Here is a 55,315-nt window from a genome sequence, read left to right as displayed (position 1 = left end):
CGATTTCGGCGGCTCGACGGTCGACCATATTGCCAAGGTCAAGATCGAAGGCACGATCATCGAGGACGAGGAACTGATCAAGCGGCTGGAAACCATCCGTCTTTCATCGAAGGTGAAAGGCGTGATCCTGTCGATCGATTCGCCTGGCGGCACCACCGTTGGGGGTGAATCGATCTATGAAGAAGTGCGCAAGCTGGCCGCCGACAAGCCAGTCGTGGCGGAAGTCGGCACGCTCGCGGCATCGGCGGGCTATATGATCGCCAGTGCCGCCGATCACATCGTTGCCCGCAAGACCTCGATCGTCGGCTCGATCGGCGTGCTGATCCAGTATCCCGACGTCAGCGGCCTGATGGACAAACTCGGTGTCAAGCTGGAGGAAGTGAAATCCTCGCCGCTGAAAGCCGCGCCCTCTCCTTTCAAGCCGACCAATGACGACGAGCGCGCCATGGTTCGCAAACTCATCCTCGACAGTTACGACTGGTTCGTCGGCATCGTTGCCGAGCGCCGCAAGATGACCCGCGAACAAGCGCTGGTGCTTGCCGACGGCTCGATATTCACCGGTCGCCAGGGCGTTGCCAACGGACTGATCGACGCCGTCGGCGGCGAGACGGTAGCGGTCGACTGGCTGGCGACCAAGGGTGTCGATGCCAAGCTCAAGGTCGTCGAGTGGAAAGATACCGAACGGCGCGGCGGCTTCCTGTTCTCGAAAGCGATGGCGCAAACGATCGGCAGTGCGCTCGGCCTGCCCGCCTACAGCGGCGACGTCATCCATGAACTTGGAGCCGACCGCTTGTTTCTTGACGGTCTCGTTTCCGTCTGGCACCCTTGAGATGCCGTTTGGGGCAAGTGAAAAAAGCAAATAAAATCATCCTCATAAATTTGACCGCACTGCTTTCACGGGGACCCGTCTCATGATCAAGTCCGAACTTGTGCAGATTATTGCCACGCGCAATCCGCATCTTTTCCTGCGCGACGTCGAAAACATCGTCGGCGCGATCTTCGATGAAATCACCGACGCCCTTGCCGAAGGCAACCGGGTCGAGTTGCGAGGCTTCGGCGCTTTTTCGGTGAAGAACCGTCCCGCCCGCACCGGCCGCAATCCGCGCACCGGCGAATCCGTCGAGGTCGAGGAGAAATGGGTGCCGTTCTTCAAGACCGGCAAGGAACTGCGCGAAAGGCTGAACGGCGGCAAGTAGGGCGCGACGTCAGCGCCCGACGGCCTTTCGACAGGCCAGTTTCCGACGGAAAACATCATGTTCAATCGCTTCATGCTCATCGCGATCTTCGTGCCCCTGGCGATCATCCTGATCGCACTCGCCGTTGCCAACCGCGAACTGGTCGCCTTCACCCTGGATCCGTTCAACCCCGGCAATCCGAAGCTGACGCTGACCTTGCCGCTGTTCATCTTCCTGTTCCTGGCGCTCGCCATCGGCATGATCGTCGGCAGCCTGGCAACCTGGGTCAAGCAGGGCCGCTATCGCAAGCTGGCGCGTCAGCGCGGCGTCGAGGCCGAGAACCTGCGCCAGGCGGTCAGCCGTGCGCCGGCGGCCCCGCAAAGCCCGGCCCGAGGATCGGCCCAAGGGTCCGCCCAAGGGTCCGCATTGCCGAAGCCGACCACTTGAGCCGCCGGTCGGCGGTTTTGTCCCCCACGGAGTTTTTCATGCTGACCATTTCGGCCGCAGAGGTCGACCATGCGCTGACCTTTCCCGGACTGGTCGAGACGCTGCGCACGGCGTTTCGCGACGGCGCGGTGCAGCCGGTCAGGCACCATCATACGATCGAGCGGCCCGACGGTGCGGCCTCCACCCTGCTTTTGATGCCGGCCTGGACCGATCTCAACGCGGCCGGCACGTCGGCCGGCGGTCACGTCGGCGTCAAGATCGTCACCGTGTCGCCCGACAACAATGCCATCGGCAAGCCGGCAGTGATGGGGCTCTATCTCCTGCTCAATGGCGCCACCGGCGAACCTGAAGCCTTGATCGACGGCCAGCGGCTGACACAGTGGCGCACCGCCTGCGCCTCCGCACTCGCTGCATCCTATCTCGCCTGCGACGATGCCTCGCGGCTGCTGGTGGTCGGCGCCGGCGCGCTGTCGCCCTTCCTCGCCAAGGCGCACTCAGCCGTGCGGCCGATCAAGACCATCCGCATCTGGAACCGCACCCCGGCCAATGCCGAGAAAGTCGTGGCCGATCTGCGCGCCGAAGGCTTCGCGGCCAGCGCCGCAAGTGATCTCGATGCCGAGCTTGGGCAGGCCGACATCGTCGCCTCGGCAACGATCACGACGACGCCGTTGATCAAGGGCGCATTGTTGCGGCCAGGAACCCATGTCGACCTGGTCGGCGGCTTTACGCCGACGATGCGCGAGAGCGACGACGACGCGATCCGGCTCGCCCGCGTCTATGTCGACACCCGCGCCGGCGCCACCAAGGAAGCCGGCGACATCGTCCAACCGCTGGCCTCCGGCGTTCTGAAGCCGGAAGCCATCATCGCCGATCTGCACGAATTGGCGCGTGGCCAGAAGAAGGGCCGCGAGAGCGCCGGTGAGATCACGCTGTTCAAGTCGGTCGGCGCGGCGCTCGAGGATCTTGCCGCCGGCATTGCCGTCTACAAGGCGCTCACGGCGTAGTTTACCATTGTACCCAATTTGGCGCCCATCGCCTCGGCTATCACACGAAAATCGTGATCCCCGATTTCAAAAAGGCCAAAGCGAAGCTGATAACCCCAGTTCGACTTGGCCACGGTGAAGTCCAGCCTGTCGAGCAGCGGCTTGATCGGCGCTTCCTCGGCCTTGGCCCACGCCACATCGCGACGAAACGGCGTGAAGCCAGCGCCCATATCGCCCTGATAGGGCTCCCCTTCCCGCACCGTGCCGATCGCCGTGAAGGCCTGCAGGCCATCTTTCTCGCCCAAAACAGTGGTCGGCGAATAGTAGACGATGCCATCGCCTGGCTTGACGCGACGCAGCGGCGCCGCCTTGCCGTGGTTGACCTGCATGAAGCCGGCTGCGCGACCACGCCGGACATGTTCGGCCGACGCCACCGCGATCCAATACGCGCTCATTTCTGGTCACCATTGGCCTGTTCGCCGTCCGACAGCCAATAGACGCGCAGGCGATGATTGTCGGGATCGAGCGCGACAAAAGTACGGCCGAAATCCATGTCGGTCGGCGTCTGCAGGATTGTCAGCCCTCGCCCGGACCAGTCGGCATGGGTGGCGTCGACCGCATCGGGCGTATCCAGCGCAAACACGATTTCGGCGCCACCGCCTGACGTGGCGGCTGCCGGCTCAACCGTGTGACGCGACCACAGGCCGAGCTTGAAGCCGGCATCGAGCACGAACAGTACGAAGGTCGGCGAACTTTCGACCGGCTCACGGCCGAGCAGCGCGCTGTAGAAGGCAGCGCTCTGCTGCGGCTGGTCGACATAGAGGATGACGAAATTCGGGGTGGCCATATCTGCTCTCCAAGGTGTTTCAGCGTTTCGACTTGGCGAACATAAAATGCACTACTGTCAGTTTCTGGCAGCAGTCGTCATGATGAGCCACGCGGCTTGTCCAGCGTCGCCCGCCATTCCTTGAGAAGCGCCTGGCGACGACGCGGGTAGCGCGTGTCTGTTGCTTGGAGTTCGGCGATGCGATCGGCGCGAAAATGCCGGAAATCCTGCCGCATCTCGCACCACGCCACCACCACCCGCACCTTGTCGAAGAACCCCAGCGCGAACGGCCAGACCACACGTTCGGACGCGGCGCCGCCGGCGTCGCGGTAGAGAAAGCCAAGCTTGCGCTCGTTGCGGATGGCCTGCCGCACCAGACCAAGATCGATGCCCTCGATCGCCGCGGCGGGAGGCCCGACCAGCAGTGTGCTCGCGTCGAGATCCTCGCGCAGATCGTCCGGCAGCACGGCGGCGATCTTGGCCAACGCGTTGGCGGCGGCGGCCGAGAGACGCTGGTCCGGCTGCTTGGCGACCCAGCGCGAGCCGAGCACGATGGCTTCGATCTCCTCGTCGCTGAACATCAGCGGCGGCAGCATGAAGCCGGGCTTCAGCACATAGCCCAGCCCGGCCTCACCCTCGATCGGCGCACCCTGGCCCTGCAGCGTCGCGATGTCACGGTAGAGCGTGCGGATCGAAATCCCGAGTTCATCGGCCAGCGCCCGCCCGCTCACCGGCCGGCGATGCCGGCGCAGGCACTGGATCAGGTCGAGCAGGCGTTCGGAGCGGGACATCCAGCAGATTTGCCTGTTTCTTTGACATTGGTCCATCGCCAGCCGACATAAACCGGAGAAGCCGTCGCGTCGGAGTTGGTTGCGAAGCGGGTTGCCCTATGTCAAAAGCGGCCACGCCGTTCGGAGTTGCCCCCGCTTGAAGTCTTTTCGCGACAAACGACGCGACAACCGTCCACATCCATCCGCGAAGGGTGCGGCGGACGTGTCACGTCCGCGTCCCGGCCAGGCTCCTGCCAGATCGGAAGCGCCACCGCGCGAGCGCCATGAGGCGAAGACGGAAAGTCGTTCCGAACCGAACTCGGCGCCACGCATCCTGGCCCGCCGCGAAGGCGCTCTGCCCACCGAACATCTTCCCATGATCCTGGAAGTGGCGCCCAATGCCGATTATGCGCTGCTCGACAGTGGCACCGGCCAAAAGCTCGAACAATATGGTCCCTACCGTATCGTGCGGCCCGAGGGTCAGGCGATCTGGCAAAAGGCCTTGCCGGCAAAGGAATGGGAGCGCGCGGACGCCGTCTTCACCGGCGACACCGACGAGGAGGGCATCGGCCGCTGGCGTTTTCCCAAGCTGCCACTCGGCGAGACCTGGCCGATGAAGCATGACGGCATTGACTATCTCGGCCGTTTCACCTCGTTTCGTCATGTCGGCGTCTTTCCCGAGCAGGCCTCCCACTGGGACCACATGGCCGGCCTGATCGCGGCGGCGAAGCGGCCGGTCAAGGTGCTGAACCTGTTCGGCTATACCGGTCTCGCTTCATTGGTGGCGGCTCGCGCCGGCGCCGAGGTCACCCATGTCGATGCCTCGAAGAAAGCGATCGGCTGGGCCCGCGAAAATCAGGAGATGGCCGGCCTCGGCAGCAAGCCGATCCGCTGGATCGTCGACGACGCGGTCAAATTCGCCGAGCGCGAGGAGCGCCGCGGCAGCCGCTATGACATCATCCTGTTCGACCCGCCGGCCTATGGTCGCGGCCCCAAGGGCGAGGTCTGGCAATTGTTCGAGGACCTGCCTGAGTTGACCGATCTCTGCCGGGCGATCCTGACGCCGAAGCCGCTTGCCGTGGTGCTGACCGCCTATTCGATCCGCGCCTCCTTCTTCGCCATCCACGCCTTGATGCGCGATACCTTTGCCGGCATGGGCGGCAAGATTGAATCGGGTGAGCTGATCATTCGTGAAAAGTCCGCCGGCCGGGCGCTCTCGACCTCGTTGTTTTCGCGTTGGGTGGCTGAATGAACGAGCGGCATGCAGGCGCACCTGGCCAGGTGAAGGAGGTCACCAGCCTCGCCAATCCGCTGGTCAAGGACATCAAGGCGCTCGCTCAGAAGAAATTCCGCGACCAGCAGAACGCCTTTATGGCCGAGGGGTTGAAGCTGGTCATCGATGCGCTCGATCTCGGCTGGCAGATCAGGACATTGGTTTTCGCCAAGGCCGGGCGCGGCAACGCGGCGGTGGAGAAGGTGGCCGCACGCACGGTTGCCGCCGGCGGCATGGTGCTCGAAGTGTCGGAAAAGGTGCTTGTCGCCATCACCCGCCGCGACAATCCGCAAATGGTCGTCGGCGTCTTTTCGCAAAAATTCCTCGCCTTGAAGGATGTCCGCGCCGACAATGGCGACGTCTGGGTGGCTCTCGATCGGGTGCGCGATCCCGGCAATCTCGGCACTGTCATCCGCACCGTCGATGCCGTCGGCGCCAAAGGCGTCATCCTGGTCGGCGACACCACCGATCCTTTTTCGGTGGAGACGGTGCGCGCCAGCATGGGTTCGATCTTTGCCGTGCCGGTGGCCAAGGCGACGACCGAGGCTTTCCTTGCCTGGCGGGGCGGCTTCTCAGGCCTCGTCGCCGGCACCCACCTGAAAGGCACCGTCGACTACCGCTCGGTCGATTTTTCCCGCGGGCCCGTGCTGCTGATGATGGGCAACGAGCAGCAGGGGCTGCCCGAAAGCCTGGCTGCGAGCTGCGACAGGCTGCTCAGGATTCCGCAAGCGGGCCGTGCCGATTCGCTCAATCTGGCGGTTGCCACCGGCATCATGCTGTTCGAGATACGGCGCGGCGCGCTGAAGCTCGAGCCAATCCTGGACCAGCAATGAAGGTTGCCTGCCCGTGAGATCATGGTCTCCCTACGCACTGTTCGTCGTCGCGGCCATCGCGCTCGACCAGTGGATAAAATACCTGGTCGAGGCCGATCTGCCTTTTCAGGAGAAGGTTGATCTGTTGCCCTTCCTGGCGCTGTTTCGCACCTACAACACCGGCATCGCCTTCTCGATGTTCTCATCCTTCGGCGACACCGGGCTGATCGTCATTTCGCTTGCCGTCGTTGCCTTCGTGCTGTTCCTGGCGACGCGGATCGCGCCGTCCCAGATCCTTGCCCGCACCGGTTTTGCGCTGATCGTCGGCGGCGCGCTCGGCAATCTGATCGACCGCGCCGTCTACGGCCACGTCATCGACTACATCCTGTTCCACACGCCAGTCTGGTCCTTCGCCGTCTTCAACCTTGCCGACGCCTTCATTTCGGTGGGCGCGGCACTGGTCGTATTCGATGAGCTGTTCGGCTGGCGGCGCGAGCCCAAGGCCAGGCCTTCCAACGATTGACCCCGTGCAGCCATCGCCGCACAGTTCATGTCGCCAAACAAGATCGCGGAGAAAGACATGTCCGAAACCTTCAAAGCCATCCTCGTTTCGCGCGACGCCGAGAAAAAGCAGTCGGTCAGCGTGACTGATCTCACCGAGGCCGATCTGATGGAAGGCGATGTCACCGTCGCGGTCGAGGCAACGACGGTGAACTACAAGGATGGTTTGGCGATTACAGGCAAGGCGCCGGTGATCCGCCGCTGGCCGCTGGTGCCGGGCATCGATTTCGCCGGCACCGTCATCTCGTCTTCCCATCCCGACTGGCGCGCCGGAGACAAGGTCATTCTGAACGGCTGGGGCGTCGGCGAAACCCATTTCGGCGCCTATGCCGGCCGCGCCCGCGTCAAAGGCGACTGGCTGGTGCCGCTGCCGCAAGGCATCAGCCCGCATGACGCGATGGCCGTCGGCACCGCAGGCTATACCGCCATGCTCTGCGTCATGGCCCTGGAGCGGCACGGCATCCTGCCCGATCGCGGCCCGGTGGTGGTGACGGGGGCGGCCGGCGGCGTCGGCTCGGTCGCGGTCTCGATCCTGTCCAGCCTCGGCTACCATGTCATTGCTTCCACCGGCCGCAATGCCGAAAGCCCCTTTCTGATCGACCTTGGCGCCGCCGAAGTGATATCGCGCGACGAGCTTGCCCAGCCTGCCAAGCCGCTGGCCAAGGAGCGCTGGGCCGGCGGCGTCGACGCCGTTGGCAGCCACACGCTGGCCAATGTGCTCTCGATGACATCCTATGGCGGCGCGGTCGCCGCCTGCGGCCTGGCCGGCGGCATGGACCTGCCGGCCAGCGTCGCGCCCTTTATCCTGCGCGGCGTCTCATTGCTCGGCATCGATTCGGTGATGGCGCCGAAAGCAGTCCGCCTCGAGGCATGGCGCCGCATCGGCACCGACCTCGATCTGCAGAAGCTCGCCAGCCTGTCCAGCACCATAGGGTTCGACGGCATCGTCGATGCCGCGCGCGACATCGTCGACGGCAAGATCCGCGGCCGCGTCGTCGTGGATATGTGACTCCGCCCAACCGCCGGAAGGGCGGATGCAATCGCCAGATCTGGTGGCAAACCCGCCGCGCCTTGGCAAAAAGCGCTCATCCGCTAAAATTCGAACGATCCGCCGCAATTTTCCATAATCTCTGTCTGGCAAGGATTTCGCATGATCGCGGAATCCGGCAACCAACAGGCGGACACTGGCGACGATGTCGATGCGGTGCTCCCGCCGGCTTCGACGCGGCGCTTTGTCGCCGCGCCGCCGCTGGTGCCCGAGCCGGAATTCTCCAGGCGCGAAAGCCTGCCCTTTCTGACATTCGTCGCCATCGTGATGGTGATAGCCGGGCTGGCGCATCTGACCGGGGCACCGATCTTCATCAGCGTCGCATTACTGGCAACCGGCCTTGCCGGCCTTGCCATGCATCTGCGCGCCAGCCGGAGCGAACATCGCACCTCCGCCCTTCTTGACGAAACCACTGCCCGCAGCCGCGCCGAGATCGAGACGCTGGCCGACCGCATGTGGGAGATGCAGGAGAGCGACGAGCGCTTTCGCGGCCTGATCGATGCGCTCGGCGACCTCGTCATTCATCGCAACCGTGACGGCTACATCGTCTATGCCAACAAGGTCTTCGCCGATCTCGTCGAAACCGATCAGCGCGACCTTGCCGGCAAGACTCTGGCAGACCTCGGCATCGAGGTCGGCATCGTCCCCGATGCCGCCTTTTCCGACCATGAGTGCCTGAGTTCCACCGATGTCGCCATCAATACACCGAGCGGCCCGCGTTGGTTCTCCTGGATCGAACTGTCGGTACGTGACAAGGACAGCGGTTCGGTTTCGCATCGCGCCATCGCCCGCGACATCACCGCCCGCAAACGCGCCGAATCCTCCCTGATCACCGCACGCGAACGGGCCGAATATGCCAGTCAGGCCAAATCGCGCTTCCTCGCCACCGTCAGCCATGAAATCCGCACCCCGATGAACGGCATCATGGGCATGGCCAGGCTGCTGGCCGACACCAGCCTGTCGCCGGAACAGCAGACCTATGTCGGCGCAGTCTCGACGTCGGCCAGCGCATTGCTTGCCCTGATCGAGGATCTTCTCGACTATTCCAAGATCGAAGCCGGGCGCTTCGACCCCGAGCCGCAGCCGATGTCGGTGCGAGAGATCGCCGACAACATCATCGAATTGCTGGCAGCGCGCGCCTTCGCCAAGGGTATCGGGCTGGGTTGCCATGTCGAACCCGACGTGCCGCAATTGATCACCGCCGATCCAGGCAAGGTCAGGCAGGTGCTGCTCAACCTCATCGGCAACGCCATCAAGTTCACCGACAGCGGCGGCGTGCTGGTGAGCATTGCACGAGCACGCACCGAAACCAGCGACCGCATATGCTTCACCATCGCCGATACTGGTCCGGGCCTGCGTGATGCCGACTTGGAGCGCATTTTCGAGGAGTTCGAGCAGGCCGACGGCACGTCGACGCGCACACATGGCGGGGCCGGCCTCGGCCTTGCCATCTCCAGGCGCCTGGTGGCCGCCATGGGCGGCACGATCTCGGTATCCAGCCGGCTTGGCCAAGGATCCGAGTTCGTCTTCGAAATCCCTGCGATAGCGGCCACCGAAGCGCCGCAGGGCCGCCAGAATGCTCTCTCGGGCAGACGCGCCGTAATCCTGTCGAAGAACGCCGTCGAGGCCGACGCCATCGCCCGCACCATCCGCGCCAATGGCGGCGCGGTCGACATCGCCACCACTGCCGCACAGGCCGCGCCTTTCGCCGCCGGCTGCGATGCGATCCTGGTCGATGCAGCGATGGAAGAAGGCGACGGAAGGCTGCTCAAGCGCCTGCGCCAGGGCGGTTTCTCCGACTGTGAGGCGATCACGTTGATCGCGCCGACAGATCGCGGCATGCTTGGCGAGTTCCGCGCCAGCGGCTACGCAACCTTCCTGGCCAGGCCGGTGCGTGGCGGAACACTTCTGCGTGTGCTGTTGAGCAGCCATGCTCCAAGCCACGGCCCGCCGCAGCCGGAAAAGCGCGGCGCTCCGTCGCTGCGCACCGTCGGCATCCGCCAGCGCGGCCTGTCGGTGCTGATTGCCGAGGACAATGACATCAACGCCATGCTGGCCCGCGCCACGCTGCTGAAGGCCGGGCATCGCGTCAAGGTGGTCGGCAACGGCAAGGCCGCCGTCGAGGCTGTCACCGGCGCCGCGCACAAGGACCGCTTCGACGTGGTCTTGATGGACCTGCACATGCCGGTCATGGACGGGCTGGACGCGATCGCCGCCATCCGCCGCCATGAGGAAGAAAGTGCCGTGCGGCCGGTGCCGATCATGGTGCTGTCGGCCGACAGCCAGGAAAAGACCCGCCATGCAGTGCTGGCCCATGGCGCCAGCGGCTTTGTCACCAAGCCGCTCGACCCCGAGGCGCTGGTCAATGCCGTCGAGGGTCAGGTCGTCGCGGCCTGAGCTTTCCACCGCCCATTCCGCACCGCGCGATCACGTAAACGTAGCCGGTTGATCGTATTCGCCAGCCGACGAAGTATTGCCCACGACGTCGTATCACGGTACTGTCACAATCCTGTTGCACCTACACCGTATCCCCGTGCCAAGAGGGATGGCTCGAAGGAGAATCACTCGTGCATACAGTTATGCCGGAATGTGACACTCGGCCGAACGCCAGCAGCGCCTTGCTTGCCGGACGTAACGTCGATTCCGTCATAAAGGGCGCGGCGCTTGGCCGTATAGGCAATCTTGAAGTGCGGCTCGCTCGCAACGAGGCCGAGATCGCGGCCGCGCAGGAAGTGCGCTACCGGGTGTTCTACGACGAACTTGGCGCCAGGAAGGACCTGTTCCAGGCTCATGACCGCCGTGACGCCGACCGGTTCGATCCGCTCTGCGACCATTTGCTGGTTTTGGACACCACGCTTTCCGGTCCCGAACATCGCCGCATCGTCGGCACATATCGGCTGCTGCGGCAAGAAATCGCGGCCACGGCCGGCGGGTTCTATTCGGAAGGTGAATTCGAGCTGACCAAGCTCATCGCCCGTCACCCCGGCCAGCGTTTCCTTGAACTCGGCCGCTCCTGCGTTTTGCCGGAATACCGCTCGAAGCGCACCATCGAGGCCTTGTGGCAAGGCATCTGGGCTTACATCAACCATTATGAAATCGGTGTGATGACCGGTTGCGCTTCCTTCCACGGCACCGTGCCGGCGGCGCATGCCGAGGCGCTCACCTATCTCGCCCACCACTGCCGCACCAATTCGGCCTGGGACGTGCGCGCGGTGTCCGGGCGCTACTGCTCGATGGACCTGATGCCGATCGAGGCCGTCAATGCCAAGGCGGCGATCGCCGCAATGCCGCCTCTGGTCAAGGGCTATCTGCGCGTCGGTGCCCGCATCGGCGATGGTTGCGTCATCGATCGCGAATTCTCGACGGTCGATGTGTTCGTCGTGATGCCGGTCAAGGAGATCGGCGCACGCTACGTCAACTATTATGGCGGCGAAGCCCAGCGCTTCGCTGCGTGAAGCCGATAGTCAGTAGTCAGTAGTCAGTAGTCAGTAGTCAGTAGCGAAGACGCCACGAATCACGCCCCTCTGCTACTGACTGGCCTACTCCCTACTCCCTACTCCCTACTCGCTACTCGCTACTCGCTACTCGCTCTCACAAAATATCTTCCGGCCGCCGGCCGGGTCGGCTCTTGTAGGACGGAAACGACCAGCCGAATCTGAGCGCACCACCGCGCACGAGGAACGCCGCCGCAAAACCGGCGAGGTCCGAGGCGAGCGGCGGCAGTCCGGCAAGATCGCCAAGCGTGTAAAGGCCGGCACCCGCAAGGGCCGCCGTGACGTAGATTTCGGGCCTGAGCAGCACTGATGGCTCGCCGGCAAGGAGATCGCGCAGAATGCCGCCGAAAGTGGCGGTGAGCACGCCGGTGATGACGGAGACGACCGGCGAACCGGTAATTGCAAGCCCCTTGGCCGCGCCCATCACCGAAAAGGCGGCGAGCCCGACGGCGTCGAGCCAGAGCAGCCATTTCCAGCGCGATTCGACACGATGCGCGCTGAAGAAGACCAGCACCGCAACCGCGGCGCAGACCAGCACATAGCCGGAGTTGGCGACCCAGAAAACCGGCAGGTTGAGGATGACGTCGCGAAGCGTGCCGCCGCCTATCCCGGTGACGCTGGCCAGGAACAGGAAGCCGATAATGTCGAGCTGCTTACGCGAAGCCGCAAGCGCCCCGGTCGCCGCGAAGACGGCGACGCCGGCATAGTCGAGAAGCGCGATGGGGTTCATGGCAGGCCAAGGGAGTAAGGGAATAGGGGAGTAAGGGAGTAAGGGAGTAAGGGAGTATGTTTACCACGAAGCCACGCGATTGGGACGACTCCCCTACTCCCCTACTCCCCTACTCCCCTATTCCCTTACCTAAGCATCCTTCTCAGCCTGTTCATTGACAGGCCCCGGCTCGACCGATGCTTCGGCGGCGGCGAACTTCGGACCACCCTTGGCGACGCCGACCATGGCCGGGCGCAGCACGCGGTCGCCGATCGAATAGCCCGGCTGCACGACCTGGACCACGGTGTTGGCCGGGACATCCGGATTGAGCACTTCGAACATCGCCTGGTGGAAATTGGGATCGAACTTCTCGCCTTCAGGCGCGAGCTTCTTGACCCCATGCCGTTCCAGCGCCGACAGCATGGCGCGCTCGGTGAGGTCGACGCCTTCGATCAGCGCCTTGAAGCCGGCGTCACCCGCTGCCTTGGCCTCGGCAGGAATCGCATCCAGCGCGCGGCGCAGATTGTCCGACACCGACAACATGTCGCGGGCGAAATTCGCGACCGCGTAGGTGCGCGCATCGTGCACATCGCGCGCCGTGCGGCGACGCAGGTTTTCCATCTCGGCCGCCACGCGCAGCGCGCGGTCCTTCAGCTCCTCATTTTCCTTCAGCAGCCGCACAAGGGCTTCATAGTCACCGTCGGTGCTGCCTTCCGTGCGCTCGGCTGTGGGCTCGGTCGCCTCGACTTCATCGGGCGCGCGTTCGTCTTTTGCCTGGTCGCTCATCGCCATTTCCCGTCAATCTCGAATGATGTGGATTTTGTGCCCGATATCGATGTTTGGCGGCCAAAAATCAAGGGGTAAGCGATTACGGAAGCCGCCGGCCAAGGCCGGACAATGACAGCAAGACATTTCGATTTTAATTCAAATTTTACCCTAACTCCCGCCTTTGCTTGCCACGAAGGCAGTATGGGGGAACCATTCCCTTACTGGAGGAGTTTCGAAGCCGACACGGGATTTTGAGATGATGACCCGCAACATGGGCGAAAATACAGAAGGGCTGGCCATCGAGGTCAGGCGCCAGTTGGGTGGCGAGGCGGTGACCCGCTTTCTGCGCACCTTGCCGGCCTTCCGCACCGAGGCCGACATTCCCGACCGGCTCAGAGAACTGCTCGACCGCCTCGATGGGGCGGAGCGCGGTGACATCGGCTGGCGCCGCGGGTAACGCAACAATCGATCTTGGCAGCAAACCTCCTATCGGCAATAGCCGCGGAGAGCCGAACCATCTAAGGATAGATGGGTTGTGGTTCAAATGGAGGACGTAATGCGCAAGGTTTCGATTACCTCATCGCTGATGGCGCTTGTCGGCCTCGGCGCCATCACCTTGGCGGCCTTTCCGGCACAAGCAGACAATCTGCAGCTGCAATTGGGCAAACATGGCCCGCGGCTGAAGCTCATGGAAGATTGCGACCCCGCCTACGACGATTGCGAAGGCCCCCGTCGCGACGATCGGCGCGACCGCCGTCAACGAGGCTGCACGGAAGACCGGGCTCTCGACAAGGCAGACCGAATGGGCATCCGCCGCGCAAGGATAGAGTCGGTCGGCCGCCGGGAAATCACGGTCCGCGGCAGACAGGGTGGCGACCGCGTGCGCGTGACTTTTGGCACCGAGCGCGGCTGTCCTATCCTCGATCGCGAATAGCGGTCGACGTCATCAGCAGGTCGGGCTGGCGGTTGGCTGGCTCGACCGCCAAGCCACGCGACAATTACGCACAGTAATTTTGCGTGATGTTGCCTTGCGGCGGCGAGGCACCGCGCCTATGCTTCCTGATGAACATCATTTCCCCTGAGGCGGTCGCCAACAGCAAGCGCGCCTGGCTGAAGATTCTCGCCCGCTACAAGAAGCCTGACAGGCGGCGCAGCGCCGTCGAGCTCGCCATCACCCTCATCCCATTCGCCATACTCTGGGGACTGTCCTCGGCGGCCTATGCCTATGGCCATTGGTGGGGATTGATCCTCATCCTCCCCGCGGCCGGGTTTCTGGTGCGCATCTTCATGATCCAGCACGATTGCGGCCACGGCTCCTTCTTCGCCAATCGCTACGCGGACGACTGGATTGGCCGCGCGCTCGGCATCCTGACGCTGACGCCCTACGATTGCTGGCGGCGCGCCCACGCGACGCACCACGCCAGCGCCGGCAATCTTGACGAACGCGGCATGGGCGACATCCGGACGCTGACCGTTGCAGAATACCGGCAGATGTCATGGCGGGGCCGCCTTGCCTACCGTCTTTATCGCCACCCGCTGGTGATGTTCGGGCTCGGACCGATCTGGCTGTTCATCTTCGAGCAGAGGCTGCCCGTCGGCATGATGCGCGGCGGCCTGACCCCTTGGGTGTCGTCGATGACCACCAATCTTGGCATCGCGGTCGCAGCGGCCATTCTCATCTGGTTCGTCGGTCCCGGCGCGTTCCTGGTGGTCCATCTGCCGATCGTCATCCTCGCCGGTTCGGCCGGCATCTGGCTGTTCTACGTCCAGCACCAGTTCGAGGAAACGGAATGGGCGAAGGATGTCGACTGGGAATTCCAGCACGCAGCCTTGCACGGATCGTCCTATTACGATCTCCCGCCGGTGCTGAACTGGTTCACCGGAAACATCGGTGTCCATCACGTCCACCACCTCTCCGCCAAGGTGCCGTGCTACCGGTTGCAGGAAGTGCTGCGGGATTATCCCGAGCTGCGCGACATCGGCCGTGTCACGCTGCTCGAAAGCCTGCGCTGCGTCAAACTGGCGTTGTGGGACGAGAACCGCCGCAAGCTGGTGTCGTTCCGCGAGGCACGGGCGGCGACTTAAGCATTCCTGGGCCGGCCGGACAGCATGCCGATAATGCCAGCCGGAGCGCGGATCAGCATATCCCTGCCCTCGCCGCCAGCTTCGATAAGGCAGACCGTTTTCGAGGGATCTTCCGAAAGCCGTGCGGCAAGCGCGCAGCCGGCGGACCCACCGCCGGCTATGACATAGTCGTAACGCATGAAGACCCCTTGATCATTCCACGGATTTTCATCCGGATGCTCAAGAGAAGGCTTGAACAGGGGCGTTGTAAAGACGCGCGGAATTACCGCAACGTCAGCTGCTGCGAACGCGTCGCCAGGAGTATTTCGGGCCTTTTGGTTCCGGCACGGCGGCTGGCTGGTAGTAGAGCCCCAATCCGCCGGTGCGGCCCTCCTCCAGGCGCTTCAACAGCACGGGGTTCGATATCTCGAACTCGTCGAAGCCCAGCCGCAGCATATGCGGCAGTTGGTCGACCAGCACCTGGCCGGTGGCGCGAACGGCACCTTCGAAATGGTAGCGGCCGCGCAGCAGCTCTCCCTTGGAGAAGGAGCGGCCGTCGCTGAAGGCCGGAAAAGCCAGCGCCACCAGCGACAGCTGGTCGAGCAGGTCGGCGATCTTCTCGAGCTGATCACCCGGCTGCAGCAAGACCCCGAGCCGTTCCTTGGCCGAGCGGCGCACCTCCGGATCGAGATCGAGGAAGACTTGCAACGGCAGGATGAAGCGGCCGTTGCCGGACAGCGCATCGGCGCTTTCGGCATGCGTCCACTCATCCTCGTGAAAACCCGCGGGGGTCCAGAGTCGGGTCTCCGGTGTCGTCGGTCCAGTCATAAAGATTCCTAAAGCCCCAAGATCCAGGTCCGCTGAAAGTCCATCCCACGCAAAACCGGCGGCCTCCGGATGAAGGTCGCCGTTCGCAGGCCGGCTGAATTTCAGCATACCCTATAGTGATGCGTCGGTCAGCGACTTCTCCAGCCCCGACAGGTGAATGCCGCACTCGGTCTTGGCATGACCGGCCCAGCGACCGCTGCGCGCGTCCTCGCCCGGCTGCACCGGCTGCGTGCACGGGAAGCAGCCGATCGACAGATAGCCATAAGCGACCAGCGGATTTTCGCGCAGCGCATGCGCGCGCATATAGTCGGCCTGGTCCGATGTCGTCCAATGCGCCAGCGGATTGATGCGGATGCGCGGACCGACCGCCTCGAACACCGGCAGCGCTGCCCGCGTCGCGGCCTGAAAACGCTTGCGGCCGGTGAGCCAGGCACGAAATGGCGCGACACCGCGCGCCAGCGGCTCCACCTTGCGCACGTCGCAGCAGGCGTCGGTGTTGCTCTGATGCAGATTGCCCGTCGGATCGATCCGTTCGAGTGCTGCTTCCTCGGGTTTGATCACCCTTATATTGGTCAACCCGAAATCGGCGGCGAGCGCGTCGCGATAGCCGAGCGTCTCCTCGAAATGCTTGCCGGTGTCGAGGAAGATGACCGGCAGTGTCCGATCGATCTTGGCGATCATGTGCAGCAGCACAGCCGAATCCGCGCCGAACGACGACACCGCGGCGATCTCGTCGAGGAATAGTTCGCGGGCCGAGCGTTCGATGATCTCGAGCGGCTTCAGATGACCATAAAGCGCATCGAGCCCCGCCGCCTTGGCGGCGATGCCGTTATCGACGTCTCCAATACGGTCAAGCGGCCTTGGCTTCGCCAGCATAGAGCGCCTCCTTGAACGGCGCGGGACCGACTCGGCGGTAGGCGTCGATGAATTTCTCTTGTGGGTCGAGCCGGAGGCCGAGATAGGTCTCGACGATCAGCTCGATGGCGTCGGTGATCTCTCCCGACGAGAAGCCGCGGCCGATGATCTCGCCGACCGAGGTGTTCTCGTCGGCCGAGCCGCCCAGCGTCACCTGATAGAGTTCGGAGCCCTTCTTCTCGACCCCGAGGATGCCGATGTGGCCGACATGGTGATGACCGCAGGCGTTGATGCAGCCGGAGATCTTCAGCTTCAGTTCGCCGATCTCGCGCTGCCGTTCCAGCGAGGCGAAGCGGCGCGAGATTTCCTGCGCGATCGGGATCGAGCGCGCCGTGGCCAGCGCGCAATAATCGAGGCCCGGGCAAGCGATGATGTCCGATATCAGGTTGGAGTTGGCTGTCGCCAGACCGATGCCGACCAGCGCGTCATAGACGGCCTTGAGGTCGGCGCGGGCCACATGCGGCAGGATCAGGTTCTGTTCATGGCTGACACGTAGCTCGTCAAAGCCATATTTCTCGGCGATGTCGGCGACCGCTTCCATCTGGCTGTCCGAGGCGTCGCCGGGCACCTCGCCGATGCCCTTCAGCGAGATCGTCACCGCCGCATAGTCGGGATGGCGGTGCGTCACGACATTCTGATCGAGCCACTCCGAGAACCCCTTGGAATCGAGCCGCGCCAGCTTGACCGCCTGGTCGCCTCCCGCCCGCCCAGTGAGCGCCGGTGGCGCGAAATAGGCCTCGATGGCGCGGATGTCGGCTTCCGGCAGCTTCAGCTCGGCGTCCTTCAACTCCTGCCACTCGGCCTCGACCTGACGGGTGATCTCCTCGACGCCGGTCTCATGGACGAGGATTTTGATGCGCGCCTTGTACTTGTTGTCGCGGCGGCCATAGAGGTTGTAAACGCGCAGGATCGCCGTGCAGTAGGACAGAAGGTCGGCTTCCGGCAGGAAGTCGCGGATTTTCCGCGCAACCATTGGCGTGCGGCCCTGGCCGCCGCCGATATAGACGGCGAAACCGAGTTCGCCGGCAGCGTTCTTCTTCAGGTGCAGGCCGATGTCGTGGGTCTGGATGGCGGCACGGTCGCGCTCGGCACCCGTCACCGCGATCTTGAACTTGCGCGGCAGGAACGAGAATTCCGGATGCACCGACGACCACTGGCGCAGGATTTCCGCATAGGGACGCGGATCGGCGACCTCGTCGGCGGCGGCCCCGGCGAAGTGGTCGGCGGTGACGTTGCGGATGCAATTGCCGCTGGTCTGGATGGCGTGCATCTCGACGCTCGCGAGATCCGCCAGGATCGCCGGAATATCCGACAGCGCCGGCCAGTTGAACTGGATGTTCTGGCGCGTGGTGAAATGTCCGTAGCCCTTGTCGTATTTGCGGGCGATGTGACCAAGCATCCGCAACTGCTTGCCGTTCAGCGTGCCGTACGGCACCGCGATGCGCAGCATGTAGGCATGCAGTTGAAGATAGACGCCGTTCATCAGCCTCAGCGGCCGGAACTGGTCCTCGGTGATCTCGCCCGCAAGACGGCGCTGCACCTGGTCGCTGAACTCGGCGACGCGGGCCTGGACAAAATCGTGGTCGAACTCATCGTAACGGTACATGCTTGGTCTTTCAGGGCGCGTCCGCCCATGCCTGGTGTCTTGTTATGCTGCCCAATTTGCCTGCTTGGCAGCCTGCTTGCCGAGATCGTTGCGGATGGTCGGGCCGGCGGCGCGGATCTTCTCGCGCAGCCGCACCGGTTGGACGACGCCGTTGACGACTTCAGCGTCGATCAAATTGACGTCGACCACTTCGTTGGCGGCATAGGCCTTGGCGCCGATCGCCTCGAGCCTGTCCTCGGCCGCCTTGTCATGGGCGAGGTCGGCATGGTCCACCGTCTCGGCCCAGCCGCCATCGGCGTACCAGACGGCAATGCCGTCGGTGAGGCGGTTGGCGGTCAGTATCTTCATTGCTGAACTCCTTCGGCGATCGAACTGGACGCGCCTTCGTGCCTGTGTGCCGCCAGCGGCTCGGATCGTTCAAAGTTGGCGCCGGCGACCGCATCGCCGATGATGGTCATGACCGGGCCGGAAAGATCGGCGCGCGCCTCCAGCGACGGCAGGTCGGCAAGCGTGCCGTGGAAGCGCCGCCGGTTGGCGAGGCTGGCATTCTCGACCACGGCCACCGCCGTGTCTGGCGACAGACCGGCCTCGATCAGCCGTCCAGCAACCTCGGCGGCCACCGAGCGGCCCATATAGACGGCGACGGTGGCGCCGGAAATGGCGAGCTTGGCCCAGTCGGGCAGCGAATTGCCCTTGAGGTCGTGGCCGGTGGTGAACACCATCGACGAGGAGACACCGCGCAAGGTCAGCGGCAGTTCGAAATCGGCGGCGGCGGCAAAAGCCGCGGTGACGCCCGGAACCACCTCATAGGCGATGCCGGCATCGCGAAGTGCCGCCATCTCTTCGCCGGCCCGGCCGAACACCAGCGGATCGCCCGACTTAAGCCGCACGACACGCTTGCCTTCACGGCCAAGCTCGACCAGCAGCGCGTTGATCTCAGCCTGGCTCTTGGTGTGGCAGCCCTTGCGTTTTCCGACCGGCAGTCGCTCGGCATCGCGGCGCCCCATGGCAACGACCGCCTCGGGCACCAGCGCGTCATGGACAATGACATCTGCTTCCATCAGCAGACGATGGGCGCGCAGGGTCAAAAGATCCTCGGCGCCCGGACCGGCGCCAACCAGCGCGATGTGACCGCAAGCGGGCGTGTTCGACAGCAAAAGATCGACGGCGGCGTCATGCGCCTGCGAAAGCTGGCCGGCTTCAGCCGCGCGCGCAGGAGCACCGGAGAAGAAATCATTCCAGAAGCGGCGGCGGGCATTGCCTCTCGGCAACAGCTTCTCGGCAGCCCCGCGAAACGAAGCGGCAAGAATTGCCAGCGGCCCGAGCGATGGCGACAGCATGCGGTCGATGCGGCCGCGCAACATCTGGGCAAGCACCGGGCCTGCACCCTCGGTGCCGATGGCGATGGCGACCGGCGCGCGGTTGACCAGCGCCGGGGTGAAGAAATCGCAAAGCTCAGGCCGATCGACGGCATTGACCGGAATGCTTAGGCGGCGCGCATCCGTGGCCACCCGGCGGTCGAGTTCCTCGTCGCCGCTGGCGGCAAACACCATGATCGCGCCTTCGAGCTGCGATGCGTCGTAAGCTGCGGCAAAATGGGTCGCGCCGGCCTGGGCGACGAAGGCGAGCAGGTCGGGCTCGGCGTGTTCCGCGATGATCCGCAGGACCGCGCTCGATTGTCCGATCAGCCGTGCCTTGGCCAGCGCCTCTTCACCGCCGCCAACGATGGCCACGGCTTCGCCCTCGACCCGCATGAACACGGGGAAGGCGTTGAGCTTGGAAGCAGTGTGCGACATGGACGCGAGCGGAATCCTCAATGGGCCTGCAGTTCTACGCGCGGGCGCGAGAAACCAGAAGGAACGCACTCGCGCATCCCTTATCGGGATGCAATTGCTTTTCTGAAAGCGTCCCGGCCAAGAGAAAAATATTTCTCATTTACAGATAGAGCGGATTGAAGCTGCTGTCGCGGGCCTTTGAATTGCAGGTCTTTTAGCGCCCGGCGAGAAAAGCCGCAAAACCGTTTTTTCTAAATTCTACCAAATTAGTAGATTAAAGTCGCAACACTGGATAGCCAGAATGTCCAACGCCGACGCGAGTGTCGACTGGAACATTACCGGCTCGGGGTGCGTTCTCAAAATGCCCATCATGTCGGGTCGAAATCCGGCTATGGAATGCCAAGAAAAGGCCGCCACGCGGCCAAAAGGAGCCCTGTCATCATGAACACAATCTTACTCAAGCACGGTACCTGGGTCATGGTGGCCGATGGCGAGAAGGCGCTTTTCCTCAGGAACGCCGGTGACAACAAATATCCGAATCTCGAGGTGGTGCACGAAATGCAGCAGGACAACCCGCCCACCCGCGAGCAAGGCAGCGACAGCCCGGGCCGATACAATGATGGTCCCTCCGTGCATCGCAGCGCAGTCGAGGATACTGACTGGCACCGCATCGGCAAGGAGCGCTTCGCCGATGAAATCGCCGCCCGGCTCTACAAGCTCGCGCATGACGGCGAATTCCGCGAGATCGTGCTCGTCGCACCGCCCGTGGTGCTTGGGACAATGCGCAAAAAGCTGCACAAGGAGGTCGGGGACAAGGTGACCGCCGAAATTCCCAAGACATTGACCAACCATGCCATACCGGAGATCGAGGCCTTGCTGCGGGCAGCCTGATCATTGTCGATCGGCCCTGACCGATCGAGACGAATAGCACCGCACAAATTCCGATTTGGCCGGCAGTTTTTTCAGCTGCCGGTCAAATTTTGCGGCAGCGCCGTCGATTTCATGGCTTTGCGGGTTGCATCGCCGACATACCATCCACCATATTGCAAACAGGCGGCGGCTTTGGGCGGCGCTCATCCAACATCGCTGTTTTTGAAAGGCGCTCCATAGACAATGCCGCATGACACGCCCCTTATCGCCACCATCGTCGCCGGTCTGGGGCTGGCTTTCGTCTTCGGGGCTCTCGCCAACCGCTTCCGCATTCCGCCGCTGGTCGGTTATCTCGTAGCCGGCGTGCTGGTCGGGCCGAACACGCCTGGCTTCGTCGCCGATGCCGGCCTTGCCAACGAACTGGCCGAAATCGGCGTCATCCTCCTGATGTTCGGCGTCGGGCTGCACTTCTCGCTCAAGGATCTGCTGTCGGTGCGTGCCATCGCCGTGCCGGGCGCCATCGTCCAGATCGGCTTTGCCACCGCGCTTGGCGCCGGTCTTGCCTGGATGCTCGGCTGGTCGATGGGCGCGGGGCTGGTGTTCGGCCTGGCGCTGTCGGTCGCCTCGACCGTGGTGCTGCTGCGTGCCCTGCAGGAACGGCGGATGATTGAGACCGAGCGCGGCCGCATCGCCGTCGGCTGGCTGATCGTCGAGGATCTGGCCATGGTGCTGGCGCTGGTGCTGCTGCCGGCGCTCGCCGGCGTGCTCGGCGGTCAGGAGCAGGCCCATGCCAGCGGCCTGCTGTCGCTGCCGGCCAGCTACGGCATCTGGGGCGTCGTCGGCATCACGCTGGCCAAGGTCGCCGCTTTCGTCGTCGTCATGCTGGTGGTCGGCCGCCGGGTCATTCCCTGGATCCTGCACTATGTCGCCCATACCGGCTCGCGCGAACTGTTCCGGCTGGCGGTGCTCGCCATCGCGCTCGGCGTCGCCTTCGGTGCGGCAAAACTGTTCGGTGTCTCGCTGGCGCTGGGCGCCTTCTTCGCTGGCATGATCATGAGCGAATCCGAACTCAGCCACCGCGCCGCCGAGGAATCGCTGCCGCTGCGCGATGCCTTCTCCGTGCTGTTCTTCGTCTCGGTCGGCATGCTGTTCGACCCGTTCAGCCTGATCAGCAATGGCTGGCCGATCCTGGCGACGCTCGCCATCATCGTCATCGGCAAATCGTTGGCCGCGTTCGCCATCGTTGTTGCCTTCGGCTATCCCATCGCCACGGCGCTGATAATCTCGGCAAGCCTTGCCCAGATCGGCGAGTTCTCCTTCATCCTGGCTGAACTCGGCGTCGGGCTGAAGCTGCTGCCGGAACAGGGCCGCGACCTCATTCTGGCCGGTGCGATCCTGTCGATCGTCCTCAACCCGCTGATGTTCCTGGCCATCGACTGGATGAAGCCGTGGCTGGAACGGCGCGCCGCCAGGACGGCACCACCGGTCGAGGCAAAACCGGTTGGTCCGGCGACGGAGCCGGGCCAGGTAGCCTCTGTCGCGGCAACGACGAAAAAGGAGGACGGGCCGCCGCCAAAGACGGCACTCACCGGCCATGCCATCCTGATCGGCTACGGCCGTGTCGGTGGCCTGGTCGGCTCGGCGCTGAAGGACGCGGCACTGCCCTTTCTGGTCATCGAGGACGCCGACAAGACGCTGGCGAAGCTGAAAGCGGACAGCGTCGAGGCCGTCGCCGGCAATGCGGCCAATGCCGAAGTGTTCGCCGCCGCCAATCCCGAAGGCGCCAGCCGGCTGATCCTTGCCATCCCCAATGCCTTCGAAGCCGGCCAGATCGTGCTCCGTGCCCGCGCCGCCAATCCCGGTATCAACGTCATAGCCCGTGCCCATTCCGATGCCGAGGTCGAACATCTAAAGGGTTTGGGCGCCGATACGGTGATCATGGGTGAACGCGAAATCGCCCGCGGGATTGTGGAAGAAGTTCTCGGTTCCAAACCGGAGTTGAGGCGCGAGACCGCCGAGCCATCGGTGGCCTGAGTCCCGAAGCCCGAGCTGCACTCTCGCACGCTGGCAACGTGATCGGCTCGGCCACCCTTTCAAGCGAGCGTCACGCCACGAATGCGGAGCCGCCATTTTGCGCGATACCACTGAAGTATTTGGCCGGCGGCTTCCCAAGCGCCTTCTTGAACATGGTGATGAAGGCCGTAACGGAACCATAGCCGAGATCGCCCGAGACCTGCTGGACACTCTTGCCGGAAGCCAGTTCCCGAATTGCAACGATCAAGTGCAATTGCTGGCGCCAACACCCGAAACTCAGCCCTGTCTCCTTTGCCACAAGGCGGGCGAGACTGCTCTCGCTGAGCGCCACGCGGTTGGCCCATTCCGCCAGTGTGCTGCGGTCGGCAGGGTCTTGCGCCAGTGCTTCGGTGATCCGCCGCAAGCGAGGCTCGGATGAGATCGGCAGGTGTAACTGCTGGACAGGCATGCGTGGCAATTCGGTGAGCAGCATCTTGGTCAAGAGTTCGCCCCTCGCCTCGTCATCCTCCACCCGATCGGAAAGCTCGATGATCAATTCGCGCAGCAGTGGCGAGACCGAAAGCGTGCAGCACCGCTCCGGCAGATGGGCGGCTCCCGGCTCTATATAGACGAAAAAAATCCGGGCATTGGCGGTTGCGACATTGCTGTGTTCCATGCCGCCGGGAATCCACACCCCGCAATGCGGCGGTACCATCCATAGACCGCTTGGGACGCGACATGTGACGCTGCCTCCAAGTGCGAAGACGAGTTGGCCCTTGCGGTGCCGATGGGCGGCTACCTCCGCCCTGGTCTCGGGGACGTCGACGCGCACGGCAATCGCCAGCGCGGTGGGATCGTCCACATCGAAATCGAGCCAGGGGTAGCTGAGGGGCTGCTTCATGGTTGACGGTTTTTAGCGATCAATTGCCTTCATATCTAAATTATTCAAGGGCAAAAATCGATAGGGTCCACTTGCGAATGCGGTGCGTCCACACGCAGCCAGGAGGTATGAACCATGCTCGCCCTCGTTATCTCCTCCGACAGCGCGACCGGACTGAGGATCTCGGAGCGTGCCGAGCCTCAACCGGCCTCGAACGAGGCGCTTGTCTCGGTCCACGCAACCTCGTTGAACCGCGGCGAATTGCGCCTGCTCGCCATCCGCCCGACTGGCTGGATACCGGGTCAGGACATCGTTGGGGTTGTCGACAAAGCAGCAGCCGATGGTTCCGGGCCAGCCGTGGGCGCCCGAATTGCCGCTTTGGTCGACCAGGCCGGATGGGCTCAACGTGTCGCCGTTCCAACCGACCGTCTCGCGGTCCTGCCGGACGACGTCAGCTTTGCCGCCGCTGCCACGCTGCCAGTCGCGGGCACGACCGCGCTGAGGACGTTGCGCCATGGCGGCGACCTGGCCGGCCAGCAGGTCCTGATCACCGGTGCAAGTGGAGCGGTCGGTCGTTTCCAGATCCAGATCGCCCGCGAGCAAGGCGCCTCGGTGACCGCCATCGCCGCTGCCCGGCATGCCGACGATCTCCGCAGCCTTGGAGCCGGGCAGGTTGTCGAAGCGATCGAAATGGCCGAGGGACCGTTTTCGCTAATCACCGAGTCGGTGGGCGGCCAAAGCCTCGCACGCGCGATCGAACGCGTCGCACCTGGCGGGACCATCGTCATGTTCGGTTCGAGCAGTGGCGAACTGACGCCCATTGGATTCCGCCAGTTCGTTCCGGATCACGAAGGGGCGAGGCTTCAGACTTTTGCGTACTACACGTCTGGTCCAGGCATTGGCGAGGACATCGCCTCGCTGCTCGCTCTGGTCGCAGCCGGCCGGCTCGAAACGCGCGTGGCCTTGACGGCGCCGTGGACAGACATTGCGCAAGCCCTGGACGCACTACGGCAGCGCAGCTTCAGCGGCAAGGCTGTTCTCACAATAACCGGATGAGCATCCTGTTTTGTCACACGTGCTGGCCGCCATTGATGTGGATTTCCGAGCCGGTCACATAGGACGCTTGCTGCGAGCACAGGAAAAAGATGATGTCGGCGACTTCAGCCGTGGTGCCAAGGCGCCTGAGAGGAATGGTCTCGACGATCTTGTCCGTGCCCGGCGACAGGATCGCGGTGTCGATCTCGCCGGGCGCAATGGCATTGACGCGGATGCCGTGCGGGCCGAAATCATGTGCCATCTCGCGCGTCAGCGAGCCGAGCGCCGCCTTCGATGTCGCGTAGGCCGTGCCGGCGAAGGGATGCACGCGGGTTCCGGCGATCGAGGTTACGTTGACGATCGAGCCCTTGGCCGCCGCCAGTTCCTTGAACAGGCCGCGCGCCAGCATGATCGGCGCGAAGAAATTGACCTGGAACACGTCGCGCCAGACATGCATCGGCGTGTCGATCGAATCCATGCGGCTGTTGCCGTCCTTGAGCTTCGGCGAAATGCCGGCATTGTTGACCAGCGCATGCAGTTGACCTCCATGCGCTTCCAGCCGGTGGCGGATTTCGGAGACAGCGATGCCGACATCCTCCTGATCGGCGAGATCGACCTTGATGTGGTCTTCCGGCCCGGCCGGCCACGGGCAGTCCTCGGCGAAAGCCTGCCTGGAGCAGGTGATGACGCGCCAGCCCTCGCGCGAAAAACGCTTGACGGTGGCGTGGCCGATGCCGCGGCTGGCGCCGGTCAGCACGATGGTCTTTCGGGTGTCGAGCTCAGTCATTTCAAGGTCTCCGGCCGGCAGATGTAGCCGAACGCCGCCGAGGTGGCGAGAGGCCGAAATGTCACCATTCACCTCAAAAGGAGGAACCGGGAAGCCAGCTCGCCGTTGGTTCGGGAGTTGCAGGACAAGGGCGCGGGTTTCAGATCAAATCAATCGGACAAGAGCCATGACACGGACAGCGCCCCTCGACATAGCCACCGCCTTCACCAAGGCGTGGACAAGCCACGACCTCGAAAAGGCAGCATCCTTGGTCGCCGACGACGTCGTCTTTGATGGGCCGATGCAGCAATCGACCGGCAAGGAACCCTATCTCGAGGGCCTGACCAAACTTTCACAGGATGTGACCGGTGTGCGCATGATCGCGGCCTTCGGAGACGACCACCAGGCGCTGCTTATGTATGACTTGATGACAAAATCGTCCGGCGCGCTTTCCTGCGCCAAGCACCTCACCATCAGCGATGGCAAGATTCACAGCGACAAACTGACCTTTGACAGCAAGAAGTTGGGCAGCGCCAAGCCACGGAATTAGCGGATCGGATCAGCCGCCAAGGAGGTCGAGGATCGAGGTCTGCCGCTTCTTGCGCGGACCGCCGACATCGCTTGGCGGCACCGGATGTTTGATCGACGCAGTGGCGCCGTCATCCTCCGGCATGGAAAGGCCATCGGCATCAACGGTTTGGGCGGGACGAGCCGCGCGGACCGGCGCTTGGGCAACCGGCGCTGCTGGCCGCGTCGGTGCCTGCTGGCCGACCGACGTGGACGGAACCGGTGCCGTGTTGTTCGCCGAGGGTATCTCGTCGGGGACGATGGTGTCGGCCGGCGTCGATTTCCAGGTGCCGGGCAGCGGCCGCACCGGCACACCCTCGTGGGCCGCAACCATGAACTCGTGCCAGGCCTGCGCCGGCAGTGCGCCGCCGGTGACCTTCTTCATCGGGCTGCCATCATCATTGCCGAACCACACACCGGTGGTGAGGTTGGCGGTGTAGCCGACGAACCAGGCGTCGCGCGAATTCTGACTGGTGCCGGTCTTGCCGGCCGATGGCCAGGCGAAAGCCGCTTTCCGGGCAGTGCCGATCTCAACCGTGCCCGTCATCATCGAGTTCATCATGCCGACGATCTCAGGCTTGACGACGCGCGGCGCGCTACCGCCGCCGCTGTCGTAAAGCACTTTGCCCTCGGTGGTCGTCACGCGCCGGATGAAATGGATGTCCGGCTTGTAGCCGCCATTGGCGAAGGGGACATAGGCCGATGTCAGCTCAAGCGGCGTCACTTCCGAAGTGCCGAGCGCGATCGAGGTGTTGGCTATCAGGTCGGACTGGATGCCCATGCGGTGGGCCGCCTCGACAACCGCGTTTGGCCCGACCTCCATGGTCAGCTGCGCGGCCACCGAGTTCAGAGACTTGGCCAGCGCGGTAGCCAGCGTCACCTTGCCGAAATACTTGCCACCGTAATTGTCGGGCGTCCAATTGCCGATCTTGATCGGCGCATCGTTGCGGATGCTGTCGGGCGTGCGGCCGGCCTCGAGCGCGGCCATATAGACGAACGGCTTGAACGCCGAGCCCGGCTGGCGACGTGCTTCCGAGGCGCGGTCGAACTGGCTGGTCGAATAGTCGTAGCCGCCGACCATGGCGCGCACCGCACCGGAATCGTCGATCGACACCAGGGCGCCCTGGCTGACGTTGAGCTTCTTGCCGCTGTCGTCGATCAGCCTGCGGATCGATTGCTCGGCGAGCTTCTGCAGGTTCAGGTCGACGGTGCTGTCGATGACGATGTCGCCGCGCACGTCGCCGATCAGGTCGGGCAGTTCCTCCATGATGGTATCGGCGACGTAATTCTCCGACCCGGTCCAATAGGACGGCGCACGCGTTGCCGGCGCGCTCATTGCCGAGGTCAGTTCCTTGGCGCTGATCTTGCCTTCGTCGCGCATGGCGGCGAGCACCAGCTGCGAGCGCTCCTCTGCGGCCTTCGGATCGCGTGCCGGCGACAGCCGCGACGGCGCCTTCAACAGGCCGGCAAGCAATGCGGCTTCCGACAGGGTGACGTCACGCGCGCTCTTGCCGAAATAGCGGCGCGAGGCGGCCTCGACGCCATAGGCGCCGGAACCGAAATAGACCCGATTAAGGTACATTTCGAGGATCTGGTCCTTGGTGTGCTTGTGCTCCAGCCATAGCGCCAGCAGCACCTCCTGCACCTTGCGCTCCAATGTGCGGTCGGGCGTCAGGAACAGGTTCTTGGCCAATTGCTGGGTCAGCGTCGAACCGCCCTGCGAGAAATGCCCGCCAAGCACATTGGTGACCATGGCGCGCGACAGCCCTATCGGGTCGATGCCGAAATGCGAATAGAAGCGCCGGTCCTCGATGGCGATGACGGCCTCCGGAATATAGGGCGACATTTCATGCAGGCCGACGGCCTCGCCGCCGCTCATGCCGCGATTGGCGAGCAATTGGCCATCGGCCGAGACGATCTTGATGTTGGGGGCGCGGTCGGGAATCGACCAGGTCGTCGCCGCCGGCATCTTGGCGCCGTAGTAGACGACGATGCCGGCCACGGCGATGCCACCCCAGATGGCGAGCACGAAGCACCAGTAGAACAGCCGGCCGAGCACGCCGAACAGGCCGCGCCGGCTTCTGCCGCGCTTGACCCGCGACGATTTCCCTCTGGCCGGCTTGCGTTTTGCGGAGGCTTTGCGATTGCTCGGCACGACGCGATCCTCCTCGTTCACCGAAAGACCCGCCGAGGACCGAGCCTGCGGCGGCCCCTCGAAACTGGGTTCGATGCGACTGTCTCTGCGGTTCGCCATGCGCTGTGCTTGATATCCCCGATGCCTATGGCGTTCGGGTTGAAGAGTAGATGCGGCGATTTAAGGGCGGGTTAAGTCGTGTTCGAATGCCGGCCTTGGGGGTTGGGCAGCGAAAAGGCCAGCGTCTGCTCTTTGCAGGTCACTGCCACCACGCTGTTCGATGTCTCGTTCAGATGGGCTCGAACTTCACATCCGGCTGGTCGGGACCGCCGGCTTGCCGCAACAGCGCGAGAATGTGTTCGCCCCTGTCAACCGGCTGTCGCCTCCAGTTCGAGGCGTTCGTCACGTGCAGCCAGCCATCGACCACCATGAAAAAATCCTCGGATTGATCATGTCCAGCGCCGAAGCGAAGCGATTTGTTTTCAGCGAACCGAACCAGCGCCAGATCGATCGACCTGTAGAGCACCGGCCAGTTGCCGCCGCCGGAATCCATATGAAACGTGTAGCTCGGGGCGAAATCCAGCCGCCGCCGCAATAGGCTTCCATCGAAAAAACAGAAGCCGGGCCACAGGAACCAGCCGCCCGGCGTCGGCGTATCGCGCCGCACGCTGCCGTAGAGGCTTTTGCCCTCCATCCGGGCGCGGATCGAAAATGGTTCAGTCGGAAAGATGTCATGGTCGATGAAGCCGAACAGCTTCGGCCCGAACCTGGGCAAGAAATTCCGCACGATCCAGTTGAGCGCTTGACCGTGCGATCTGCTGACGACCAGCCTGTTCCTCGGCAATGCGACATAGGGGACATGCTGGCGACGGCAGAGGTCACGGATTGCTTCCCTCGCCTCGTCCTTGTTGCTGTTGTCGAAAACGATGTAGCTTTCGTGCTCTCCCAGGTATCGGCGTACCAGGTGGATCTGCCATTCGATCATGTCGGGCCGGTTGAAGGCCACGGTGGCGACGACGGCGTCGCGGAATACCTGCTCTTGCCCTTGCAATTCGCAGACCGGCGCGGATGTCCTCAGGAAGCGAAACACCCGCCAATGATAACGCAGCCACGCCTCGCGCCTCGGCGGCCTGTTCAGCCTCTCCCATTCCGCGACGGTAATTCTGGGCTGATCGACATCTTCCGGAGCGTCAGAAGCCACCATGTCGCGCTCCTGCATGTGCCGTTCGACGGCTCAGTTCTGCTGGATCGAGATGCCCTTATCGTCGATCTTGAGTTCGACGCCCTTGGGTTTCGTCTGCTCGCGATAGACATAGATACCAAGCGCGATGACCACGACGACGAGCGCGCCAATGAGAAGATAGAGTGTGTTCTGTTTCATGGCGCGCTCTTTCGTTGTCGAGCGTCAAGCTCGCTTCAGGACCTTGACCAGCACCAGCAGGATGATGGCGCCGATGGTGGCATGGATGATCGAGGCGAGAATGCCGCCGCCGATGGAGAAGCCGATCCGCGGAAACAGCCAGCCGGCGATGAACGCGCCGACGATGCCGACAATGATGTTGCCGATCAGACCGAAGCCGAAGCCGGAAACGATAAGACCGGCGAGCCAGCCGGCGATGGCACCGATGATGATGAAGACGAGCAGGCTTTCGACACCCATAGCGATTTCCTCCGAGCAAGAGGACGACGGCGGAGCGGAAAGCTCCGAATCGGCCTCGATATCAACGGCTTCAGGCTATGCGAAAGCGACCGGCCTCGCCAGCGGCTCGCTCACTATAGCAATTTCAAAAGTGTAAAGCGGTTCTCCCGTGAAAAGCGCGTAGCGCTTTCCCTAGAGAATTGCGTCAAAACAAAGAGTTAAGGCAGCTCGCCGTTTCCGTGAAACGGTGAACTGCTCTAATCGTCATCATCGCTTGCGGCAGGCCGCCAGCTGGTCGGCTCGACCTTCTTTTGCGTGTGACTGTCGGTGTAGACCCACCAGCCGTCGTCGCGATATTGCGCGATGGATTCGTTGATCACGCCGTCGCTGTCCTTCCAGGTGACGGAGACCTTGGAGCCGTCGGTCGGCGCGGTCGCTATAGGCTTTCTGTCCGCCATGTCATCCCCTTTGAACCGCCAAACTGAGCCGACAGATCGCCGCGACGGCCGTCAGCTATGGGCGAAGATATCCTCTTCGTCCCAGCCCATCAGATCGAGTTTGGCACGCGTCGGCAGGAAGCGGAAGCAGGCATCGGCCTCCTTGGTCCGCCCGTCGCGCGCCAGCCGCCCGGCCAGCACATCGCGCAACCGGTGCAGATAGAGCACGTCGGAAGCGGCATATTCGAGCTGTTCGGGCGACAGCGTCTCGGCCGCCCAGTCCGACGATTGCTGTGCCTTGGACAGGCCGACGCCGAGAAGCTCGAAACAGATGTCCTTCAGCCCGTGGCGGTCGGTATAGGTGCGGGTCAGCCGCGAGGCGATCTTGGTGCAGAACACCGGCTCCGGCATCACGCCGAACGCATTGTAGAGAACGGCAAGGTCGAAGCGGCCGTAGTGGAACAGCTTGGTTATGCCACGGTTCCTCAGCAGGCTGACGAGGTTCGGCGCCTTCTTCTGGCCGGGCGCGATCTGGATGACATCGGCGCTGCCGTCACCAGGCGAAATCTGCACCACGCACAGCCGGTCGCGATGCGGGTTCAGCCCGAGCGTCTCGGTGTCGATGGCCACTGCCCCGACATTATAGTGCGAGAGGTCGGGCAGGTCGTTTTTATGGAAACGGATATCGGCCATTGTCTTCTCCGGTCGAGCCCTACATTGCCCCCTGACCCACAAGGGACGCTGCAGCGCTTGTCTTCTGGCCCGTCCTCGCCGCGATCCGCTGAAAAATCAACAGGAAAACAGTGGTCCCCGCCGCTCAGCGCGTCAAGGCATCGAGAATCCGCGCCCAGGAGCGCTGGCCCTTGTGGAAGGAGCTGAGCTCGTATTTCTCATTGGGCGAGTGAATGCGATCGTCGTCGAGGCCGAACCCGACCAGCAGCGATTCCATGCCGAGATAGGTCTGGAAATCGCCGACCACCGGAATCGACCCGCCACTGCCCGTCGTCACCGCCGGCTTCGGCCATTCGTCGGACAGCGCGTCCTTGGCCTTGGCCAGGAAGGGCGAGTCGTAGGAAAGCTGGATTGCCGGCGAGCCGCCATGCGGATGGAATTCGACCGAACAGTCGGCCGGAATGCGCTCCTGGACGAACTTCTGGAACGCGGCGCGGATTTTCTTTGGATCCTGCTTGTGCACGAGGCGGAAGGAGACTTTTGCCGAGGCTTCCGCCGCGATCACCGTCTTGAAGCCCTTGCCGGTGTAGCCGCCGATGATGCCGTTGAACTCGGCCGTCGGCCGCGCCCAGGTCAATTCCAGCACCGAGCGGCCCTTTTCGCCCGATGGGATCGACAGGCCGACCGGTCCCAGGAACGTCTCGGCCGTCTCGCCAAGCGTCTCCCATGATTTCAGGATCTGCGACGGCGTTTCCTCGACCCCGTCATAGAAGCCGGGAATGGTGATATGGCCGTCCTTGTCGTGGATATCGGCCAAGACCTTGACCAGGATGCGGATCGGGTTGGCGGCGGCACCGCCATAGAGGCCGGAATGCAGGTCGCGGTCGGCGGCCTTCACCGTGATCTCCTCACCGACCAGCCCGCGCAGCCCGACGCAGATCGACGGCGTGTCGCGGTCCCACATGCCGGTATCGCAGACCAGCGCGAAATCGGCCTTGAGCTCGTCGGCATTGGCTTCGAGGAACGGCTTCAACGACGGCGAGCCGGATTCCTCCTCGCCCTCGAACAGGATGGTGACGCGGCAGGGCAGATTGCCATGCACCTGTTTCCAGGCGCGGCAAGCCTCGACGAAGGTCATCAACTGGCCCTTGTCGTCGGCCGAACCACGGCCGGTGATCACCTTGTGGTCCGGCCCGACCTCCTTGACCCCTGGCGCGAACGGATCGCTTTCCCACAAATCGATCGGGTCGACGGGCTGCACGTCATAATGGCCGTAAAACAGCACATGCGGTGTATCAGCCGGGCCGTCATGGTGCGCAACCACCATCGGGTGTCCGGGCGTGTCGCGAACGCTGGCGTCGAAGCCGATCAGCTTGAGTTCGGCCACCAGCCATTCCGCCGCCTTGCGGCAGTCGGCGGCATAGGCCGGATCGGTGGAAATCGACTTGATCCTGAGCAGGCCGAAAAGGCGTTCGAGGCTCTGGTCGAGGTTCTTGTCGAGGCGGTCGAGGACGGGGGAAACTGCGGACATTTTTTTGAAGCCTTTCGATTCAGAACCGGAACCGTAAAGGCAGGACAGGAAAACGAAAAGCCCGCGATCACTGCATTGGCCGGAAAATCCAATTTGATTTTCCGAAAAGCACGATGCAGCAGATTCAAAGTCTTAGAGCGTCCTTTGTGCGTCCGATAGGACGCACGACGCTCTAGTGGACCACGGGCTGCAAACGTCTGTCTGAGGTAAAAAAGACCGCCGTGGTGGAGGGGGAACCACGGCGGCCTTCTACTCGAAACGATGCGGCAGCCCGGAGAGGGGGGATAGGCTGCCGCAGGTGTCCGGGATAGGCGGGGGACGGGCCTTGCTCCGGACTCGGCGAAAACTGCCGATGGCATGTATTTGGGTCTGTGAACGTGGCGATTCAAGGGCACGAAAATTACAGTTTTGTAACATGGGCGTGAGCAGGGTGACGGCGATCTGTCAGGGTGTTGCCGGAACCGATCGTTGAGGTTGCCTTTGGCATGGACCAAGCCGCCGCGCCGCGCTATCCCTGCCGGCATGAAAAAAGGCGATCATCTCTTCCTTGTCGACGGCTCCGGCTACATCTTCCGTGCCTATCACGCGCTGCCGCCGCTGACCCGCAAATCCGACGGCCTGCCGGTGGGCGCCGTTTCCGGCTTCTGCAACATGCTGTGGAAGCTGATGCTCGACGCCCGCAACACGGATGTAGGCATTGTGCCGACGCATTTCGCCGTGATTTTCGACTATTCGTCGAAAACCTTCCGCAACGACCTCTACCCCGAATACAAGGCCAACCGCTCGGCCCCGCCGGAAGATTTGATCCCGCAATTCGGCCTGATCCGCCAGGCGACCAGGGCATTCAACCTGCCCTGCATCGAGATCGAAGGCTACGAGGCTGACGATCTGATCGCCACCTATGCCAGGCTGGCCTGCGAAGCCGGCGGCGATACCACCATCATCTCCTCCGACAAGGACCTGATGCAGTTGGTCGGCGATACCGTCGCCATGTACGACCCCATGAAGGACCGCCAGATCGGTATTCCGGAGGTGATCGAGAAATGGGGCGTGCCGCCGGAAAAGATGGTCGACCTGCAGGCGCTGACCGGCGATTCGGTCGACAATGTACCTGGTGTGCCCGGCATAGGGCCGAAGACGGCGGCGCAACTGCTCGAACAGTTCGGCGACCTCGACACGCTGCTGGCCCGCGCCGGCGAGATCAAGCAGGACAAGAGGCGCGAATCCATCATCGCCAACGCCGACAAGGCGCGCATTTCGCGCCAGCTGGTGACGCTGATGAACGATGTGCCGGTCGCCGAGGGACTGGACGACTTCGTGTTGCACGCGCCGGACGGCCCGAAGCTGATCGGTTTCCTCAAGACGATGGAGTTCACCTCGCTGACCCGTCGCGTCGCGGAAGCGACCAGCACCGAGGCCGGCAACGTCCAGGCGGTCGCGGTCACCGTCGAACGCGCCGATCATGCCCATGGCCCCGATGTTGGCGCCGGGTTGCCGCCGGTTGCCCGAAACGCGTCCGGCACTGAACCGGACGAAGACGGCGGGACGGCGGAGACGTCAAAACAGGGCGACACCCCTTCCCTGCTCGCGGCACTAAGGCTGGAGCGCGCGGCCACCGGCAAGATCGACATTTCGGCCTATCACTGCATCCGCGATATCTCGGCCCTGAAAGCCTGGGTCGCCGAGGCAATGGGAGCTGGCATCACCGCCTTCGATGTCAGGGCGACATCCGCCGACCCGATGCAGGCCGAATTGATCGGCATGGCCATAGCCACGGCGCCCGGGCGCGCCGCCTACATTCCCTTTGCCCACATGAGCGGCAATGGCGACCTGCTCGGCGGCGGTATGCTCGAAAACCAGATCCCGCTGCGCGAGGCGCTGGCGGTGCTGAAACCGCTGCTCGAAGACAGATCGGTTCTCAAGGTGGCGCAGAATCTGAAATACGATCTTGTCATCATGAGCCGCTACGGCATCGATGTCGCACCGTTCGACGACACCATGCTGATCTCCTACGTGCTCGATGCCGGCACTCCTCATGGTCACGGCCTGGACTCGCTGGCCGAGAAATGGCTGGGTCATACCCCTCTCCTGCTCAAGGACGTCACCGGCTCCGGCAAAAGCTCCGTCGGTTTCGATCAGGTCGACATCGACAAGGCGACCGCTCATGCCGCCGAAGACGCCGATATGGCGCTGCGGCTCTGGCTGGTGCTGAAACCGCGGCTTGCCGCCAAGGGCCTGGTGTCGGTCTATGAGCGGCTGGAACGGCCGTTGGTGCCGGTGCTGGCGCGCATGGAACAGCGCGGCATCTCGGTCGACCGGCAGATCCTGTCGCGGCTCTCCGGCGAACTGGCGCAGGGCGCCGCTCGCCTCGAAGAGGAAATCTACCAACTCATCGGCGAACGCATCAACATCGGTTCGCCAAAGCAGCTCGGCGACATCCTGTTCGGGCGCATGGGCCTGCCCGGCGGTTCGAAGACCAAGACCGGCCAGTGGTCGACCTCGGCGCAGCTTCTCGAAGATCTCGCCGCCGAAGGCCACGAACTGCCGCGCAAGATCGTCGACTGGCGACAGCTGACCAAGCTGAAATCGACCTATACCGATGCGCTGCCGGGCTTCATCCACCCCGACACCAAACGCGTCCACACGTCCTATGCGCTGGCGGCGACGACGACGGGACGCCTGTCATCCTCCGATCCGAACCTGCAGAACATCCCGGTGCGCACCGCCGAAGGCCGCAAGATCAGGACCGCCTTCATCACCGACAAGAGCCATCGGCTGGTCTCGGCCGATTACAGCCAGATCGAGCTGCGGGTGCTCGCCCATGTCGCCGAGATCCCGCAATTGCGGCAGGCTTTCGCCGACGGCGCCGACATCCACGCCATCACCGCGTCGGAGATGTTCAACGTACCGGTCGAAGGCATGCCTTCGGAAGTCCGCCGCCGCGCCAAGGCGATCAATTTCGGCATCATCTACGGCATCTCGGCCTTCGGCCTCGCCAACCAGCTGTCGATCCCGCGCGAGGAGGCCGGCAACTACATCAAGAAATACTTCGAGCGCTTCCCCGGCATCCGAGACTATATCGAGGAGACCAAGGCCTATGCCCGCGAGCATGGCTTCGTCGAAACGATCTTCGGCCGCCGCATCCATTATCCCGATATAAGATCGTCCAATCCCTCGCTCCGCGCGTTCAACGAGCGCGCCTCGATCAACGCGCGCCTGCAAGGCACCGCCGCCGACATCATCCGCCGCGCCATGATCCGCATGGAGGAGGCGCTGGAAAAAGCAGGGCTTTCGGCACGCATGCTGTTGCAGGTGCATGACGAACTTATCTTCGAGACCGTCGAGGCGGAAGTCGAGGCAACGATCCCGGTCGTGCGTCACGTCATGGAAAACGCGGCGATGCCTGCGGTATCGATGTCGGTGCCGCTGCATGTCGATGCGCGCGCCGCCAACAACTGGGACGAGGCGCATTAGCCGATCGTCGTCATCCTCGGGTCTGCGCCGCGTCGCTGCGCTCCTTGCTCCGCCCGTCGATGACGAATGGAACGGGGCCTCAAGCCGCTTCGGCCAGGCACTTGGCACACGTCCCGCGAAACTCGATCACCGCCTTCTTGGCGGCGAAGCCTGTCGAGCGCACCCATTCGTCCAACCGGTGGCCGACATCGTGGTCGGACATTTCGGTGACCTGCCCGCATGTGTCGCAAATGGCGAAGGCGGTCATCGAATGGCTGTGGTCGTGCGGCTCGGCGCAGGCGACGAAGGAATTGATGCTTTCGAGCCGATGCACGAAACCTGACTTCACCAGCGTGTCGAGCGCTCGATAGACCTGCAGAGGCGCACGAAAACCGCGTTCGCGCAGCTGGTCAAGCAAGGTGTAGGCACTGAGCGGCCCGCTGGCGGTCTCGAGTTTCTCGAGCACGCACAACTGGTTCTTCGTCAGCACATCCCTTGCCGCCATGATCCTGCTTCCAACTCGTCTTGCGTCACTTGTGCCGCGCACAAACGATCCATGTCCCATCCAGATAGCGACGAACAGGCATTTTTGCTACTGTTTCCAGCATTCTGCCCGCAAGGCGGTCGAGAACATCGATCGGAGCGGGGCAACAGGCAGATTGCTCTGCGATGTGACGTTCAAAATACTGACAATATCTTCGGCGAGGATTGCCGCGCTTGGAAATTCGGTCGGGCTTGGGGAAGCAATCATGATCAAATTGACGCGGCGGACGCTGCTGGTCGGCACGTCCGCGTTGACCATGGCCGGCATGGTATCGTTCCGGACCATGGCCGCATCGCGCACCTACCATGCGCTGCTGGTTGCCTGCACCGAATATCCCAACCTGCCGCAGAGGAACTGGCTGGTCGGGCCGAAGAACGATGCAGCCCTCGTCCGAGACTATCTCCTGAAGAACGTGCCCGATCCGGTGCGGTTCGCGCCGGAGAACGTCACGCTGCTCGCCAAGGATGTCCCCGGCGCCAGTGGCCTGCCGACCCATGCGGCCATCAAGGCCGCGTTGGCCGACCTTGCCGCCAAGGTTCAGCGCGATGATTTCGTTTATCTGCATCTGTCCGGTCACGGCGCCCAGCAGCCGCAGATGGTCAAGGGCGACGAGACCGACGGGCTCGACGAGATCTTCCTGCCCGTCGACATCGAAAAATGGATCAACCGCGATGCCGGCGTGCCCAATGCGCTGATCGACAACGAGATCGGCGCGGCACTCGACGCCATTCGCGACAAGGGCGCCTTCGTCTGGGTCGTGTTCGACTGCTGCCATTCCGGCACCGCGACGCGCGCCGTCGAGGTCGATGACGAGCTGGAGCGCAAGGTAGAGTTCGCCGACCTGGTCGGCGGCAACGAGGCCGAGCGGGCCGCCGCGATCAAGACCTATGACGAGGTGGCCTCGGCCGCCGGCTCGCGCGGCGTCGACGACAATGGCATGCGCAAGCCCGCCTTCACCCTGACCCCGACCGGTGGCGATCCGATCACCAAGGGCAAGCTGGTCGCCTTCTATGCCGCGCAGACGGTGGAGACGACACCAGAAATGCCGCTGCCGAAGGGCACGGCGGATGCACCGCGGTTCGGCCTGTTCACCTTCACCATCCTGTCGAAACTGGCTGAGAATCCCAACGTCACCTATCGCCAGCTTGGCCAGGCCGTGCTGCAGCAATATTCGGCCGACAGCCGCACCCGGCCGACACCGCTGTTCGAGGGCGAACTGGACGCCCGGGTGTTCGGCACCGACAAGACCGACGCGGTCATGCAGTGGCCCGTCGTCATCAAGGATGGCGAGGCGACGATCGGCGCCGGGCTGCTGCATCGCCTCACTCCCGGCAGCAAGCTCGCCATCCTGCCTTCAGCACTGTCGCCGCTTTCCGACGCCGTCGGCTTTCTGGAAGTGCAGTCGGCCAGGAACCTGGAAAGCCGCGTCAAGCCTGTCGAGTTCGACAAGAAGCCGGCGCTGAAGCTGGCCGACATCCCGGCCAATGCCTATGCGCGGGTGGCGGAGATCGCCGTCGACTACAAGCTCGTCGCGGCGCGGCCGGCTGCCACCAAGGGACTTGAAAAGGAAACCGCTCTCGTCAATTCGGTTCTCGACGAACTGGCCACTGCCAGGGAGACCGGCTTCAACATCGAACTGGTCGAGCCCGGCAAAAGCGCCGAGCTCCGCTTTGCGGTGATGCGCGAGAATGCTGTTCCCGGCGCCGCCAAGGATGCGACCGACAAGCCGGCGCTGTGGTTCCTGCCGGCGTCGGGCGACGTGACCTTGACGGACGGCAGCAAGCCGCCGCTGATCATCGTCCATAGGGATGACCGCAAGAAGCTGGTCGATGCAACGGCCAGGAACCTGCGCACCATCTTCCGCGCCACCGGGCTTTCGCGGCTGGCGGCGGCCTCCGACTACAAGCCCGAGGACGTCGACGTCCAGTTCCAGGTCAAACGTCGCGACAAGGACGGCCTCGAACCGCTGCAGGCTTCGGTCGTGCCGCGCGTCTCACCGGGCGACGAAGTCCATGTGCTGGCCAAGAACAGCTCGGACCTTCTGGTCGATATCAATGTGCTCTATGTCGGCAGCGACTATTCCATCACCCATATCGTTGCCGAACGCCTCGCCCCGCAGGCCACGCTCGAGGAGGGGCTGCTGGCCTTCACCGACACCAGCTTCGGCATGGAACGGATGATCGCGGTTTTGACCGAGGCGCCGCCGGAGAGCGAGAAGGAGGATCTGGGCTTCCTGGCGCAGGACGGCGTCGCCTCGGCGACACGCGGAACGGGCTCCGCCGGCTTCTCCGACATGCTGACCGATCTCGGTATGGCGCCGGCAACCCGCTCGGTGATGCGGCTTGCCGACAAGAGCGGGCCGAAAGGCGCGGTGATGATCTTCCCGATGGAAACGGTGCCACGCGCCTGAGTGGATGCCGGCGCCCAAGGCCGTCGTGGCTCTGCCGGCCCTTGCGCGATCAGCGCGATATGAGAACATTCCCGGCCGCAGCCTTGACGCATGACGGCCGGATGAAACGGATAGGATCGATTGTGAAGAATTCTATGTTTTCCTGGCGTGGAACGGTGGCCGGCCTTGCCGGCGGCCTGTTGCTGATCGCCAACGCTTCGGCGGACGAGGCCTGCGGCCTGTGCGTCAAGCAGATCGTCACCAACTCGGAACTGGCGACGTGTTTTCTCGATCAATACGACCAGATCGCCAAAAGCAGCAGCGGCGCCGTTGTCGTCGATCTCAGCAACTGCGCCTCGCGCGGCGTCGTCGAAGCCTTGCCGTCACCGAACAAGGGGGCGGCCGAGCCCGACGTACAGTTCATGATTTCGCGCCTGCAGTTGCAATGTCTGAAAAAGAAGCTGGAGGCGCCAGGCATCGTGCTTGATCCCTCCGCCACCATTGAACTGGACAGCTGCGGATGAAGAAACCGGCGGGCAACACCAGGCAAACAGCAGCCGCCGCACCCGCAAAGGCGCCGGCCGGCAAACCGGAGCTGCCGGAAACCACCGAAGGTTTTCCGTGGCCGAGCAGCCACGAGATCAAGAAGGAGAGCAATCCCTTCACCGACCGCGACTGGCGCATGCTGGTCTATGCCTGGTCGGGCATGGCAGTGCGTCTCGCCATCATCTTCACCTTGATGTTCTCGGTCTATCAGTTCCTGGCCAACCAGGAGCAGAAGCGCGTCGAGCAGACCATGTCGCTGGTCGAGCTTTGGGAAAACAAGGACTACCAGCAGGCACAGCGCGCCCTGAAGGATCGTCTGACGGCCCTCAACGCCAAATATGACAATCTGCTCAGCGCCAACCCCTCGCCGACCGAGGAGCAGGTGTTCCGGCAACGGATCGGCATCGAGGCGATGACTGCCTCCGGTGGTGACATGCCGCTCGCCGATTTCAGTGAGAATTTCGACCGCATCGTCTATTTCCTCAACCGCCTCTCCTTCTGCGTCGACGGCGATCTGTGTTCGCGCAAGGTGACCGACGCTTATTTCCGCGACTATGCCGTCTCCTTCTGGAGCTATTTTGCCGGCTACATAGACAAGCAGCGCAAGGCGGGTTCTCCCACATTCGCTTCGGCAATCGAGAGCTACGTGCGCAACGGCACGCCTGCAGCCAAATAGCGACGCGAAAATCCGGCCTCCGTCTGATGCGCGCCTGCCGCTGGCCGCGTGCAAGGGTCGCAACAAATGCGCCCGCCAGAAAAAAGGCGGCGGGATTGCGCCGCCGCCTTTGTCTCCACCGCCAATGCGCAGTGATTACTTATACAGGCTGTTGATCCACTGGACGTTGGCAGCGTTCAGGCGCACGGCGGTGTTCGCGTCGGGGCTTTCCGCCACGTTGATGCCGGTGATGATGCGCTGCTTGGCCTTGTTGTCGTAGGCATAGACCGAGCTGCCGCTCGACCCCGGGAACGTATCGCAGTCATACTGAAAATATTCCGGGGCGATGTTTTCGGCGTGCACTTCGCAGTTTGCCTTCCACATCGTGCCCATCGGCTTGTCGCCGGGATAGCCAACGAGATTGGCGGTGAAGTCGCCGAGATCCTCATAGTTCGCATAGCCCAGCCAGCCGAGATTGGTGCCGACATCCTGCTTCAGCGTGACGATGCCGAGATCCCACAAAAGGACCGAACCATAATAACCCTGGTAGTTGTCGATGAAGCCTTGCAGCACATAGGCGCTTTCGAAGGCGAAGGCGCCGAACGGTGCGTCGTCGGCTGTGCTGCCGTTAAGGCCTGGCACGAACAAATAGTCGGAGAGCCAATCCTTGTCCTCGTGGCTGTAGAGGCAGTGCGCGGCGGTGAGCACCGTGCGCGGGCCGATCAGCGTTGCCGAACAGCTGCCGAAGCTGCCCGTCTTCGGTGATTTGGCTTCGAGATAGCCAATTGCCGAGAACGGATAGGTCTTGGTGTTCTTGACCTGCTCGCGATCGTCGGTGCCGAAAACCTGGCGGCCGGCTTCACCTTCGCCGAGGTCCGGATCCTCGGTCTTGCGCTCAGCCCCGTCTTTTCCAGTGGCCGGAGCATTCAGTTCCTTGATGATAAGCTCCCGCAGCGCTTCGCTCGGCTCGATCTTGATCTCCTTGCCATCGGCGGACCGTCCGACGATGCCATAGGATTTGACGGCCGTTGCCTCGTCGGCAAGCGGCGCGGCGCGGCTGTCTTCGTCGGTCAGCTTCGGTGGCGCGATTGGCTTTGCCCGCCCGGGCTTGTAGTCGCCTGAAGTCACGTCCCGCGCGCTTTCGCCATTGCCGGCACTGGCGGAGCCAGGATCAGCGGCGAAAACCGGGACCGCCCACATTGCGGTGGACAGCAACGCGGACGCAACAAGTGCGTTTGTCAGTTTTGTCATGGTGAGACTCTCCCAAAAGTCAGCAAGGACTGGATCAAAATACACAAATATTGTCGAGATCGTGGTCAGGCCAAAAAATGAGTTTGATTACCGGCACCTGAACCAGCTCATTACCCCCTACAGTCTGTCCAGGCCCCGCCAAAGGCACTAGCGCGGATATATTGCCTAAATTAATACAACATTGGAATGACAAATCGCTTCCACATAGCCCGTGGGGGGCTATAGGGTTTTGGGCTGGGTCTGCACAGGAACGCGATCCGCGAAGCGGTGCCCGACTTGGTGTTCCTGCCGTGCCGCAACAACAAGTGCTGCGCGGCCTGATCACCAGGGTGAGGCTTGTTTCGTTGATCATGCGCCGGGGCTGGCCCGCTCGGGAACATATCTCAGGAGGGCTTCAGGTGAACATCATCCATCGGTTCAGGCCGACCGCCGCCGCATCGCTGCTCGGCATCGCTGCCGCCCTTGCGGCAGCCAATTCCACCCAGGCCGACGAAGCGGTCGCCCGGCCGGAGGCAGCGGTCTCGCCAATGAAGCGCGTGACGGAAGCCAGGGCGAAGGCCGCGGCGGAGAATCCCGACAGCGCCGATCGCATCTACGGCGGCAACCAGGCCGAAAAGGGAGCCTACCCGTTCCAGGTCGCGCTGCTCACCACCGACAGGCTGGACGAGAACCCGGCATCGCAGGCCAACGCCCAATTCTGCGGCGGCAGCCTGATCGCGCCGCAATGGGTGCTGACGGCAGCACACTGCCTCAACGACAAGGGCCAGCCGGTTTCGCCTGAGAGCGTCACCGTGCTGACCGGCGCCACCGATCTCAGCGAGGGCAAGCGCCACAAGGTGGTGGAGGTCATCGTCAACGAGGGCTACAGCGAGCAGACCCTCGACAACGACCTCGGGCTGCTTCGGCTTGCCGAGCCGGCCGACGCGCCGACCATCAAGGTCACCCATGACGCGACGCCCGAGACCGGCAAGACGACGGTCACCGGCTGGGGCAAGATGCAGGATGGCACCTTCCCGACCACGCTGATGGTTGTCGATCTCGACCTGCAGCCGAACCAGGCCTGCAACAGCGGCATCAAGGCCATCTATGCGCATGATCTGAAGGTCGCACTCGGCGATCTGTCACGCCGTATGCGCTATTCGGAAAAAGGCATCGACGCGGCCGCCAATGCGATCGCCGCCGACATGACCGACCCGCTGACCGGCAACATGATCTGCGCCGGCACCACCAGCGGCGTGCGCGATGCCTGCAATGGCGACAGCGGCGGACCGTTGTTCATGACCGGCACCGACGAGCCGGTCCAAATCGGCGTCGTCAGCTGGGGCGAAGGCCCGGCTGACGGCAGTGCGGCCTGCGGCCACAAGGACGCCTACGGCATCTACACGCGGCTGGCCAACTACACCGGCTGGATCGAGACGAAGATGAGCTCTGCTCCGGCGCCTGCCAAACCAAAGGCGGGACTGGGCACGGCGCAGAAACCGAAAACGCCCTGAACCGCGGCCATTTGGCTTCCTGTGAAAAATGGCGGGATTGCCCGCCGCTCTTATTTTGCCGGCTCGAGGTCTATTTTCGCGGCGGACCTTTGCGCTCGGCCGAAGCTGCCCACAGATTGATGTCGGATTCGCGCGCATAGGTGTCGATCTCGGCGAGTTCGGCATCGCTGAAGTCGAGCACCTTGAGCGCGCCGACGCAGTCCTCGACCTGCTCCGGCCGGCTGGCGCCGATGAGTGCCGAGGTCACCCTGCCCTTGCGCAGCACCCAGGCCAGCGCCATCTGCGCCAGCGTCTGTCCGCGCTTGCTGGCGATCGCATCGAGCGCCTTGATGTTGGCGATGGTCTTGTCGTTGATGAAGGCTGTCTTCAGCGACTTGCCCTGGGAGGCGCGGCTGCCGTCCGGGATGCCGCCGAGATACTTGTTGGTCAGCATGCCTTGCGCCAGCGGCGAGAACACGATGGAACCGACGCCGAGCCCTTCGAGCGTGTCGAGCAAGCCGTCTTCCTCCACCCAGCGGTTCAGCATCGAATAGCTCGGCTGGTGGATGACGCAAGGCGTGCCAAGCTGCTTCAAGATATCGGCGGCCTCGCGCGTGCGCTGCGAATTGTAGGACGAGATGCCGGCATAGAGCGCCTTGCCCGAGCGCACGGCATGGTCGAGCGCACCCATCGTTTCTTCCAGCGGCGTGTCGGGATCGAAACGGTGCGAATAGAAGATATCGACATAGTCGAGCCCCATCCGCTTGAGGCTCTGGTCGAGGCTGGCCAAAATGTATTTGCGCCCACCCCATTCGCCGTAGGGGCCGGCCCACATCTCGTAGCCGGCCTTGGTCGAGATGATCAGCTCATCGCGATAGGCGGCGAAGTCGGTGCGCAGGATTTCGCCGAAGGCGGTTTCGGCAGAACCGGGCGGCGGACCGTAATTGTTGGCAAGGTCGAAATGCGTGATGCCGAGGTCGAAGGCCTTGCGCGCGATCGCCTGCTTGGTCTTGTGCGGCGTGTCGTTGCCGAAATTATGCCACAACCCCAGCGAGATTGCCGGCAGCTTCAGGCCGGAGCGGCCACAGCGGTTGTAGATCATCTTTTCATAGCGGTTTTCGGCAGGCGTGTAGGGCATCGGAAAATCCTCAATGGAAACGAGCCGGTCGGCTGCATCGCGATAACGCGGCGAGTTGGCTCTGCCCGTCACCTTTACCCTCTCTCCGTCGGAACGGGGAGAGGGTTGAGGTGTGCTGCCCTATTTCTTCTTCGCCAAAAGCTCCTTGGCTTCCTTGACGCCAAGTGCTGCCGGCCGTTCGCAGGTGGTCTGCATGGCGACGAACTTGCCGGTTTCACCGGAGCGCAGCAGGCCGGTCATCACGTCGACGGCGTGCAGCGCCAGCTCCATCGAACAGCGGTGCGGCCGGCCTTCCGCGATCGCCACCGCCATGTCGGCGAGGCCCGATGTGCGGTAGTTGGCCATCATGCCTTGCGAATGCATCTCGTTGGGCACGCCGAACGGATGCGGCCAGTTCGGCAGCTTCTTGACCGGCTTGGCCGCGTCGGTGAAGCGAACGTCACCACCGAAGAAATTCGGATCCGGCACGAACACCGTACCGGCCTCGCCATAAAGCTCCATCGGCGCGTGGCCGTGAGCCCAGACGTCCCAGCTGGTGTTGAGCGTGATAACGGCGCCGTTCTCGAACTCCAGCAGCCCATGGATGGTCGTCGGCGTGTTGACCGGTATCTTTTCACCCGCGCGCGGCTTTGAACTGATCGTCCGCTCCTTGGCCGGCGTCGTCGCGAAGGCCGCGACCTGCTTCACCGGCCCGATCAGCTGGATCAGATTGGTGATGTAATACGGTCCGATGTCGAGCACGGGACCGGCGCCCGGCTGGAAGAAGAAATCCGGATTGGGGTGCCAATGCTCCATGCCGTGGCCCATGACATGGCAGGTACCACTCGTGACCTTGCCCAGCTTGCCGGTGTCGATCAGGTTGCGCACCAGTTGATGTGCGCCGCCGAGGAAAGTGTCTGGCGCCGAGCCGATCCGCAGACCCTTTTTCTCCGCCCGCTTCTTAAGGTCGAGCCCTTCCTTGACCGACAGCACGAACGGCTTTTCCGAATAGACGTGCTTGCCGGCATCGAGGATCTGCTTCGACACCTCGTAATGCACCGCCGGGATGGTGAGATTGACGATGATGTCGATGTCATCGGCATCAAGCAGGTCTTCGACGGTTTCGGCGCGCAGTTTGAACTCCTTCGCCCGCGCCTTGGCCGCCTCCATGTTGATGTCGGCGCAGGCACGCATCTCGATGCCGCGAAACAGCGGCGCCAGCGAAAAATACGCTTTCGAGATGTTGCCGCAGCCGATCACGCCGATGCCAAGTTTCTTTGCCATGCTGATTGCTCCTAATAGGTTTGGGCGGCTGCGATGGAGCGGCGGGCGAAACGCTCGATGTCGTTGGGGTTGTCCTGTTCCATGACGTAGTATTGGGCAGCACTCTTGGCACGCAACACCTTGATCAGGCCGGCCCAGTCGATGGTGCCATGGCCGACATCCGACCAGCCATCCTCGTCCAGCCCCTCGCCGGGCTTGGCCATGTCCTTGACGTGGACGGCACTGATGCGCTTGCCGTGTTTCTCGATCCACGGCAGCGGATCATCGCCGCCGCGCACCACCCAGGCAACGTCCATCTCCCAGCTGACATCGGGCGCGGATGACAGGATGTGGTCCTGCGGCACCGATCCGTCGGCAAGTTTCTTGAACTCGAAATCATGGTTGTGCCAGGCAAAGCCGTAGCCGGCCTTTTTCGCGGCATCACCGACCTTGGCCAGGCGTTCGCCGAAGCCGCGCCAGCCGGCCGCGTCGGATGGTCGCTGATCGGGCATCAGGAAAGGGCAGATGAGCAGCGTGATGCCGAGTGCGTCGGCGGTTCTGCGCACGCCGTCGAAATCGTTCTCGAGCGCGTCGATCGAGAAATGCCCCGTCGGCATGGCGAGCCCGTTCTTGTCGAGCTCAGTGCGAAAGGCCTTGGGATCGTCATAGACGCCGCCAAAGCCTTCGACTTGCGTGTAGCCGAGCTTGCCGAGCGTGGCGAGCACGCCTTCCCAGGGCAGGAAATTGCGGGCGCTGTAGAGTTGGAATGACCAATTCATCGTCTCTGTCCGTTTCGCTTGGGGATTGTCGTTGGAAGGTTGGTTCTCGGAAGCTAGATGCGTGTGCCGGTTGCCGTGTCGAAAAGCGAGGCGCGCATCGGATCGAAGCCAAGCGTCACCGCCTCGTCGTTCTTGGGCGTGCGTTCCGAGGTCACTCGGACGCTGAAATTCTGCTGGGCAAGCTTCAGCCAGACCAGCGTGTCGGAGCCCATGGGTTCGACCACCTCGACATTGGCGGCTATCGAGAACGGCCAGCCGGTGCCGCTGTTCAGGCTGACATGCTCGGGCCTGATACCGAATGTGACGGGGCCGGGAGCCGGAGGCTTGGCAAAGTCGTAAGTGCCGAGCGGGATCTTGATATCCTCGGCCGCGAACCGCCAGCCGCCGTCGGCGTCTTCCAGGCGGCCATCGACGAAGTTCATCGCGGGTGAGCCAAGGAAGCCGGCGACGAAGCGGTTGATAGGGCGGTTGTAGATGGTCTGCGGCGCATCGAGCTGCTGGATGACGCCGCCCTTCATCACCGCGATGCGGTCGGCCAGCGTCATCGCCTCGATCTGGTCGTGGGTGACGTAGATCATGGTGTTCTGCAGCTTGCGATGCAGCAGCTTGATCTCGACGCGCAGTTCGGCGCGCAGCTTGGCATCGAGATTGGACAGCGGCTCGTCGAACAGGAACACGTCGACATCGCGCACCAGTGCCCGTCCGATGGCGACGCGCTGGCGCTGGCCGCCGGAAAGTGCGGCCGGCTTACGCTGCAGCAGCGGCTCGATCTGCAGGATTTCAGCCGCCCGCGCGATCCGCTTGGCGATCTCTTCTTTTGGCGTGCCGGCGACACGCAGTCCGAAGGACAGGTTCTTCTCCACCGTCATTTGCGGATAGAGCGCATAGGACTGGAACACCATGCCGATGCCGCGGTCCTTGGGCTCTTCCCAGGTGACGTTCTTGCCCTTGATGAAGATGCGGCCCTCGGAAACGTCGAGCAGGCCGGCAATGCAGTTGAGCAAGGTCGACTTGCCGCAGCCGGACGGCCCGAGCAGCACGATGAACTCGCCATCGGCGACATCGAGATTGAGCGTCTCCAGAACGGTCACCGCGCCGAAATTCAGCGACAGGTCCTGGATTGAAACGCTGGTATCGCTGGCTGCCGTCATCGCCATCACCCCTTCACCGCGCCGGCGGCGATGCCGCGCACGAAAAGCTTGCCTGAAATGAAGTAGACGATGAGCGGCACAAGCCCGGTCAGGATGGTGGCTGCCATATTGACGTTGTACTCCTTCACGCCTTGCACCGAGTTGACGATGTTGTTGAGCTGCACCGTCATCGGATAGGTGTCGGGGCGGGTGTAGACGACGCCGAACAGGAAGTCGTTCCAGATGCCGGTCACCTGCAGGATGATGGCGACGACGAAGATCGGCAGCGACATCGGCAGCATGATGCGCAGGAAGATGCCCCAGAAGCCGGCGCCGTCGACGCGTGCCGCCCGGAACAGCTCTTCCGGCATCGAGGCGAAATAATTGCGAAACAGCAGCGTCAGGATCGGCATGCCGAAAATGGAATGGACGATCACCAGCCCGCTAAGGCTGCCATAGAGGCCGATTTCGCGCAGAATGATGACGATCGGATAGATCATCACCTGGTAGGGAATAAAGGCGCCGACGATCAGGATGATGAAGAACGTATCGGCGCCCTTGAAGCGCCAATTGGCCAGCGCGTAGCCGTTCACCGAGGCGATGGCGATCGACAGCAGCACCGACGGCACGGTGATGCGCACCGAATTCCAGAAGCCGCGCGAGAGCCCGTCGCAGTTGAGGCCGGTGCAGGCCGTCGACCACGCCTTGACCCACGGCTCGAAGGTGATCTCGAGCGGCGGTGAGAAGATGTTGCCGAGCCTGATCTCCGGCATGCCCTTGAGCGAGGTGACGATCATGACGTAGAGCGGCAAGAGGTAGTAGACCGCCATGACGAACAATGTGCCGTAGAGGAAGACGTTGCGGCGCGAAATCATACGGCGCGGCTTCGGGCCGTAGGGACCGGTGATGCCCTGGCGCGCGCCGGCGCCGGCGGCAGGGCTTGTTTGAGCGATGATGTCTGCCATGCTCATTTGCGCCGCCCGAACTCGAGATAGGCCCAAGGCACGATGACGATCACCACCGAGAGCAGCATCATGGTCGAGGCTGCAAAACCCTGGCCGAGGTTCTGGGCGAAGAACATATAGTCGTAAACGTACTTGGCCGGCACTTCGGAGGCGATGCCCGGGCCGCCGCTGGTCTGGGCCACGACGAGGTCATAGACCTTGACGATGCCGGAAGCGATGATGACGAGCGTGGTGATGAAGACCGGCCGCATCATCGGGATGACGATGAACAGATAGGTCTTCCACATCGGGATTCCATCCACCCGCGCCGCCTTCCAGATGTCCTCGTCGATGCCGCGCAGGCCGGCCAGCATCAGGCACATGATCAGCCCGGTGCCTTGCCACAGCGCCGCGATCGATATGCCGTAGATGACGATGCTGGAATTGTAGAGCGGATCGAAGCTGAAGCTCGTCCAGCCTAAGTCCCGTACCACGTGCTGGATGCCGAAATCGGGATTGAGCAGCCACTGCCAGACCAGGCCGGTGACGATGAAGGAGAGCGCGAAAGGATAGAGGAAGATGGTGCGGAACGTGTCTTCGAAGCGGATCTTCTGATCGAGCAGCGCGGCAAGCAGGAAGCCGATGACCAGCGAGAACACCAGCGAGATCGCGCCGTAGATCAACAGGTTCTCGATCGAGATCAGCCAGCGCGGCGTCGCCCACAGGCGGTAATACTGGTCGAGCCCGACGAAATTCAGCCGCGGCAGGAGCTTCGAATTGGTGAAGGAATAGAGCACCGTCCAAACGGTGCCGCCGACGAAAATCACCATGGCGGTGAGGATCATCGGGATCGAGGCGACCTTCGCATTGAGGTTGCGGAACAGAAGGTTGGGGCGTTCGCTCTTGCTCATCTCGTCAGCCGGCTGGGTAAGGGCGGTGCATTCCCCGGCCCTGCGTTCGCAAGGCCGGGAGCGAGGTGGGCGGCCTCCAGGGTCAGTCCGCCGAAGCGATGAGGTCGGCGAAGCGCTTCTGCGCGTCTTCGACGGTCAGTTCCGGCTTGGCGAAGAATTCGGCGAAAAGGTCTTCCTTCTGCTTCTGGGTGTCCTGCGAAAGCAGCTGATCCGTCCACGGTATGACGGCACCCTTGGCGAGGATGGCGAGGCCCTTCTTCATGCAGTCGTTCGCCGCATTGAGATCGACGTCGCCGCGCACCGGCAGGGAACCCTTCTTCAGATTGAAGGCGACCTGCGTCTTGGGATCGAGCAGCGTCTCGGCCAGCACCTCCTGCGCCTTGCTCTTGTCGGCATCCTTGAGCAACGGGAAATAGAAGGCGTCGCCGCCCGTGGCTATGACCTCGTTCAGCCCAAGGCCCGGAAGGCAGGTATAATCCTTGCCGGCGGTCTTGCCGGCAACCTGGAACTCGCCCTGAGCCCAGTCGCCCATGATCTGGCCACCGGCCTTGCCGGTGATGACCAGGTTGGTCGCCTGGTTCCAGTCCTGCACATTGGTGTTCTTCGCCATCTTGCGGGCATCGTCCGCGGCCTTGAAGACCTTGGCGACTTCGGGCCCGGCGGCGAACTTGGCATCCTTGTCCTTGTAGACCTTGAGGAACGTGTCCGTGCCGCCCACAGCCGCAAGCAGCACGTCGAAGGCACCGGAGGATTGCCATGCCTGCCCGCCGACTGCGAGCGGGATGATGCCGGCCTTTTCCAGTGCCGGCGCTGCCGCCACGAATTCATTCCAGTCCTTCGGCAACGGCACGCCGGCCTTCGCGAAGGCTTCGTTGGACAGCCACAGCCACTGCCAGGAATGGATATTGACGGGCACGCAATAGATCTTGCCGTCGATGGTGCAGCCGTCGAGCAGGCTCTTCGGTCGGACGACTTCCGTCCACTTGCCCTTGGTGGCGACGTCGGTGAGGTCGCGCATCAGGCCGGCCTGCACCAGTTCCTCCGCCTGCCGGCCATGGTTGAACTGCGTGGCGCCCATCGGATCGCCACCGGTGATGCGGCTGATCATGATTGGCCGCGCCGTGCCGCCGGAACCGGCAATGGCGCCGTCCACCCAGCGATTGCCGGTCGCATCGAACGCCTTGGCAAGTTCCGCAACCGCCGCCGCCTCGCCGCCCGACGTCCACCAATGAGTGACTTCCAGGTCCGTCGCGGCCGCCTGGCCGGCAAACTGCAACGCGGCCGTCGCTGCCAGCGCAGCGGTCAAAAGTTTGTATCGCATTTCGGCTCCTCCCAGAATCTGAAACGTTACAGATTTTCGATACGGCAATTGCGTGGGCTGCGCAACCCATCAACGAAGCGCCCTCGATATTTTTTCGGGCCGCGAACAAATTCGCCTGAGTGACCGCACTTTTTATGCACTGCAACATGGCTTGCTGCGGCGCAAACATCGAAATGTCGACCGATCCGGGCAATAAGCGGCGGCAGGGGCGATTTCTCCTGGAATCCCAATGCGTTTCGCAAAAGAACCATGCACCCCGCGACGAGATGTAACCCGATATGGCAATCTGTAACGTTTCAGTTTATTGAGACTTTACCGGGGCTGGAACGCATATCGTATCGCCATGGCGGCGATTGCCGACATGGCCTGCGGCTGCTATGCGCCTGACGGGCGGGACGAATGGACAGACAGCGTACGGACAAGAACGGGGAGACCTCGGCACAGGGACGGCCGACGTTGAAGACGCTTGCCTTCATGACCGGGCTCGGCGTCACCACCGTGTCACGCGCCTTGAAGGATGCCCCGGAAATCGGCGCCGAAACCAGGCGCCGCGTCCAGCTCGTCGCCAAGCAGATCGGCTACCGGCCGAACCGCGCCGGCGTGCGTCTGCGCACCGGCAGGACCAATGTCATCAGCCTCGTGCTCAACACCGACCGCGAGATCATGAGCTTCGTCTCGGACATCATCTACGGCGTTTCGGAAGTGCTCGCCGAAACGCCGTATCACCTGATCGTCACGCCCTATTCCCGCTCGCAGGATCCGATGGAGCCGATCCGCTATCTCGTCGAGACCGGCTCGGCCGACGGCGTCATCATCTCGCGCACCCAACCGAACGATCCGCGCGCCCGCTACATGCTCGAGCACGGCATGCCCTTTGCCACGCATGGCCGCACCGACATGGGCCTCGTCCATCCATACCATGACTTCGACAACCATGTTTTCGCAATGGAAGCCGTGCGCCGCCTGGCGAGCATGGGCAGGCACAAGCTGGCGCTTCTGTCGCCGCCGCCCGGGCTGACCTATTATGGCCACACGCTGAACGGCTTTGCCGATGCGCTGAGCGAGGTCGGAGCCAGCGAGATTCCGTTCAACACCGTTTCCATCGATCACACGATCGAGCAGATCAGGACCAGGACCGCGCAGGTGATGCGCCGCGAGAACAGGCCGGACGGCTTCGTCAGCAGCGCTGCCGCCGCGACACTGGCCATCGTCGCCGGCATCGAGGATGCCGGCCTCAAGCTTGGCCGCGACGTCGATGTCGTGTCCAAGCAGTCGTCGGACCTGTTGCACCTGTTCCGGCCGGAATTGCTCGTCGTCAACGAGAACTTCCGCCTGGCCGGCTCCGATCTCGCCCGCTCCGTGCTCGGCTGGATCGGCGGCGCCGCACCCGGCTCGTTGCAGCGCCTGGTCGCCACCAGCGAGGTTCAGGCGTTCAGCCCGCCGGTTTCCGTTTAGAGCAATTCCAGGAAAAGTGTGAAACGGTTTTCCCGGGAAAAGCGCATAACGCTTTCCCTTGGGAATTGCGTAAAAACAAGGAGTTAGAGCGGGTCGCCGTTTCCGTGAAACGGTGAACAGCTCTAGGGTCTTGGGCTGGTTTGCTAACCAGCCGCACCGCTTCCCCACGGCCCATGGAACGCGCCTTTGTCGTCGATACGCTCGAAGCCGTGCGCACCGAAGAAGTCGCGCTGCGCCTGGATCAGGTTCGAGGTGCCGCGGCCCTGACGGTAGCTGTCGAAATAGGCAAGTGCGGAAGATAGCGCCGGAACCGGCGAGCCGGCCTCCGAAGCCCTCGCCACGATGCGGCGCAGCGACGGGTGCGCTTCCTGCATCAGCGAGATGAAGGCCGGAGCCATCAGAAGGTTGGTCGAGGCGCCGCCCTTGCTGAAGGCTTCCGCCATGGTGTCGAGCATCTGCGAGCGGATGATGCAGCCGGCGCGCCAGATCCTGGCGATGGTCGGCATCGGCAGGTTCCAGTTGAATTCCTTGGAGGCGCCGCTCATCACCGCAAAACCCTGAGCGTAGGCGGCGATCTTGCCGGCGAACAGCGCCAGTTCCAGATCTTTCAGCAAGGCGTCCTTGTCGCCGGAAATCTTCGTCACGCCGGCGTTGCCATAGGCCTTTTCCGCCGCCAGCCGCTCGTCCTTGATCGACGACAGAACGCGCGCCGCCACCGCCGCCTCGATCGCGGTGGCCGGGATGCCGAGCTGTTGCGCCTCGATGACCGACCATTTGCCGGTGCCCTTCTGCCCGGCGCGGTCGAGGATGATGTCGACCACCGGCTTGCCGGTCTTCGGATCGTCTGATGCCAGCACCTTGGCGGTGATCTCGATCAGGTAGGAGTTGAGCCGGCCCTTGTTCCAGTTGGCAAACACCGTGCCGATCTCTTTCGGGTCCATGCCCAGGCCGTCGCGCAGGATGCCGTAGATCTCCGCGATCATCTGCATGTCGGCATATTCGATGCCGTTATGGATGGTCTTGACGAAGTGCCCGGCGCCATCGGTGCCGAGCCATGCCGCGCAGGGTTCGTCCTTGAACTTGGCGGAGATCGCCGTCAGCACCTTCTCGACCCGCTTCCACGAGTCCTCCGTGCCGCCGACCATGATCGACGGCCCATGGCGCGCGCCCTCCTCGCCGCCGGACACGCCCATGCCGATGAAGGTGAGACCCGAGCCGGAAAGCTCGGAGAAGCGCCGCATCGTGTCGCGGAAATTGGCGTTGCCGGCGTCGATGACGATGTCGTTGGCCGACAGCACGCCACGCAGAGCCGCGATCTGTTCGTCGACCGGCTTGCCGGCCAGCACCATGATGATGATCGGGCGCGGCGGCCTGATCGCGGCGGCAAGCTCTTCCAAGCTGTAGCAGGGCACGACCATGTCCCTGAGCGCGCCGGCATTCTCGACGAAAGCGTCGGTGCGCGCCCTGGTGCGGTTGAAGACAGCGATGCGGTGCCCGTGCTCGGCGATGTTGAGCGCCAGGTTGGAGCCCATCGTGCCAAGGCCGATCAGGCCGATTTCGGCTTTTTCCATCGTTTCTTCCCTGCTTTCGGATCTTTTTTGGTTCGAGCCCGCGATTGGCGGGGATGCCCATTCTTCACGGAATGATTGACGGGCCTTTCGGGCCGCGTCAACCGCCTCGCCGAATTGTGTTGGGTGGATGGCCGGCCAAGCTCGTGCCGGTCTGGCTTTACGGCCTGATATCGACGGGCGCCTCGATCTTCACCATCTCGAAGTCCGAGACCAGTATGTCGATGCGCACCGTCCACCGGCCCGGCACCGGGATGACGAGGTTGTCGACGCGCCAGCTGCCGTCGCCGGGCTTGCTCGCAGTGCGCTTCAGCGGCTCGATGCCGGAATCGGGCTTCGACAGCACCAGGGTCACCTCCTTGGCGTCGAGCGGGCCGAAATCGCCGCTCATGATGACCATCGAGGCAACGACCGGGCCGGCATGGCCGGGAGTGATGCTGAGATCGGCCATCGCTTGCAGCGCGTGGATATGGACCGACACCGGTTGCGCTGCCACAATCGCCAACGCTCGTGGCGGCGGTGTGAAACGCCAGCCCGCGGCAACGCCGAAAATCGTCAACACGATCAGCAGTTCGACTGATATCGAGCGGACCAGCCTGCGCTGAACCTCCGTCGATCCCGCCTCGGCCAGCGCGGTGAGCTTCCAGCGATTGACGGCAGCGAGCGTGAACAGAAAGACCAGCAGCCCCAGCTTGATCAGCAGCAGCCTTCCATAGGCGGTGTCGACCAATGCCGCGGGTGTTTGCACCTGGATGACGGCAAGCACGATGCCGGCAGCGGCAAGCACGGCCACCACGGGCAGGATCGCCCAAGAAAACCGCCGCAGGAATGGCGTGGCCTCCGCCGATTGCCCCTTCAGCGCCAGCCCGAGTGGGACCAATGCGCCGGCCCACAACGCGATGCCGACGCCGTGCAGGAACACCATCGGCCGCGTCAGCCATTGCGGTTCGGCGGCACTGGCATGGCCGCTGGCGGCAAGGGCAATCCCCACCCCGGCCAAGCCGGCAAGCGCCAATGGTTTGGCGGTGGCGCGGGGACCGGCCAGCGACAGCAGGCCAAGCCCCAGCGCGATCAGCGCGACCCGCACTGTCCAGCCGAAACTGGTGGCGAGCCCGGTCCGCCAGATGACCGATTGTGCCAGATGGGAGAGCGGCGCCCCGAGCGCATCAAGCCCTTGCAAGCCGAGCGACAGGCACGACGCGACCAGCCCGCTCAGGATTGCAGCTGCAACGAAGCGCTGTCCGGCGCGCCCACTTCCGGCCAACCAGGCAAGCGCGAAGGCGCCGCCAACGCCGAGAAAAAGGCCGACGTAGAGAAAGATTTTGCCCGCCCAGATAGCCGACCGCAACGGCCAGTCGACGGCTTCGGATACGGCCGGCGGTTCGCTGGGCGCGCCGATGGAAAACAACAGGGATCCACCGACGGGATGACCGTCTGCGGAGATGACGCGCCAGCTCAGCACATGCGTGCCGGACTTGAGCGGCTGCGGATTGTCGATCTCGACGGTCTGGTCGCTGAGCCGGAATGACGTTAGCAGAACCGGCTTGCCGTCGGGCTTCACCAGCGTCAGCACCAGAGGCGAGACCGGCTCGCTGAAGGTCAGCGAGAACTGCGCCGGCCCCTGTGCCAGCACCGCGCCGTCGGCCGGATCGGTCTTGATCAGCGCGGCATGGGCGAAGGCCTGATCTGGCCCGGCCATGATGGCAAGAAGCACGATCATGGCCAACAGGCCGGCGACCAGCCGGCCGGCGCGTTGGCCGGTCATGCAAGCCGTTTGCAGGAAGGACGTCGTGCTCATCAGGCAACCTCACGATTGCGTTGAATCAGTTTAAGAGCTGATTGGGCGTTGGTCCCGCGCCACCGTGACGACCGCCTGTGGTGCTCGCCCTTCGAGGGCCCGCATGAGACCTGCGGCGTTG

The 55,315-nt window shown here is 63.3% G+C and carries 53 protein-coding genes and 1 pseudogene (1 of these 54 cut by a window edge); 23 read left to right on the top strand and 31 right to left on the bottom strand.

The window, feature by feature from the left end; genetic code table 11:
* The 4 genes from sppA to EOA16_RS28825 all read left to right on the top strand — a co-directional run.
* Positions 1 to 829, top strand: partial view of a signal peptide peptidase SppA gene (gene sppA / locus EOA16_RS28840; protein WP_127261182.1) — the 3' portion only. It extends 128 nt beyond the left edge of the window; only the last 829 of its 957 coding nucleotides appear in the window; the start codon falls outside the window, past its left edge; the stop codon is at positions 827 to 829.
* 82 nt (positions 830 to 911) lie between these two features.
* Entirely contained in the window at positions 912 to 1,196 is a 285-nt protein-coding gene (locus EOA16_RS28835; RefSeq protein WP_006200394.1) for an integration host factor subunit beta, read from the top strand.
* A gap of 57 nt (positions 1,197 to 1,253) precedes the next feature.
* On the top strand, positions 1,254 to 1,622 hold the full coding sequence (locus tag EOA16_RS28830) for a LapA family protein (RefSeq protein ID WP_127261181.1): 369 nt from the start codon (positions 1,254 to 1,256) through the stop codon (positions 1,620 to 1,622).
* Between the two features lie 38 nt (positions 1,623 to 1,660).
* Positions 1,661 to 2,626, top strand: coding sequence for an ornithine cyclodeaminase family protein (locus EOA16_RS28825; protein WP_127261180.1), 966 nt, complete (start codon positions 1,661 to 1,663; stop codon positions 2,624 to 2,626).
* Here the strand turns inward: EOA16_RS28825 and EOA16_RS28820 are convergent.
* The 3 genes from EOA16_RS28820 to EOA16_RS28810 all read right to left on the bottom strand — a co-directional run bounded on the left by EOA16_RS28820 (position 2,605) and on the right by EOA16_RS28810 (position 4,222).
* Positions 2,605 to 3,060 (bottom strand): EVE domain-containing protein, encoded by a 456-nt coding sequence (locus tag EOA16_RS28820; protein ID WP_127261179.1) that lies wholly within the window; start codon positions 3,058 to 3,060, stop codon positions 2,605 to 2,607. The two genes, EOA16_RS28825 and EOA16_RS28820, sit on opposite strands and share 22 nt — an antisense overlap.
* Positions 3,057 to 3,452 (bottom strand): VOC family protein, encoded by a 396-nt coding sequence (locus tag EOA16_RS28815; RefSeq protein WP_127261178.1) that lies wholly within the window; start codon positions 3,450 to 3,452, stop codon positions 3,057 to 3,059. Before EOA16_RS28815 ends, EOA16_RS28820 begins: the two co-directional genes overlap by 4 nt.
* A 77-nt stretch (positions 3,453 to 3,529) precedes the next feature.
* The gene (locus EOA16_RS28810; RefSeq protein WP_127261177.1) at positions 3,530 to 4,222 is read right to left on the bottom strand and encodes a YafY family protein; all 693 of its coding nucleotides are present in this window, start codon (positions 4,220 to 4,222) and stop codon (positions 3,530 to 3,532) included.
* 136 nt (positions 4,223 to 4,358) lie between these two features.
* Between EOA16_RS28810 and EOA16_RS28805 the strand changes: the two genes are divergently transcribed.
* From EOA16_RS28805 to EOA16_RS28780, 6 genes are all read left to right on the top strand, one after another.
* The gene (locus tag EOA16_RS28805) at positions 4,359 to 5,453 is read left to right on the top strand and encodes a class I SAM-dependent rRNA methyltransferase (RefSeq protein WP_127261176.1); all 1,095 of its coding nucleotides are present in this window, start codon (positions 4,359 to 4,361) and stop codon (positions 5,451 to 5,453) included.
* Complete coding sequence (locus EOA16_RS28800) at positions 5,450 to 6,307, top strand: RNA methyltransferase (protein ID WP_127261175.1); 858 nt, start codon at positions 5,450 to 5,452, stop codon at positions 6,305 to 6,307. Before EOA16_RS28805 ends, EOA16_RS28800 begins: the two co-directional genes overlap by 4 nt.
* 13 nt (positions 6,308 to 6,320) lie before the next feature.
* Positions 6,321 to 6,809 carry a signal peptidase II gene (gene lspA, locus EOA16_RS28795; RefSeq protein WP_127261174.1) on the top strand — a complete coding sequence of 163 codons (489 nt, stop codon included), beginning with the start codon at positions 6,321 to 6,323 and terminating at the stop codon, positions 6,807 to 6,809.
* A gap of 57 nt (positions 6,810 to 6,866) precedes the next feature.
* On the top strand, positions 6,867 to 7,856 hold the full coding sequence (locus EOA16_RS28790; protein WP_127261173.1) for an MDR family oxidoreductase: 990 nt from the start codon (positions 6,867 to 6,869) through the stop codon (positions 7,854 to 7,856).
* Positions 7,857 to 7,997: 141 nt separating this feature from the next.
* Positions 7,998 to 10,292 carry a PAS domain-containing hybrid sensor histidine kinase/response regulator gene (locus tag EOA16_RS28785; RefSeq protein ID WP_127261172.1) on the top strand — a complete coding sequence of 765 codons (2,295 nt, stop codon included), beginning with the start codon at positions 7,998 to 8,000 and terminating at the stop codon, positions 10,290 to 10,292.
* A gap of 182 nt (positions 10,293 to 10,474) precedes the next feature.
* Positions 10,475 to 11,350: a GNAT family N-acetyltransferase gene (locus EOA16_RS28780; RefSeq protein WP_023812526.1), complete on the top strand. Its 876-nt coding sequence runs from the start codon at positions 10,475 to 10,477 to the stop codon at positions 11,348 to 11,350.
* Between the two features lie 136 nt (positions 11,351 to 11,486).
* Here the strand turns inward: EOA16_RS28780 and EOA16_RS28775 are convergent, their stop codons facing one another.
* Both EOA16_RS28775 and grpE read right to left on the bottom strand, forming a co-directional pair.
* Entirely contained in the window at positions 11,487 to 12,119 is a 633-nt protein-coding gene (locus tag EOA16_RS28775) for a trimeric intracellular cation channel family protein (RefSeq protein WP_127261171.1), read from the bottom strand.
* A 129-nt stretch (positions 12,120 to 12,248) separates the two neighbouring features.
* A complete protein-coding gene (gene grpE / locus EOA16_RS28770) occupies positions 12,249 to 12,884 on the bottom strand; it encodes a nucleotide exchange factor GrpE (RefSeq protein ID WP_127261170.1) in 636 nt (211 codons plus the stop codon).
* A 238-nt stretch (positions 12,885 to 13,122) separates the two neighbouring features.
* Here grpE and EOA16_RS28765 point away from each other — a divergent pair, with 238 nt between their 5' ends.
* The 3 genes from EOA16_RS28765 to EOA16_RS28755 all read left to right on the top strand — a co-directional run bounded on the left by EOA16_RS28765 (position 13,123) and on the right by EOA16_RS28755 (position 14,951).
* Positions 13,123 to 13,323 (top strand): hypothetical protein, encoded by a 201-nt coding sequence (locus EOA16_RS28765; protein WP_127261169.1) that lies wholly within the window; start codon positions 13,123 to 13,125, stop codon positions 13,321 to 13,323.
* 99 nt (positions 13,324 to 13,422) lie between these two features.
* Positions 13,423 to 13,800: a hypothetical protein gene (locus EOA16_RS28760; protein WP_024502835.1), complete on the top strand. Its 378-nt coding sequence runs from the start codon at positions 13,423 to 13,425 to the stop codon at positions 13,798 to 13,800.
* Between the two features lie 128 nt (positions 13,801 to 13,928).
* On the top strand, positions 13,929 to 14,951 hold the full coding sequence (locus EOA16_RS28755) for a fatty acid desaturase (protein ID WP_127261167.1): 1,023 nt from the start codon (positions 13,929 to 13,931) through the stop codon (positions 14,949 to 14,951).
* Positions 14,952 to 14,956: 5 nt separating this feature from the next.
* On the opposite strand, the pseudogene EOA16_RS33595 reads toward EOA16_RS28755, so the two are convergent.
* The 6 genes and pseudogenes from EOA16_RS33595 to cysG all read right to left on the bottom strand — a co-directional run.
* Positions 14,957 to 15,130, bottom strand: a pseudogene (locus tag EOA16_RS33595) (lycopene cyclase family protein); the annotation flags it as partial.
* A gap of 94 nt (positions 15,131 to 15,224) precedes the next feature.
* The gene (locus EOA16_RS28745; protein WP_127261166.1) at positions 15,225 to 15,758 is read right to left on the bottom strand and encodes a DUF934 domain-containing protein; all 534 of its coding nucleotides are present in this window, start codon (positions 15,756 to 15,758) and stop codon (positions 15,225 to 15,227) included.
* A 111-nt stretch (positions 15,759 to 15,869) separates the two neighbouring features.
* Complete coding sequence (locus tag EOA16_RS28740) at positions 15,870 to 16,634, bottom strand: phosphoadenylyl-sulfate reductase (protein WP_127261165.1); 765 nt, start codon at positions 16,632 to 16,634, stop codon at positions 15,870 to 15,872.
* Entirely contained in the window at positions 16,609 to 18,279 is a 1,671-nt protein-coding gene (locus EOA16_RS28735; protein WP_127261164.1) for a nitrite/sulfite reductase, read from the bottom strand. Before EOA16_RS28735 ends, EOA16_RS28740 begins: the two co-directional genes overlap by 26 nt.
* Positions 18,280 to 18,321: 42 nt before the next feature.
* The gene (locus EOA16_RS28730; RefSeq protein WP_127261163.1) at positions 18,322 to 18,627 is read right to left on the bottom strand and encodes a DUF2849 domain-containing protein; all 306 of its coding nucleotides are present in this window, start codon (positions 18,625 to 18,627) and stop codon (positions 18,322 to 18,324) included.
* Entirely contained in the window at positions 18,624 to 20,075 is a 1,452-nt protein-coding gene (gene cysG, locus EOA16_RS28725) for a siroheme synthase CysG (RefSeq protein WP_127261162.1), read from the bottom strand. The genes EOA16_RS28730 and cysG overlap by 4 nt, the downstream gene beginning before the upstream one ends.
* A 420-nt stretch (positions 20,076 to 20,495) precedes the next feature.
* On the opposite strand from cysG, the gene EOA16_RS28720 reads away from it, so the two are divergent.
* On the top strand, positions 20,496 to 20,945 hold the full coding sequence (locus tag EOA16_RS28720; RefSeq protein ID WP_127261161.1) for a host attachment family protein: 450 nt from the start codon (positions 20,496 to 20,498) through the stop codon (positions 20,943 to 20,945).
* A gap of 222 nt (positions 20,946 to 21,167) precedes the next feature.
* Positions 21,168 to 22,958: a YbaL family putative K(+) efflux transporter gene (ybaL, locus tag EOA16_RS28715; RefSeq protein ID WP_127261160.1), complete on the top strand. Its 1,791-nt coding sequence runs from the start codon at positions 21,168 to 21,170 to the stop codon at positions 22,956 to 22,958.
* Between the two features lie 70 nt (positions 22,959 to 23,028).
* Here ybaL and EOA16_RS28710 read toward each other — a convergent pair whose 3' ends face one another.
* Complete coding sequence (locus EOA16_RS28710; RefSeq protein WP_127261159.1) at positions 23,029 to 23,838, bottom strand: helix-turn-helix transcriptional regulator; 810 nt, start codon at positions 23,836 to 23,838, stop codon at positions 23,029 to 23,031.
* A 114-nt stretch (positions 23,839 to 23,952) separates the two neighbouring features.
* On the opposite strand from EOA16_RS28710, the gene EOA16_RS28705 reads away from it, so the two are divergent.
* A complete protein-coding gene (locus EOA16_RS28705; protein WP_127261158.1) occupies positions 23,953 to 24,873 on the top strand; it encodes a zinc-binding dehydrogenase in 921 nt (306 codons plus the stop codon).
* Between the two features lie 13 nt (positions 24,874 to 24,886).
* On the opposite strand, the gene EOA16_RS28700 is transcribed toward EOA16_RS28705, so the two are convergent.
* Positions 24,887 to 25,639: an SDR family oxidoreductase gene (locus tag EOA16_RS28700; protein ID WP_023812510.1), complete on the bottom strand. Its 753-nt coding sequence runs from the start codon at positions 25,637 to 25,639 to the stop codon at positions 24,887 to 24,889.
* Between EOA16_RS28700 and EOA16_RS33685 the strand changes: the two genes are divergently transcribed.
* A complete protein-coding gene (locus EOA16_RS33685) occupies positions 25,536 to 26,168 on the top strand; it encodes a nuclear transport factor 2 family protein (RefSeq protein WP_348630376.1) in 633 nt (210 codons plus the stop codon). The genes EOA16_RS28700 and EOA16_RS33685 overlap by 104 nt on opposite strands.
* A gap of 9 nt (positions 26,169 to 26,177) precedes the next feature.
* On the opposite strand, the gene EOA16_RS28690 is transcribed toward EOA16_RS33685, so the two are convergent.
* The 7 genes from EOA16_RS28690 to EOA16_RS28660 form a co-directional block, all read right to left on the bottom strand.
* Positions 26,178 to 28,439 (bottom strand): transglycosylase domain-containing protein, encoded by a 2,262-nt coding sequence (locus tag EOA16_RS28690; protein ID WP_127261156.1) that lies wholly within the window; start codon positions 28,437 to 28,439, stop codon positions 26,178 to 26,180.
* 169 nt (positions 28,440 to 28,608) lie between these two features.
* The gene (locus EOA16_RS28685; RefSeq protein WP_127261155.1) at positions 28,609 to 29,523 is read right to left on the bottom strand and encodes a hypothetical protein; all 915 of its coding nucleotides are present in this window, start codon (positions 29,521 to 29,523) and stop codon (positions 28,609 to 28,611) included.
* A 30-nt stretch (positions 29,524 to 29,553) separates the two neighbouring features.
* Entirely contained in the window at positions 29,554 to 29,700 is a 147-nt protein-coding gene (locus EOA16_RS28680) for a hypothetical protein (protein ID WP_082525739.1), read from the bottom strand.
* A gap of 24 nt (positions 29,701 to 29,724) precedes the next feature.
* On the bottom strand, positions 29,725 to 29,979 hold the full coding sequence (locus tag EOA16_RS28675; RefSeq protein WP_056594910.1) for a GlsB/YeaQ/YmgE family stress response membrane protein: 255 nt from the start codon (positions 29,977 to 29,979) through the stop codon (positions 29,725 to 29,727).
* 236 nt (positions 29,980 to 30,215) lie between these two features.
* The gene (locus EOA16_RS28670; RefSeq protein ID WP_127261154.1) at positions 30,216 to 30,416 is read right to left on the bottom strand and encodes a hypothetical protein; all 201 of its coding nucleotides are present in this window, start codon (positions 30,414 to 30,416) and stop codon (positions 30,216 to 30,218) included.
* Positions 30,417 to 30,467: 51 nt separating this feature from the next.
* The gene (locus tag EOA16_RS28665; protein WP_127261153.1) at positions 30,468 to 31,088 is read right to left on the bottom strand and encodes a ribonuclease D; all 621 of its coding nucleotides are present in this window, start codon (positions 31,086 to 31,088) and stop codon (positions 30,468 to 30,470) included.
* Between the two features lie 124 nt (positions 31,089 to 31,212).
* The gene (locus tag EOA16_RS28660) at positions 31,213 to 32,598 is read right to left on the bottom strand and encodes a M20/M25/M40 family metallo-hydrolase (protein ID WP_127261152.1); all 1,386 of its coding nucleotides are present in this window, start codon (positions 32,596 to 32,598) and stop codon (positions 31,213 to 31,215) included.
* Positions 32,599 to 33,120: 522 nt separating this feature from the next.
* Here EOA16_RS28660 and polA point away from each other — a divergent pair.
* A complete protein-coding gene (polA, locus tag EOA16_RS28655; protein ID WP_164754423.1) occupies positions 33,121 to 36,072 on the top strand; it encodes a DNA polymerase I in 2,952 nt (983 codons plus the stop codon).
* A 79-nt stretch (positions 36,073 to 36,151) separates the two neighbouring features.
* Here the strand turns inward: polA and EOA16_RS28650 are convergent, their stop codons facing one another.
* Positions 36,152 to 36,556, bottom strand: a complete 405-nt coding sequence (locus EOA16_RS28650; RefSeq protein ID WP_027037743.1) for a Fur family transcriptional regulator — start codon at positions 36,554 to 36,556, stop codon at positions 36,152 to 36,154.
* Between the two features lie 244 nt (positions 36,557 to 36,800).
* Here EOA16_RS28650 and EOA16_RS28645 point away from each other — a divergent pair, with 244 nt between their 5' ends.
* The 3 genes from EOA16_RS28645 to EOA16_RS28635 all read left to right on the top strand — a co-directional run bounded on the left by EOA16_RS28645 (position 36,801) and on the right by EOA16_RS28635 (position 40,206).
* Positions 36,801 to 39,005, top strand: coding sequence for a caspase family protein (locus tag EOA16_RS28645; RefSeq protein ID WP_127261150.1), 2,205 nt, complete (start codon positions 36,801 to 36,803; stop codon positions 39,003 to 39,005).
* Positions 39,006 to 39,139: 134 nt separating this feature from the next.
* Entirely contained in the window at positions 39,140 to 39,508 is a 369-nt protein-coding gene (locus tag EOA16_RS28640) for a hypothetical protein (protein WP_245456044.1), read from the top strand.
* Positions 39,505 to 40,206 (top strand): hypothetical protein, encoded by a 702-nt coding sequence (locus EOA16_RS28635; RefSeq protein ID WP_127261148.1) that lies wholly within the window; start codon positions 39,505 to 39,507, stop codon positions 40,204 to 40,206. Before EOA16_RS28640 ends, EOA16_RS28635 begins: the two co-directional genes overlap by 4 nt.
* A 135-nt stretch (positions 40,207 to 40,341) precedes the next feature.
* Here EOA16_RS28635 and EOA16_RS28630 read toward each other — a convergent pair whose 3' ends face one another.
* Positions 40,342 to 41,436 (bottom strand): serine protease, encoded by a 1,095-nt coding sequence (locus tag EOA16_RS28630; protein WP_127261147.1) that lies wholly within the window; start codon positions 41,434 to 41,436, stop codon positions 40,342 to 40,344.
* 398 nt (positions 41,437 to 41,834) lie between these two features.
* On the opposite strand from EOA16_RS28630, the gene EOA16_RS28625 reads away from it, so the two are divergent.
* The gene (locus EOA16_RS28625; RefSeq protein ID WP_127261146.1) at positions 41,835 to 42,929 is read left to right on the top strand and encodes a trypsin-like serine protease; all 1,095 of its coding nucleotides are present in this window, start codon (positions 41,835 to 41,837) and stop codon (positions 42,927 to 42,929) included.
* Positions 42,930 to 42,999: 70 nt separating this feature from the next.
* Here EOA16_RS28625 and mgrA read toward each other — a convergent pair whose 3' ends face one another.
* The 7 genes from mgrA to EOA16_RS28590 all read right to left on the bottom strand — a co-directional run bounded on the left by mgrA (position 43,000) and on the right by EOA16_RS28590 (position 50,373).
* On the bottom strand, positions 43,000 to 44,046 hold the full coding sequence (gene mgrA / locus EOA16_RS28620; protein WP_023812497.1) for an L-glyceraldehyde 3-phosphate reductase: 1,047 nt from the start codon (positions 44,044 to 44,046) through the stop codon (positions 43,000 to 43,002).
* Positions 44,047 to 44,166: 120 nt separating this feature from the next.
* The gene (locus tag EOA16_RS28615) at positions 44,167 to 45,309 is read right to left on the bottom strand and encodes a Gfo/Idh/MocA family oxidoreductase (RefSeq protein ID WP_127261145.1); all 1,143 of its coding nucleotides are present in this window, start codon (positions 45,307 to 45,309) and stop codon (positions 44,167 to 44,169) included.
* An 11-nt stretch (positions 45,310 to 45,320) separates the two neighbouring features.
* Positions 45,321 to 46,067, bottom strand: a complete 747-nt coding sequence (locus tag EOA16_RS28610) for a sugar phosphate isomerase/epimerase (RefSeq protein ID WP_127261144.1) — start codon at positions 46,065 to 46,067, stop codon at positions 45,321 to 45,323.
* A 53-nt stretch (positions 46,068 to 46,120) separates the two neighbouring features.
* A complete protein-coding gene (gene ugpC, locus EOA16_RS28605; RefSeq protein WP_127261143.1) occupies positions 46,121 to 47,218 on the bottom strand; it encodes a sn-glycerol-3-phosphate ABC transporter ATP-binding protein UgpC in 1,098 nt (365 codons plus the stop codon).
* A 5-nt stretch (positions 47,219 to 47,223) separates the two neighbouring features.
* Positions 47,224 to 48,162, bottom strand: coding sequence for a carbohydrate ABC transporter permease (locus tag EOA16_RS28600; RefSeq protein WP_164754422.1), 939 nt, complete (start codon positions 48,160 to 48,162; stop codon positions 47,224 to 47,226).
* A gap of 2 nt (positions 48,163 to 48,164) precedes the next feature.
* Positions 48,165 to 49,052 carry a sugar ABC transporter permease gene (locus tag EOA16_RS28595; protein ID WP_127261141.1) on the bottom strand — a complete coding sequence of 296 codons (888 nt, stop codon included), beginning with the start codon at positions 49,050 to 49,052 and terminating at the stop codon, positions 48,165 to 48,167.
* Between the two features lie 82 nt (positions 49,053 to 49,134).
* Positions 49,135 to 50,373: an ABC transporter substrate-binding protein gene (locus EOA16_RS28590; protein ID WP_127261140.1), complete on the bottom strand. Its 1,239-nt coding sequence runs from the start codon at positions 50,371 to 50,373 to the stop codon at positions 49,135 to 49,137.
* Between the two features lie 399 nt (positions 50,374 to 50,772).
* Between EOA16_RS28590 and EOA16_RS28585 the strand changes: the two genes are divergently transcribed.
* Entirely contained in the window at positions 50,773 to 51,828 is a 1,056-nt protein-coding gene (locus tag EOA16_RS28585) for a LacI family DNA-binding transcriptional regulator (RefSeq protein ID WP_127261139.1), read from the top strand.
* A gap of 143 nt (positions 51,829 to 51,971) precedes the next feature.
* On the opposite strand, the gene gndA is transcribed toward EOA16_RS28585, so the two are convergent.
* Positions 51,972 to 53,399, bottom strand: a complete 1,428-nt coding sequence (gene gndA, locus EOA16_RS28580) for an NADP-dependent phosphogluconate dehydrogenase (protein WP_127261138.1) — start codon at positions 53,397 to 53,399, stop codon at positions 51,972 to 51,974.
* A 157-nt stretch (positions 53,400 to 53,556) separates the two neighbouring features.
* On the bottom strand, positions 53,557 to 55,194 hold the full coding sequence (locus EOA16_RS28575; RefSeq protein WP_127261137.1) for a copper resistance CopC/CopD family protein: 1,638 nt from the start codon (positions 55,192 to 55,194) through the stop codon (positions 53,557 to 53,559).
* Positions 55,195 to 55,315 lie beyond the last annotated feature (121 nt).

Origin of the sequence: Mesorhizobium sp. M7A.F.Ca.US.008.03.1.1 (genome assembly GCF_003997495.1) — a bacterium.
In the GTDB taxonomy this organism is placed as follows: Bacteria; Pseudomonadota; Alphaproteobacteria; order Rhizobiales; family Rhizobiaceae; genus Mesorhizobium.
This window is presented reverse-complemented; position numbering and strand designations above follow the sequence as displayed.

What these genes read in the sequence shown, in the direction of transcription:
- EOA16_RS28835 (WP_006200394.1), top strand. Translation starts at nt 912, where the DNA reads ATGATCAAGTCCGAACTTGTGCAGATTATTGCCACGCGCAATCCGCAT.
- EOA16_RS28830 (WP_127261181.1), top strand. Translation starts at nt 1,254, where the DNA reads ATGTTCAATCGCTTCATGCTCATCGCGATCTTCGTGCCCCTGGCGATC.
- EOA16_RS28825 (WP_127261180.1), top strand. Translation starts at nt 1,661, where the DNA reads ATGCTGACCATTTCGGCCGCAGAGGTCGACCATGCGCTGACCTTTCCC.
- EOA16_RS28820 (WP_127261179.1), bottom strand. Translation starts at nt 3,060, where the DNA reads ATGAGCGCGTATTGGATCGCGGTGGCGTCGGCCGAACATGTCCGGCGT.
- EOA16_RS28815 (WP_127261178.1), bottom strand. Translation starts at nt 3,452, where the DNA reads ATGGCCACCCCGAATTTCGTCATCCTCTATGTCGACCAGCCGCAGCAG.
- EOA16_RS28810 (WP_127261177.1), bottom strand. Translation starts at nt 4,222, where the DNA reads ATGTCCCGCTCCGAACGCCTGCTCGACCTGATCCAGTGCCTGCGCCGG.
- EOA16_RS28800 (WP_127261175.1), top strand. Translation starts at nt 5,450, where the DNA reads ATGAACGAGCGGCATGCAGGCGCACCTGGCCAGGTGAAGGAGGTCACC.
- EOA16_RS28790 (WP_127261173.1), top strand. Translation starts at nt 6,867, where the DNA reads ATGTCCGAAACCTTCAAAGCCATCCTCGTTTCGCGCGACGCCGAGAAA.
- EOA16_RS28785 (WP_127261172.1), top strand. Translation starts at nt 7,998, where the DNA reads ATGATCGCGGAATCCGGCAACCAACAGGCGGACACTGGCGACGATGTC.
- EOA16_RS28780 (WP_023812526.1), top strand. Translation starts at nt 10,475, where the DNA reads ATGCCGGAATGTGACACTCGGCCGAACGCCAGCAGCGCCTTGCTTGCC.
- EOA16_RS28775 (WP_127261171.1), bottom strand. Translation starts at nt 12,119, where the DNA reads ATGAACCCCATCGCGCTTCTCGACTATGCCGGCGTCGCCGTCTTCGCG.
- grpE (WP_127261170.1), bottom strand. Translation starts at nt 12,884, where the DNA reads ATGAGCGACCAGGCAAAAGACGAACGCGCGCCCGATGAAGTCGAGGCG.
- EOA16_RS28765 (WP_127261169.1), top strand. Translation starts at nt 13,123, where the DNA reads ATGATGACCCGCAACATGGGCGAAAATACAGAAGGGCTGGCCATCGAG.
- EOA16_RS28760 (WP_024502835.1), top strand. Translation starts at nt 13,423, where the DNA reads ATGCGCAAGGTTTCGATTACCTCATCGCTGATGGCGCTTGTCGGCCTC.
- EOA16_RS28755 (WP_127261167.1), top strand. Translation starts at nt 13,929, where the DNA reads ATGAACATCATTTCCCCTGAGGCGGTCGCCAACAGCAAGCGCGCCTGG.
- EOA16_RS28745 (WP_127261166.1), bottom strand. Translation starts at nt 15,758, where the DNA reads ATGACTGGACCGACGACACCGGAGACCCGACTCTGGACCCCCGCGGGT.
- EOA16_RS28740 (WP_127261165.1), bottom strand. Translation starts at nt 16,634, where the DNA reads ATGCTGGCGAAGCCAAGGCCGCTTGACCGTATTGGAGACGTCGATAAC.
- EOA16_RS28735 (WP_127261164.1), bottom strand. Translation starts at nt 18,279, where the DNA reads ATGTACCGTTACGATGAGTTCGACCACGATTTTGTCCAGGCCCGCGTC.
- EOA16_RS28730 (WP_127261163.1), bottom strand. Translation starts at nt 18,627, where the DNA reads ATGAAGATACTGACCGCCAACCGCCTCACCGACGGCATTGCCGTCTGG.
- cysG (WP_127261162.1), bottom strand. Translation starts at nt 20,075, where the DNA reads ATGTCGCACACTGCTTCCAAGCTCAACGCCTTCCCCGTGTTCATGCGG.
- EOA16_RS28720 (WP_127261161.1), top strand. Translation starts at nt 20,496, where the DNA reads ATGAACACAATCTTACTCAAGCACGGTACCTGGGTCATGGTGGCCGAT.
- ybaL (WP_127261160.1), top strand. Translation starts at nt 21,168, where the DNA reads ATGCCGCATGACACGCCCCTTATCGCCACCATCGTCGCCGGTCTGGGG.
- EOA16_RS28710 (WP_127261159.1), bottom strand. Translation starts at nt 23,838, where the DNA reads ATGAAGCAGCCCCTCAGCTACCCCTGGCTCGATTTCGATGTGGACGAT.
- EOA16_RS28705 (WP_127261158.1), top strand. Translation starts at nt 23,953, where the DNA reads ATGCTCGCCCTCGTTATCTCCTCCGACAGCGCGACCGGACTGAGGATC.
- EOA16_RS33685 (WP_348630376.1), top strand. Translation starts at nt 25,536, where the DNA reads ATGACGCGCCAGCCCTCGCGCGAAAAACGCTTGACGGTGGCGTGGCCG.
- EOA16_RS28700 (WP_023812510.1), bottom strand. Translation starts at nt 25,639, where the DNA reads ATGACTGAGCTCGACACCCGAAAGACCATCGTGCTGACCGGCGCCAGC.
- EOA16_RS28690 (WP_127261156.1), bottom strand. Translation starts at nt 28,439, where the DNA reads ATGGCGAACCGCAGAGACAGTCGCATCGAACCCAGTTTCGAGGGGCCG.
- EOA16_RS28685 (WP_127261155.1), bottom strand. Translation starts at nt 29,523, where the DNA reads ATGGTGGCTTCTGACGCTCCGGAAGATGTCGATCAGCCCAGAATTACC.
- EOA16_RS28680 (WP_082525739.1), bottom strand. Translation starts at nt 29,700, where the DNA reads ATGAAACAGAACACACTCTATCTTCTCATTGGCGCGCTCGTCGTCGTG.
- EOA16_RS28675 (WP_056594910.1), bottom strand. Translation starts at nt 29,979, where the DNA reads ATGGGTGTCGAAAGCCTGCTCGTCTTCATCATCATCGGTGCCATCGCC.
- EOA16_RS28670 (WP_127261154.1), bottom strand. Translation starts at nt 30,416, where the DNA reads ATGGCGGACAGAAAGCCTATAGCGACCGCGCCGACCGACGGCTCCAAG.
- EOA16_RS28665 (WP_127261153.1), bottom strand. Translation starts at nt 31,088, where the DNA reads ATGGCCGATATCCGTTTCCATAAAAACGACCTGCCCGACCTCTCGCAC.
- EOA16_RS28660 (WP_127261152.1), bottom strand. Translation starts at nt 32,598, where the DNA reads ATGTCCGCAGTTTCCCCCGTCCTCGACCGCCTCGACAAGAACCTCGAC.
- polA (WP_164754423.1), top strand. Translation starts at nt 33,121, where the DNA reads ATGAAAAAAGGCGATCATCTCTTCCTTGTCGACGGCTCCGGCTACATC.
- EOA16_RS28650 (WP_027037743.1), bottom strand. Translation starts at nt 36,556, where the DNA reads ATGGCGGCAAGGGATGTGCTGACGAAGAACCAGTTGTGCGTGCTCGAG.
- EOA16_RS28645 (WP_127261150.1), top strand. Translation starts at nt 36,801, where the DNA reads ATGATCAAATTGACGCGGCGGACGCTGCTGGTCGGCACGTCCGCGTTG.
- EOA16_RS28640 (WP_245456044.1), top strand. Translation starts at nt 39,140, where the DNA reads ATGTTTTCCTGGCGTGGAACGGTGGCCGGCCTTGCCGGCGGCCTGTTG.
- EOA16_RS28635 (WP_127261148.1), top strand. Translation starts at nt 39,505, where the DNA reads ATGAAGAAACCGGCGGGCAACACCAGGCAAACAGCAGCCGCCGCACCC.
- EOA16_RS28630 (WP_127261147.1), bottom strand. Translation starts at nt 41,436, where the DNA reads ATGACAAAACTGACAAACGCACTTGTTGCGTCCGCGTTGCTGTCCACC.
- mgrA (WP_023812497.1), bottom strand. Translation starts at nt 44,046, where the DNA reads ATGCCCTACACGCCTGCCGAAAACCGCTATGAAAAGATGATCTACAAC.
- EOA16_RS28615 (WP_127261145.1), bottom strand. Translation starts at nt 45,309, where the DNA reads ATGGCAAAGAAACTTGGCATCGGCGTGATCGGCTGCGGCAACATCTCG.
- EOA16_RS28610 (WP_127261144.1), bottom strand. Translation starts at nt 46,067, where the DNA reads ATGAATTGGTCATTCCAACTCTACAGCGCCCGCAATTTCCTGCCCTGG.
- ugpC (WP_127261143.1), bottom strand. Translation starts at nt 47,218, where the DNA reads ATGACGGCAGCCAGCGATACCAGCGTTTCAATCCAGGACCTGTCGCTG.
- EOA16_RS28600 (WP_164754422.1), bottom strand. Translation starts at nt 48,162, where the DNA reads ATGGCAGACATCATCGCTCAAACAAGCCCTGCCGCCGGCGCCGGCGCG.
- EOA16_RS28595 (WP_127261141.1), bottom strand. Translation starts at nt 49,052, where the DNA reads ATGAGCAAGAGCGAACGCCCCAACCTTCTGTTCCGCAACCTCAATGCG.
- EOA16_RS28590 (WP_127261140.1), bottom strand. Translation starts at nt 50,373, where the DNA reads ATGCGATACAAACTTTTGACCGCTGCGCTGGCAGCGACGGCCGCGTTG.
- EOA16_RS28585 (WP_127261139.1), top strand. Translation starts at nt 50,773, where the DNA reads ATGGACAGACAGCGTACGGACAAGAACGGGGAGACCTCGGCACAGGGA.
- gndA (WP_127261138.1), bottom strand. Translation starts at nt 53,399, where the DNA reads ATGGAAAAAGCCGAAATCGGCCTGATCGGCCTTGGCACGATGGGCTCC.
- EOA16_RS28575 (WP_127261137.1), bottom strand. Translation starts at nt 55,194, where the DNA reads ATGAGCACGACGTCCTTCCTGCAAACGGCTTGCATGACCGGCCAACGC.